We start from the raw sequence: 57,671 nt of genomic DNA on the forward strand, positions 1-57,671 counted from the left end.
CGCCTCGTCGATGAGGGTCTCCACGATCTTCGACTCGGGGACGGTCTTGATGACCTCGCCCTTGACGAAGATCTGGCCCTTGCCGTTGCCGGAGGCGACGCCGAGGTCGGCCTCTCGGGCCTCGCCCGGGCCGTTCACGACGCAGCCCATGACGGCGACGCGGAGCGGGACCTCCATGCCCTCCAGGCCCGCGGTGACCTCTTCGGCGAGCTTGTAGACGTCGACCTGGGCGCGGCCGCAGGACGGGCAGGAGACGATCTCCAGGCGGCGCTGGCGGAGGTTGAGGGATTCGAGGATCTGGATGCCGACCTTGATCTCCTCGGCGGGGGGCGCGGACAGCGACACCCGGATCGTGTCGCCGATGCCCTCCGACAGCAGCGCGCCGAAGGCGACCGCCGACTTGATGGTGCCCTGGAAGGCGGGGCCGGCCTCGGTCACACCGAGGTGGAGGGGGTAGTCGCACTGGGCGGCGAGCTGACGGTAGGCGTTGACCATGACCACCGGGTCGTTGTGCTTGACCGAGATCTTGATGTCGCGGAAGTCGTGCTCCTCGAAGAGGGACGCCTCCCAGAGGGCCGACTCGACGAGGGCCTCGGGGGTCGCCTTGCCGTACTTCTTCAGCAGGCGGGCATCCAGCGAGCCCGCGTTGACGCCGATGCGGATCGGCGTGCCCGCGTCCTTGGCGGCCCGCGCGATCTCCTTGACCTTGTCGTCGAACTGCTTGATGTTGCCCGGGTTGACGCGGACCGCCGCGCAGCCGGCGTCGATCGCCGCGAAGACGTACTTCGGCTGGAAGTGGATGTCGGCGATCACCGGGATCTGCGACTTACGGGCGATCGTGGCGAGCGCGTCCGCGTCGTCCTGCGTGGGGCAGGCGACGCGCACGATCTGGCAGCCGGAGGCCGTCAGCTCGGCGATCTGCTGCAGCGTGGCGCCGATGTCCGAGGTACGCGTCGTCGTCATGGACTGCACCGAGACCGGGGCGTCGCCGCCCACGGCCACCGTGCCGACCTGGATCTTCCGGCTGACCCTTCGGTCGGCGAGCTTGGTCGGAACGGACGGGATTCCGAGCGATACGGCAGTCATCTGGCGAGCATCCCCAAGGGTGTGGATCACAAGGCGTGGATCACAAGGTGTGAGTCCGGGGCCCGGCATCGACGGGCTCCGGGCTTCGAGATTACGGCACCCTCCCGGGCCCGGGCACATCCCGTCCGGAAGTCCACTCAATGGTGGGCGGCCCGACACATTGGGTGCCGGGCCGCCGCAAACTTCTCGTAATCAGTGAATTCGGCAGGAAATTGTCAGGAGATTCTCACGGGGTTCACCACGTCGGCGATGAGGACCAGGATCGTGAAGCAGATGAAGATCCCCGCCACCACGTAGGCGACTGGCATCAGCTTGGCGACGTCGAAGGGGCCCGGGTCGGGGCGGCGCAGGACCTTCGCCGCGTTGCGGCGCAGGGATTCCCACAGGGCGCCCGCGATGTGCCCGCCGTCGAGCGGGAGCAGCGGCAGCATGTTGAACAGGAAGAGCGAGAGGTTGAAGCCCGCGATGAGGAACAGCATCATCGCGATCTGGTTCTCCGGCGGGATGTCCAGGGTGAACACGTCGCCGCCCACCCGGGCCGCGCCGACCACGCCCATCGGGGAGTCCTGCTTGCGCTCGCCGTCGCTGAACGCCGCGTTCCACAGGTCGGGGACCTTGGACGGCAGGGCGATGATCGACTCGACGCCGTTCTCCATCATGTCGCCCATGCGGTCGACGGAGTCGCCGAAGGACTGCTGCACGATGCCGCTGGCGGGGGTGAAGCCGAGGAAGCCCGCGTAGACGTACTTGCCCTCCACGTAGGCACCGTCGCCGTCGGTCTTGGTGACCTGGTTCTTGATCAGGTTCGCGTGCAGGTCGATCCGCTTGCCGTCGCGCTCGACCGTGATGGTGGCCGGGCCGATGGTCTCGCGGATCTTCGACTGGAGCGCGGACCATTCGTCGACGGGCTGGTTCTGGAACGCGACGATCTTGTCGCCCGGCTTCAGTCCCGCCGCCTTCGCGGGCGCTGCCTTGTCGCCCTTCTCGCACTTGGCGCGGTTCTCGCTCTGCTGGATGACGCAGTCGGAGACCTTGCCGACCTGGGTCGTCTGGCTGCTGATGCCGAACGTCATCATCACGCCGAGGAAGATCGCCACGGCGAGGATCAGGTTCATGAACGGCCCGGCGAACATCACGATCACGCGCTTCCAGGGCTTGCGCGTGTAGAAGAGCCGGGTCTCGTCGCCGGGCTTGAGCTCCTCGAAGGCCGCCGAGCGGGCGTCCTCGATCATGCCGCGCCAGGGGGACGTCGACCGTGCCTCTATGCGGCCGTCGGCGCCCGGCGGGAACATGCCGATCATGCGGATGTAGCCGCCGAGGGGGATGGCCTTGATGCCGTACTCGGTGTCGCCCTTCTTGCGCGAGAACAGGGTCGGGCCGAAGCCGACCATGTACTGCGGCACGCGGATGCCGAACATCTTGGCGGTCGACAGGTGCCCCAGCTCGTGCCAGGCGATCGAGAAGAGCAGCCCGATCACGAAGACGACTATCCCGAGGATCATCATCAAGGTCGTCATGCACGAGCCTCCGCGGTCGTCTTTGCTGCCAGTTCGCGTGCCCGAGCACGCGCCCAGGTCTCCGCTTCGAGGACGTCGGAGACGGTGAGGGAGGTTCCCCCCGAGGGCGTGCCGTGTTCGTCCACGACCCTCGTCACGGTCTCCATGATGCCGTTGAAGGGCAGCGCGCCCTTCAGGAACGCGTCCACGCACTCCTCGTTGGCGGCATTGAACACCGCCGGGGCCGTGCCCGCGAGCTCCCCGACGTGCCGGGCGAGGCCGACCGACGGGAAAGCGTCGTCGTCGAGGGGGAAGAACTCCCAGCTCGACGCCTTGGTCCAGTCGAAGGCGGGCGCCGCGTCCGGCACTCGTTCGGGCCAGCCGATGCCGATGGCGATCGGGCCGCGCATGTCGGGCGGGGTGGCCTGGGCGAGGGTCGAACCGTCGGTGAACTCCACCATGGAGTGCACGTACGACTGGGGGTGGACGACGACCTCGATGCGGTCGAAGGGGATGTCGTAGAGGAGGTGCGCCTCGATGACCTCAAGGCCCTTGTTGACCAGCGTCGCGGAGTTGACCGTGATGACCGGGCCCATGGCCCAGGTGGGGTGCGCCAGCGCGTCCTCGGGGGTGACGTGCGCGAGGTCGGCCTTCGTACGTCCCCGGAAGGGGCCTCCGGAGGCGGTGACGACCAGTTTGCGTACGTCCGCGCGCGTGCCCGCGGCCAGCGCCTGGAAGAGGGCCGCGTGCTCGGAGTCGACCGGGATGATCTGGCCGGGCTTGGCGATCGCCTTCACCAGGGGGCCGCCGACGATGAGGGATTCCTTGTTGGCGAGCGCCAGGGTGCGGCCCGCTTCGAGGGCGGCGAGCGTCGGGGCGAGGCCGATGGAGCCGGTGATGCCGTTGAGCACCGTGTGGCAGTCGGAGGCGGCGAGCTGGGTGGCCGCGTCGGGTCCGGCCAGGATCTCGGGGAGCGGCTCCCCCCCTTCGTACTGCCCCCGGAGGGCTTCGCGCAGCGCCGGTACGGCGTCCTCGCGGGCGACCGCGACGGTCCGCACCCGCAGCTGGCGGGCCTGTTCGGCGAGGAGGCCGACACGGCCGCCGGCGGCGGAGAGCGCCGTGACGCGGAAGCGGTCGGGGTTGCGCAGGACGAGGTCGATGGCCTGGGTGCCGATCGAGCCCGTGGAGCCGAGGATCACGATGTCCCGCGGTCCTGCCCCGTCCGCGCTGGAGACGGGGTCGAAGACGAGATGCGGGTCGGCGAGGGGGGATGGGCTGTCGCTCATCCCCCTATTGTGTCCGCAACCCGCTCCCCGACCGACAGGGCGTGCCCGGTTGGCGCGGATGTGGCGCGGCCGGTCGCCGCTCGTCGGGCGCCGACCGGTGCGCGTGCGGGGGCGGGATGTGCGACGGAGAGCACCGCTTTCCGGCCGCCCTCGACGACGCGTACGCCGTACTGGAGTGGGCGGCCGGACACGCGGCGGAACGCGGCGTCGGCCCGGCGCGGATCACGGTCGGCGGGCACAGCGGCGGCGGGAACCTCGCGGCCGCGCTGACGTTGCGGGCCCGCGCCGTGCCGTCACCCCTCCTTGATCACCCTCCGGACGTCCGGCCGGGGGGTGTCCGGCAGCTTGGTGTCCGCGATCCACGGCCCGTCGCCGGACGGGTCGACCACGCCGGATTCCAGCCAGGTGTACGTCCCCGAGAGGACGCCCTTGACCACCTTGCGGTCCACGTCGTCGGTGTTGGTCCACAGCCGGTCGAAGAGTTCGTCGGTCCTGATGCGGGCCTGCCGGCAGAAGACGTCGGCCAGTTGGTACGCCTCGCGGCCGTGCTCCTCGGTGGTGCGCAGGAGCTCGGCGCGCACGCAGGCCGCGCTCATCGCGAAGAGCTCGGCCCCGATGTCGACGACACGCCCGAGGAAGCCCTGCTTGGTCTCCATCTTCCCCTGCCAGCGGGACATGGCGTAGAAGGTGGAGCGGGCCAGCTTGCGGGCGCCGCGCTCGACGTAGCGCAGGTGGCCGGAGAGGTCGGCGTGGCCCGTCGGGTGGAACTCGGCGTACGAGCGCGGGAGCTGACCGGGTCCTGTGACCAGCTTCGGCAGCCAGCGGGCGTAGAAGCCGCCCGCCCGCGCGCCCGCCCTCGCCTTGTCCGACAGGGTCTTGTCGGGGTCGATGAGGTCGCCCGCGACCTTCAGGTGGGCGTCGACGGCCTCGCGGGCGATCAGCAGGTGCATGATCTCGGTGGAGCCCTCGAAGATGCGGTTGATGCGCAGGTCGCGCAGGACCTGCTCGGCCGGGACGGCGCGTTCGCCGCGGGCCGCGAGGGACTCGGCGGTCTCGAAGCCGCGGCCGCCGCGGATCTGGACGAGCTCGTCGGCCATCAGCCAGGCCATCTCGGAGCCGTACAGCTTGGCGAGGGCGGCCTCGATGCGGATGTCGTTGCGGTCCTCGTCGGCCATCTGCGAGGAGAGGTCGAGGACGGCTTCGAGGGCGAAGGTCGTCGCGGCGATGAAGGAGATCTTCGCGCCGACCGCCTCGTGGAACGCCACGGGCTTGCCCCACTGCTCCCGCGCGGCCGACCACTCGCGGGCGATCTTCAGGCACCACTTCCCCGCGCCGACGCACATCGCGGGCAGCGAGAGCCTGCCGGTGTTGAGGGTGGTGAGGGCGATCTTCAGGCCCGCGCCCTCCTGGCCGATGCGGTTGGCGGCCGGGACGCGGACCTGGTGGAAGCGGGTCACGCCGTTCTCCAGGCCGCGCAGGCCCATGAACGCGTTGCGGTTCTCGACGGTGACGCCCTCGGACGCGGCCTCGACGACGAACGCCGTGATGCCGCCCTTGTGGCCCTCCGACTTCGGCACCCGCGCCATGACGACCAGCAGGTCGGCGACGACGCCGTTGGTGGTCCACAGCTTCACGCCGTCGAGGATGTAGTCGTCGCCGTCGGGCACCGCCAGGGTGGCGAGGCGCGCCGGGTCGGAGCCGACGTCCGGCTCGGTGAGCAGGAACGCGGTGATGTCGGTGCGGGCGCACCGCGGCAGGAAGGCGTCCTTCTGCTCCTGCGTGCCGAAGATCTTCAGGGGCTGCGGCACGCCGATCGACTGGTGCGCGGAGAGCAGCGCGCCGATCGCGGGGTTGGCGGAGCCTGCCAGGGCCAGGGCCTTGTTGTAGTAGACCTGCGTGAGGCCGAGCCCGCCGTACTTCGTGTCGATCTTCATGCCGAGCGCGCCGAGCTCCTTGAGGCCGTTGAGCACCTCGTCGGGGATCTTCGCCTCGCGCTCGATGCGGGCCGAGTCGATCTTCGTCTCGCAGAAGTCGCGCAGCTTGGCCAGGAATTCCTCGCCGCGCTGCGCGTCCTCGTCGGGCGGCATCGGATGCGGGTGGATCAGATCGAGCCGGAAGCGGCCGAGGAAGAGTTCCTTGGCGAAACTGGGCTTGCGCCAGTCCTGCTCACGGGCGGCCTCGGCGACCTGCCGGGCCTCGCGTTCACTCACTGACGGTTTGGGGGTTGGTGCGGACATGAGGAGCTCACCTCGCCGCGAAGTGGGGCCGCCGGGCCGCTCGGCCCGACCGTGCCCGGTCGGTTACTGACTGGTGCTACTGGATCGTTGGTACCCGATTCACCCCGACCCCACCAGTCCTCGCGCGTCGTTCGGCGCATACCGTCGCGTACGACGACGGCCGGAGCCCCCGCACAGTGGGCTCCGGCCGTCGTCTTCGCGGGACGTGGTCCTACAGGGCGAGGCCCGTCAGGACCATGACGCGCTCGTACGTGTAGTCGTCCATCGCGAAGCGGACGCCCTCACGGCCCACGCCGGACTGCTTGACGCCGCCGTACGGCATCTGGTCGGCGCGGTAGGACGGGGCGTCGCCGATGACGACGCCGCCGACCTCCAGGGCGCGGTGGGCGCGGAACGCGGTCTGCAGGTCGTGCGTGAAGACGCCCGCCTGGAGGCCGTACTTGGAGTCGTTGACGGCGGCGAACGCCTCCTCCTCGCCGTTCACCTTCCGGAGCGTGAGGACCGGGCCGAAGACCTCCTCGCAGGCGATCGTCACGTCGGCCGGTACGTCGGCGAGCACGGTCGGGGCGTAGGTGGCGCCGTCGCGCTGGCCGCCGGTGAGCACCTTGGCGCCCGCCTTCGCCGCCTCGTCGACCCAGGACTCCACGCGCTTGGCGGCGTCCTCGTTGACCAGCGGGCCGACCTCGGTGGCCGGGTCGGACGGGTCGCCGGTGACCTGGGCCTCGACGGCCTTGAGCACGCGCGGCACCAGACGGTCGTACACGGACGCGTCCGCGATGACCCGCTGCACGGAGATGCAGGACTGGCCGCCCTGGTAGTTGGAGAACGTCGCGATGCGCGAGGCGGCCCAGTCGAGGTCCTCGTCGGAGGAGTAGTCGGCGAGGACGACGGCCGCGCCGTTGCCGCCGAGCTCCAGGGTGCAGTGCTTGCGCGGCACCGAGTCCATGATCGCGTAGCCGACCTTGTCGGAGCCGGTGAAGGAGATCACCGGCATCCGCTCGTCCTGGACGAGGGCGGGCATCTTGTCGTTGGCGACCGGCAGCACGGACCAGGAGCCCGCGGGCAGCTCGGTCTCGGCGAGCAGCTCGCCGAGGATCAGGCCGGAGAGCGGGGTGGCCGGGGCCGGCTTGAGGATGATCGGCGCGCCGACGGCGATGGCCGGGGCGATCTTGTGCGCGCAGAGGTTCAGCGGGAAGTTGAACGGTGCGATGCCGAGGACGACGCCCTTGGGGAAGCGGCGGGTCAGGGCGAGGCGGCCCTGGCCGCCTGCGTCGGTGTCCAGGCGCTGGGCCTCGCCGCCGTTGAAGCGGCGGGCCTCCTCGGCGGCGAACCGGAAGACGGAGACCGCGCGGCCGACCTCGCCGCGGGCCCACTTGATGGGCTTGCCGTTCTCGGCGGAGATCAGCTGGGCGATCTCCTCGGTGCGCTCGACGAGCCGGCGGCTCACGTGGTCGAGGGCGGCGGCGCGGACGTGGGCCGGGGTCGCGGCGAACTCGTCGCGCACGGCGTACGCGGCGGCGACGGCCTCCTCGACCTGGGCGTCGGTCGGGACGGCGGCCTTGCCGACGAGCCGTCCGTCCCAGGGCGAGGTGACGTCGAGGGTGGTCTCGCCGGTGGTCTGGCGACCGGCGAGCCAGAAGGCGTGGATGGAAGTCATGTCGATTCCCGGCCCTTCCGCGGTGGTGTGTCTGGGGGTACGTCCCTCACCGTAGGGGCAGGGGAAGGCGCTGACGTTTGTCCGACGCGGAGTACTGGCCGGGGGGCCCGCACCGGTTTGTACGGGGTGTCGCCTCTCGTCCGCGGGCACATCGTGGCTGGTCGCGCAGTTCCCCGCGCCCCTGGATAGCGTCCCTTGCCCTCGGCGCATCGCCCTGCCACGTGCCCCGCCCGCTGGGAGCGCCGCGTGCGGGTGCGTCGTGGCTGGTCGCGCAGTTCCCCGCGCCCCTGGGGAGCGTCCCTCGCCGTCGACGGATCGTCCTGCCACGTGCCCCGCCCGCTCGCAGCGCCGCGCGCGGGCGCGGCCTGCTCAGTCTGGGGTTATTGAGGTTGCCTTGAGCGACAGCCACAGCTCCATGCGGACGTCCGGGTCGTCCAGGGAGCGGCCGAGGATCTCCTCGACTCTGCGCATGCGGTAGCGCAGGGTGTGGCGGTGGACGCCGAGGTCGGCTGCCGCCGCGTCCCACTGGCCGTGGCGGGAGAGCCACGCCCGGAGGGAGGCGACGAGGTCGCCGCGGCCGGTCGCGTCGTGCTCGTGCAGCGCCCGCAGCAGGCCGTCCGCGAAGGCCCGCACCGCGTCGTCCGCGAGGAGGGGAAGGACTGACCCCGCGGCCAGTTCCTCGTGCTCGACGAGGGTGCGGCCGCGCCGCCGCGCGACGGAGAGCGCCTGCTCGGACTGCTTGTAGGCGGTGGCGGCGGCGATCGGGCCTGCCGGTGCGGAGAGGCCCATCACCAGCTCGGCCTCCTCGCCGGAAGCGCCGGAAGCCGCGGCCTCGCGCCCCGCGGCGCCCCGGCCCGCCTCCAGCGCCGCCGCGTACTCCGCGCAGGCCCGCGCTCCCGCGCCGCCGTCCCGCACGAGCAGCACGAGCCGTTCCCCGTACGGGACGACGAGCAGCGCCTCGCCGGAGCGCGCGGCCGCGGCCTCGACGACGTCGACGAGCCCGGCGAGCTGGTCGCCGCCGCCCGAGGCGTCGGCCACCGCGGCGAGCACGGCGGCGGAGGCGGTGCCAGGGGCGGCGTCCGGGGCGCCGCCGCCCTCGCCGGTGTCCGCGGCGCCCGCCCGCACCCGGGCCGCCGACGCGGACGCCACCTCCGCGACGACGAGGCGGAACGGCGCGTCCAGGAGCCCGCCGTACAGATCGCCCGCGACGGTCCGCGCGTGGTCGGGCTCCCCGGCGAGCAGCATGCGCAGCACGGCCGCACCGATGCGCTGCTCGGCGGCGTGCAGCGACCGGGACCGTTCCGTGGTGAGGGTGAGCAGCGCGATGGCGGAGTGCACCGCGTACCGCTCGGCGGTGCCGAGGGTCGACGCCGTGCCGACGGCGAGCGCGGCGCGCGGCCTGCGTCCCGTGCCGAGCGAGTGGAGCTCGATGCGGTCCTCGGCGCCCGCGACGACGGAGCTGGCGGGCGCCGGGCGCTCCCGCAGGCGTTCGACGTCGGCGGTGAGCCGGGCGGCGCGGCGCGCGGCCCACTCGGGTGCGGCGGCGACGACGGCGCCGGACGCGTCGTACAGCGCGGCCCATCCGTCGACCTGCCCGGCGAGCGAGAGGAGCAGCCCTTCGGGGCCGTCGCTGAGGGCCTGCCTGGTCAGCTCGCGCTGGGCGGCGAAGCCCGCCGTCACGGCCTGGTACTGCTCGGCGGCGATGGCCGCGGAGACGGCCTTGCTGATGGCGAGGAAGGGGGTGCGCCGCGGCACCTCGATGAGCGGGAGCCCCGCGTCGGTCGCGGCGTCGACGAGGGCCTTGGGGATGTCGGGGTAGTGCACGCCGACGGCGAAGCCGAGGCCGACGACGCCCGCGCCGGCGAGCCGCTTCACGTAGCGCCGCATGGCCTCCGGGTCCTCCGCGTCCAGCTTCAGCGCGGTGATCAGGAGGAGTTCGCCGCCCTCCATATAGGGGACCGGGTCGGCGAGTTCGCTGGCGTGCGCCCAGCGGACGGGGGCGTCCAGGCGTTCCTCGCCCGCACGCACGGTCAGCTTGAGCGCGGAGTGGTGGACGAGCGAGGCGAGCGTGGGCGGCATGGGACCTTCAGGTCTGCGGCAGGGATGTGGATCTTTTGGCCGGTCCGTATGAACGACCTGTGTCGATTCTGCCTCACTGTACGGTGCGGTCGAGACCGAACACTTCGTACGCGCAGGTCCGCGGGGGTCGCCGGTGCCGGAGTCCCCGGGTGCCCCGTCCAGGCCCTTTCAGGCCCGCTCCGCACGGGCTCGGGGCACCCTTCCCACCGCCTCAGGACCGCAGGTCCACCAGGAGCGGAGGCGCGTACTCACCGCGTACGTCGGTCAGTGAGAGCACCGCGTGTCCCGCTGGCACCCCGTGTGCCAGCTCGGACGCCGACCAGCGCTCGCGCTCGACCTGACGGACGGTGACGGCGTCCCTCGTCACCGCCTTGCCGGTCACCAGTTTGCGCAGGGCGTGCAGCGCGCGGGTCATCGGCTGGTCCGCGAAGACCGCGTGCTCGGCGACCTCGCGCGTCTCGACCCACTGCTTGCCCCAGGCCTCCGCAAAGCGTCTACCGTCCCAGGTCGAGACGCCCGAGAACGCCATACGGCAACCGACGGTCGCGTACAGCGGCCCCTGCAGCGCCTCCGGTACGTCACTCACGGTGCGCAGTGCGAGGACCACTCCCGCGTTCGCCGACCGCAGGCGCTGGATGCCGCGGATCGTCTCGTTGGTCACGGTGCGGGTGGCGTCGTCGAGGACGAGGCAGATGAAGTGCGCGCGGTCGTCGCGGGTGTGCGCCACGGCGTTGAACTGGGCGAGGAGGAGGCGGGCGATCAGCCGGGACGCCTCCGCGTGGCCCCGCTCGGGCAGGTCGACGCGGACCCGCATGGGGTGGTGCACGACGGCGCGCAGCGAGAAGGGGCTTTCGGTGCCCGCGCCGAAGAACCCGGCGAACGCGGGCCGGTCCAGGAGGGCGAGCCGGTCGGCGAGGGCCGGGCCCGGGTCGGCGGGGCTGCCCTGCTGGCGGACGCGCGCGTCGAGTTCGCGCCGCATCACGGCGTGGTCGTCGGCGGCGAGGGCGGTGCGCAGCTCCGACACCGCCGAGGGCACGCCTTCGAGCAGCTCGCGCAGCACGGACACGGAGGGGAAGCGGCCGTACGCGGTCCAGTAGGGGCCGAGCACCTGGGCCAGCGTCGTGGCAGCCCGTCGGCTGTCCACCGTTCCGAGGTCGCCGACGAGTCCTTCGGCCAGGAAGGACGCGGCCTCGTCGGGGTCCGTGGCGCCGGCGTAGAGGTCGAGGTCGTGCGTCGATGAGGGGTCGCCGAGCTTGACGACGACGTCGTACCCGTCGTCGGCGCCGAGCGGCGCGCCCGCGGGGCCGGCCACGACGACCGCGCAGCGGCCGGTGAGTGCCTGCAGGGCCAGGGACTCGACCACGGGCCTGACGAGGCGTTCGGTCTTGCCCGCCCCGGACGGGCCGACCGCCAGGAGCGAGGTGCCGAGCACCGCCGTCTCCAGGGCGATGCCCGCGCCGCGGCTCGCCCACGGGTTGCGGTCCTCGGGCACGCACCGGCCGATGCGCACCTGCCCGACGAGCAGGTCGTGGGGCGCGGTGCGCGACGGGAGGTCCCGGGCCCCGGAAGGGTGCGTCCAGGCGGCCGCGCCCTTCCGCAGCACGGTTTCGGTGAAGGAGGTGAGCAGCGCGGGGTTCCGCTGCGCGTCGCGCCAGGCGCGGCGCACCCGGACGCAGTCGACGTCGTTCATCCGGCCGGCGAGGACCTCGGCGGAGAGCACGTCGGCCGCCCGGTCCTGTCCGGCCCCGCGCAGCTCCGGCCACTGGGAGCGGGGCGCCACCGGGGCGGGCCCCGCCGGGCGGGGCGGCAGCTGCGGGTTCCGCTTCGGCCGGGCCGACCAGTCGCGCACGACGCCCCACCAGTCCCCGAGCCGAGCGAAGGGCCAGAGGACCGCCGCGGTGATCACCGCGTACAGCCCGTAGGTGACGCTCTCGGCCTCGAAGACCTCGTAGCCGCCGGTGCAGAGCGCGGTCAGGGACATCACGGGGGTGGCGATGGGCAGCGCGTCCCAGGAGACGCCGGGAAAGGCGTCGGGCCAGACGAACATCAGCACGATCAGGGCGCCGAGCGCCGAGCGGATCAGCCGGACGGGCTGTTCCCTGCGGGCGATGACGTGCTTGAACGCCTCGCTCCAGTTGCCGAGCCGGCCGATGCCGTAGACCACGAGGCCGAAGAAGACCCCGTCGACGACCGTCAGGTATTCGTCGCCCTGCCAGTGCTGTTCCTTCGGGTGGAGGGTCCCCGCGTAGAACCACTCGTCCGGGATGAACAGCTTGATGAGCGTCGCCTGGTACGGGAGGGCCCCGCGCCGCCACACGGACCAGACGAACAGGCCGAGGAGCAGCGAGATCAGCAGACCGGCCACCAGGGCCCGGTCCATGCGCCGGCCGTCCTGTCCTTCCGGGGGCGGCGGGACGTGCCGGAACCGCCAGATGCCGAGGGCGGCCTTCGGGCGCGGCGCGCTCAGCCAGTCGGCGATGTCCGAGAGGTGCGAGGGCGGCCGGCGCGGCACCGGCGGCTGGACCGGGGCCGGTGGCTGGGCCGGGGCCGGTGGCTGGCCGGGTGCCGGCGCCTGGACCGGGGCCGGTGGCAGTGTCGGCGGCTCGGCCGGTGGGCCCACGGGCAGGCGCGGCGGGCTCTCCGCCGGGCGCGGCACGGGAGTGGCATGCGTGCCCCGCGCGTCCTGCGTGCCGTCGGAATCCATGATTCTTGCCCCCTGGCCTGCCGCTCTCCTGGTTCGCGGGCCAATCTAGTGCCCGTACAAGGGGAGTTCATCGGATACGCGCCCGGGATCGCGGGGAACGCGGCAGCTCACGGCGGGCCATGGGCGGCGCGGGACGGAACCGCCGCTATGTCCCCCACGGGCGACCGCCTATGTCCACCGCGGACAACCGCCGCGCCGAACGACTCCCGTGTGGAGCATGCCCGCCCCCTGGCGCCGCCCCTAACCTGCGAAGAAAGCAGTAGAGCGTCCGTAACGTCGCCCCACCCCCGTCAGCAACAGGAGCCCCTCATGACTGCCCTTCCGCAGGAGCGCCGCGTCGTCACCGCCATTCCCGGCCCGAAGTCGCAGGAGCTGCAGGCCCGCCGTACCGCCGTGGTCGCCGGTGGCGTGGGCTCCGTACTGCCCGTCTTCGCCGCGCGCGCGGGCGGCGGCATCATCGAGGACGTCGACGGCAACCGTCTGATCGACTTCGGCTCCGGCATCGCCGTGACGTCCGTGGGCGCCTCCGCCGAGGCCGTCGTGCGCCGGGCCTCCGCGCAGCTGGCGGACTTCACCCACACCTGTTTCATGGTCACGCCGTACGAGGGCTACGTCGCCGTCGCCGAGGCGCTCGCGGAGCTCACGCCGGGTGACCACGAGAAGAAGTCGGCACTGTTCAACTCCGGCGCCGAGGCCGTCGAGAACGCCGTCAAGATCGCCCGTGCGCACACCAAGCGCCAGGCCGTCGTCGTCTTCGACCACGGCTACCACGGCCGCACCAACCTCACGATGGCGCTGACCGCCAAGAACATGCCGTACAAGCACGGCTTCGGCCCGTTCGCCCCCGAGGTCTACCGCGTCCCGGTCGCCTACGGCTACCGCTGGCCGACCGGTGCCGAGAACGCAGGACCCGAGGCCGCCAAGCAGGCCATCGACATGATCAACAAGCAGGTCGGCGCCGACAACGTCGCCGCGATCATCATCGAGCCGGTGCTCGGCGAGGGCGGCTTCATCGAGCCCGCGAAGGGCTTCCTGCCCGAGATCGTGAAGTTCGCCAACGACAACGGCATCGTCTTCGTGGCCGACGAGATCCAGTCCGGCTTCTGCCGCACCGGCCAGTGGTTCGCCTGCGAGGACGAGGGCATCGTCCCCGACCTGATCACCACCGCCAAGGGCATCGCGGGCGGTCTGCCGCTCGCCGCCGTCACGGGCCGCGCCGAGATCATGGACGCCCCGCACGCGGGCGGCCTCGGCGGCACCTACGGCGGTAACCCGGTGGCCTGCGCCGGTGCGCTCGGCGCCATCGAGACGATGAAGGAGCTCGACCTCAACGCCAAGGCGAAGAACATCGAGTCGGTCATGAAGGCCCGGCTGTCCGCCATGGCCGAGAAGTTCGACATCATCGGCGACATCCGCGGCCGCGGCGCGATGATCGCCATCGAGCTCGTCAAGGACCGTACGACCAAGGAGCCGAACCCCGAGGCGACCGCCGCCCTGGCCAAGGCCTGTCACGCCGAGGGCCTGCTCGTCCTCACCTGCGGCACGTACGGCAACGTCCTGCGCTTCCTGCCGCCGCTGGTCATCGGCGACGACCTGCTGAACGAGGGCCTGGACATCATCGAGGGCGCGTTCGCCCGCGTCTGAGCGTCCCGGTACGCGGCGTCACCTTCGGGCCCCGACCGTCGGGGCGTGTGAAGAAGGTGTGCGGGCCCCATGACGGGTTGCCGAACCGTCTGTCGGCCCGCAATCGCCTGCCGTACGGTTTCTGCAGTTGAGAGAGACACCCGCCCACAGGGGACTGTGGGCGGCACCACGGTGGAGCCTCCCCAGCCCCGCCCTGGTCGTGCCCAGCGCACACTGCCGGAGCCTCTGGCTCCGGAACTCCTCACCGATCGGACGGCCGCTCGCCCCAAACCCCCCGGGGCGCGCGGTCCACCGATCCGGTGGGCCGCCCCGGAGACTCCCCCCGACGGGCCCGCGCGAGCAGGCCCCCTCGGACCTTCCGGCCCGGCCGACCGACCGAAGGGCCGGCGCGCTCCCCCCCTGCGCCGGCCCTTCGGCATGTCTCCTGCGAGGCTGTGCTCCATGCACGCACCATCCGTCCCGCGGCGGACGGCCCTCTCGCTCTCCCTGTGCGCTCTGCTCTTCGCGCTCCTCACCTGGCCGGTGGCCGTCGGCGGGCCGGTGCGCCGCGCCGACGAGCGGGCCGCACGTGCCCTCGCCGACAGTCACTTCCCCGGCCGCGCGGCGGAGTTCCTCGCCGACCTCGGCAACGTCACGGTCGCCGTGCCGGTCCTCGCCGCCGTCCTCGCGTACACCGCCTGGCGCGGCCACCGTGCCGGTACGTTCCGCTGGTGGCTGCCCGCCGTGGCCGCCGCCGTCGCCATGGCCGCGGTCCCCGCGCTCGTCGCCCCGCTCAAGGCGGTGATCGACCGCCCGGGACCGCCCGGCACGGACGGCCACGGCGGCTACTTCCCCTCGGGCCACACGGCGACGGCCGCGGTCGCCTACGGGGCGGCGGCGCTGCTTCTGCTGCCGCTCCTGCGTGGCGCGTACGGCCGTCGCGAACTGGTCATCGGGTGCGTGCTGCTGAACGTCGGGGTCGGGTTCGGCCTGGTGCGGCGGGGTTACCACTGGCCGCTGGACGTGGTGGCGAGCTGGTGCCTGTCCGCGCTGCTGCTGCAGGCGATGGCGCTGGTGATCAGCCGAAGTACGCGTCGAAGTTCTTCGAGAACTCCCAGTTGCCGAAGCGGTCCCAATTGATGGACCACGTCATCAGGCCGCGCAGCTCCGGCCAGGTGCCGTGGGGCCTGTACGAGCCGCAGTCGCTGCCCTTGGTCAGGCAGTTCAGGGCCTTGTCGACCTCGCCGGTGGACACGTGGCCGTTGCCCGCGTGGACGGAGGCGGGCATGCCGATGGCGACCTTCCCGGGCGGCAGGGGCGGGAAGACGTTGTTCTTGTCGCCTGCCACGGGGAAGCCGGTGAGCAGCATGTCGGTCATGGCGACGTGGAAGTCCGCGCCGCCCATGAAGTGGTACTGGTTGTCCAGGCCCATGATCGGCCCGGAGTTGTAGTCCTGGACGTGCAGCAGCGTGAGGTCGTCGCGCAGGGCGTGGATGACCGGGAGATAGGCGCCCGCGCGCGGGTCCTGGCCGCCCCACTTGCCGGTGCCGTAGAACTGGTACCCGAGCTGCACGAAGAAGGTCTCGGGCGCCATGGTGAGCGTGAAGCCGCTGCCGTACTTCGCCTTGAGGGTCTTCACCGCCGAGATCAGATGGACGATCGCGGGGGTCTTCGGGTTCTTGAAGTCCGTGTCGGCGGCGTCGAGGGAGAGCGAGTGGCCCTCGAAGTCGATGTCCAGGCCGTCGAGTCCGTACTCGTCGATGATCGCTGAGACGGAGGAGACGAAGGCGGAGCGGGCCTGCGCGGTCTTGAGCTGCACCTGGCCGTTCTGGCCGCCGATGGAGATCAGGACCTTCTTGCCCGCGGCCTGCTTCGCCCTGATCGCGGCCTTGAACTCCTCCTTGGTCTCGACGTTCGGGCACTCGGCCTTGGGGCAGAGGCTGAAGCGGATGTCGCCCGAGGTCGCCGAGGTGGGTTCGCCGAAGGCGAGGTCGATGATGTCCCAGCTGTCGGGGGTGTCCGCGAGCCGGGTGTAGCCGGAGCCGTTGGCGAAGCTGGTGTGCAGGTAGCCGACGAGGGTGTGGTCGGCGGCGGCCCGGTGTTCGGGGGACGCGGTCGCGTGGGTGGCGAGCGGGCCGGACGCGGCGAGCGCGCAGGCCGCGACGGCCGCCGCGGCGAGGCGTCTCATGCGGCTTGTCCGGCCGGTCCGGGGCAGCGGAGAGCGATCCACAACTTCCTCCAGGGATGGGGGGATTGGAGGGCGGGTCGCGGACAACTTGGTCCAGACCAATTGAGTTGTCAAGGGTTCCGGCAGCTCACTCCCCCTGCCGCTCGTCCCGCGCCAGGCCCGCGGCCGCCTCGTGCATCGCCAGTTCGAGCACCGCCGGGTCCGTCAGCGTGCCGGAGCCGTCCGGCGCGACCAGCCAGCGGACGCCGCCCGCGGCCCGGCCCGGGTAGGGCACGACGATCCAGGTGCCGCGGCCCGCGCCGCGCACCCCCGTGCCGAGCCAGCGCGAGACCGTGCCCGCCGGCACGAAGAACCCCATGCGTTCGTCGCCGAAGTCGGCGAGCACGGGGCCGGGACGGTCGACGCAGCGGGTCAGCACGTCGAGTGTGGGATAGCCGAGGCCGCCGGGGAGGATCAGCACGTCCCAGCGCCGCCCGGCGGGCAGGAGCGCGACCCCGAGCGGATTGCGCTCCCAGTCCCAGCGGCAGGCCTCCGGATTCGGTGCCACCGACACCAGCCACTCGACCGCCGACTTCGCTCCCGAACCACCCGAGCCAGTCATACCGGACCTTCCTTTCCTGTGCGACAACGGTGCGCGTCACAGGTGAGAGGGGTCCGGACGCCGGGCATTACGCGGGTTCCCGCCACCGCTCGGTGGTGAAGGGGGCAAAGGTGGTGAAGGGGGCAGAGAGGCACGGCGGGGCGTGCGCCGGTTGATCACGCCCCGCTCAGCCACGGATCGGCGGCGGGGCTCAGCCGTCGAAGCCCAGCCTCAGCCGTCGAAGCCCAGCCTCAGCTGTCGAAGCCCAGGCCCAGCCGGTCCATCGTCTTGAGCCAGAGGTTCCGCTTGCCGCCGTTGGCGTCCGACCTGGCGAGCGACCACTTGGTCAGCGCGACCCCGGTCCACGCGAACGGCTCCGGCGGGAACGGCAGCGGCTTCGTGCGGACCATCTCCAGGCCCGTACGCTCCGTCCGCTCGCCGGAGAGCAGGTCCAGCATGACGTCGGCGCCGAACCGGGTGGCCCCGACACCGAGGCCCGTGTAGCCCGCCGCGTACGCGACGCGGCCCTTGTGGGCCGTGCCGAAGAACGCGGAGAAGCGCGAGCACGTGTCGATGGCGCCGCCCCACGCGTGCGTGAAACGCACCCCCTCCAGCTGCGGGAAGCAGGTGAAGAAGTGCCCGGCGAGCTTCGCGTACGTCTCGGGGCGGTCGTCGTACTCGGCCCGCACCTTCCCGCCGAACGGGTAGATCGCGTCGTAGCCGCCCCACAGGACGCGGTTGTCGGCGGAGAGCCGGAAGTAGTGGAACTGGTTGGCGCTGTCACCGAGGCCCTGCCGGTTCTGCCAGCCGATCGACGCCAGCTGGTCGTCGGTCAGCGGCTCGGTCATCAGCGCGTAGTCGTAGACCGGGACGGTGTACGGGCGCAGGCGCTTGACCAGTGAGGGGAAGATGTTCGTGGCGAGCGCGACCTGGCGGGCGAAGACCCTGCCGTACGGCGTGCGGATCGCCATTCCCCCGCCCGCGGAGGCCAGTTCGAGGGCCGGGGTGTGCTCGTAGAACCGGACGCCCTTCTCCAGGCAGACCCGCTTCAGGCCCCACGCCAGCTTCGCCGGGTGCAGCATGGCGACTCCGTCGCGGTCCCAGAGGCCGCCGAGGAACGTGGGCGAGTCGACCTGTTCGCGCAGCGCGTCCGCGTCGAGGAGTTCGGCGCCGCCGGCCAGGCCGTGCTCGGCCATCTCCTCGTACATCTCGCGGAGTTCGGTCAGCTGGTGCGGCTCGGTGGCGACGTCGATCTCGCCGGTGCGCTCGAAGTCGCAGTCGATGGAGTAGCGCTTGACGGCCGCCTCGATCTCGTCGAGGTTGCGGGCGCCGAGCTCCTCCAGCTTCGCGATCTCGCCCGGCCAGCGGGACAGGCCGTTGCCGATGCCGTGCGTGAGGGAGGCGGCGCAGAAGCCGCCGTTGCGGCCGGAGGCGGCCCAGCCCGCCTCGCGGCCCTCGACGAGGACGACGTCGCGGCGCGGGTCGCGCTCCTTGGCGATGAGCGCGGTCCACAGGCCGCTGTAGCCGCCGCCGACGACGAGGAGGTCGCAGCGGTCGTCGCCGGTGAGGGCGGGCTCGGGGGCGGGCCTGCCGGGGTCGTCCAGCCAGAAGGACACCGGCCGGGCGTCGGAGAGGGACTTGGTGAAACGGGTCATGGCGCTAGGGGCCATGATTTCCACTCCTTCAGAAATGGCGGGGATCACTCAGAAATTGCGGGGATTACCGGGACTGCTTGTTGCGGCGCCTGCCGACCAGCATTCCGGCGAGCACGAGGAGCACGGCGACGAGGAACATCGCCGTACCGATCACATTGATCTGAACGGGCGTGCCGCGCTGCGCGGATCCCCAGACGAACATGGGGAACGTCACAGTCGAGCCCGCGTTGAAATTCGTGATGATGAAGTCGTCGAAGGAGAGCGCGAAGGCGAGCAGCGCGCCCGCCGCGATGCCCGGTGCCGCGATGGGCAGCGTGACTCTCAGGAACGTCTGCACGGGACCGGCGTAAAGGTCCTGCGCGGCCTGTTCCAGGCGTGGGTCCATCGACATGACGCGCGCCTTGACGGCGGTCACCACGAAGCTGAGGCAGAACATGATGTGGGCGATGAGGACGGTCCAGAAGCCGAGCTGCGCGCCCATGTTGAGGAAGAGCGTGAGCAGCGAGGCGGCCATGACGACCTCGGGCATCGCCATCGGCAGGAAGATCAGCGAGTTGATGGCGCCGCGCGCGCGGAACCGGTAGCGCACCAGCGCGAAGGCGATCATCGTGCCGAGCACGGTCGCGCCGATCGTCGCCCAGGTGGCGATCTGCAGGCTCAGCGAGAGCGACCCGCACATGTCGGCGACACCGCACGGGTCCTTCCACGCGTCGAGCGAGAATTCCTGCCAGGAGTAATTGAAGCGCCCCTTCGGCTTGTTGAAGGAGAACACCGTCACGACGACGTTCGGAAGGAGCAGGTAAGCGAGCGTCAGCAGGCCCGCGATGACCACGACATTGCGCCGGAGCCAGCGGAAGAAGGCGGCCATCAGACGAGATCCTCCGTCCCCGACTTGCGGATGTAGAAGGTCACCATGAACAGGATGGCGGCCATGAGAATGAAGGAGAGCGCCGCGGCCGTCGGATAGTCCAGAATGCGCAGGAACTGCGTCTGGATGACGTTTCCGACCATGCGGGTGTCGGTCGACCCGAGGAGATCCGCGTTCACGTAGTCGCCCGCCGCCGGGATGAAGGTGAGCAGCGTCCCGGAGACGACGCCCGGCATGGAGAGCGGGAACGTCACCTTGCGGAAGGTGGTGGACGGCTTGGCGTAGAGGTCGCCCGCAGCCTCGTGCAGCCGGCCGTCGATGCGCTCCAGCGAGGTGTAGAGCGGCAGGATCATGAACGGCAGGAAGTTGTAGGTGAGTCCGCAGATCACGGCGAGCGGCGTGGCGAGGACCCGGTCGCCGTCCGTGACGCCGAGCCAGCTGGTGACGTCGAGGACGTGCAGGGAGTTGAGGGCGCCCACGACGGGGCCGCCGTCCGCGAGGATCGTCTTCCACGCCAGCGTGCGGATGAGGAAGCTGGTGAAGAACGGCGCGATGACCAGGACGAGGATGATGTTGCGCCAGCGGCCCGCGCGGAACGCGATGAGGTAGGCGAGCGGGTAGCCGAGCAGCAGGCACAGGACCGTGGCGGCGCCCGCGTAGAGCACCGAGCGCAGGAAGTGCGGCCAGTAGTCGGCAGCTGCGTCCCAGTAGGTGGCGAAGTGCCAGGTGACCTTGAAGCCCTCTTCGAGCGACCCGGTCTGCACGGAGGTCGACGCCTGGTAGACGAGCGGCAGCGCGAAGAAGACGACGAGCCAGAGGATGCCGGGGAGCAACAGCCAGTAGGGGACGAGGCGTCCGCGCTTGCGTGGCGTGCGCGCGGGTGGCTCCTGCGGAGCGGGCGCCTTCGGCGGCGGTGCGTCGGTCACGGTCGTCATGCGGAGGTGTCCTCCTCGACCTTCTCGACGCCCGCCTCGACATCCTGGGCGGCGTCCAGGCCGAAGGTGTGCGCGGGGTTCCAGTGCAGGACGACCTCGGCGCCCGGGGCGAGGCGGCTGTCGCGCTCGATGTTCTGCGCGTACACCTCGAAGGACGGGCAGACCGGGCTCTGGACGACATACTGCGTCGATACGCCGATGAAGCTGCTGTCGGCGATGCGTCCGGTGATGCGGTTGCGGCCCTCGGGGATCAGCCCCGCGTCGTCGGCGTGCGTGAGGGAGATCTTCTCGGGCCGTACGCCGACCAGGATCTTGCCGCCGGTGGCGGTGGGGCCGGTACATCGGGCGGCGGGCAGCGCCAGCTTGCAGTCGCCCGCCTTGACGACCAGGTCGTCGCCGCTCCCGGCGGCGCCCGCCTGGATATCCGCCTCGATGAAGTTCGAGGTGCCGAGGAAGTTGGCGACGAACGTGGTCCGCGGGTTCTCGTAGAGGTCGGCGGGGGCGCCGAGCTGTTCGACGCGGCCGCCGTTCATCACGGCCACGGTGTCGGCCATGGTCATGGCCTCCTCCTGGTCGTGGGTGACGTGCACGAAGGTGATGCCGACCTCGGTCTGGATGCGCTTGAGCTCCAGCTGCATCTGCCGGCGCAGCTTGAGGTCGAGGGCGCCGAGGGGCTCGTCGAGGAGGAGCACCTTGGGGTGGTTGATCAGTGCGCGGGCGACGGCGACGCGCTGCTGCTGGCCGCCGGAGAGCTGGTGCGGCTTCTTGCGGGCCTGCTCGCCGAGCTGCACCAGGTCGAGCATCTCGCCGACCTGCTTCTTCACCGACTTGATGCCGCGTCGGCGCAGTCCGAAGGCGACGTTCTCGAAGATGTCGAGGTGCGGGAAGAGGGCGTACGACTGGAAGACGGTGTTCACGGGCCGCTTGTACGGCGGCAGGGCCGTGACGTCCTGGTCGCCGAGGCGGACCGTGCCGGAGCTCGGCTCCTCCAGGCCCGCGATCATGCGGAGCGTGGTGGTCTTGCCGCAGCCGGACGCGCCGAGCAGCGCGAAGAAGGAGCCCTGCGGCACGGTGAGGTCGAGCGGGTGCACGGCGGTGAACGAGCCGTACGTCTTGCTGATCCCGGTGAGACGGACGTCGCCGCCGGTTTCTTGAGCAGAGGTCATGGTGGGGTCCAGATGAAGTCGAGGGGGAACAAAGGCGCCCCGTCAGGGGCGCGGGGAACTGCGCGACCAGCCACAGACGGCCCGCAGACGTGATCCGGTCCGGCCCAGTGCTACGTACCCGTGAGGCGCGCGAACTTCTGTTCGTACGCGGTCTCTTCCTTCGGCGTCAGCGACCGGAACGCCCGGGACTTCTCCTTCATCTCCCGGTCGGGAATGATCAGCGGATTCGACGCGGCGTCCGCGTCGATCTTCGCGAGAGCGTCGCGCACGCCGTCCACCGGGCACACGTAGTTGATGTACGCCGCGAGGCGGGCCGCGGGCTCGGGCTCGTAGTAGTAGTCGATGAGCCGCTCGGCGTTCTTCTTGTGCCGTGCCTTGTTCGGGACAAGGAGGTTGTCCGTGGACGTGATGTAGCCCTGGTCCGGGATGTGGAAGTCGATGTCCGGGTTGTCGGCCTGGAGCTGCACGATGTCGCCGGCCCAGCCGAGGCAGGCGGCCATGTCGCCCTTGGCGAGGTCCGAGGTGTAGTCGTTGCCGGTGAAGCGGCGGATCTGCTTCTTGTCGACGGCCTTCTGGAGGCGGGCGATGGCCGCGTCGAAGTCGTCGTCGGTGAAGTCCCCGGGGTCCTTGTCAAGGTCGAGGAGTGTCATGCCGACGGTGTCGCGCATCTCGGAGAGGAACCCGACGCGCCCCCTGAGCTTGGGGTCGTCGAGCAGCTGCGCCACCGAGGTGATCTTCTTCCCGCCGGTCGCCTTCTTGTTGTACGCGATGACCGTGGAGATGCCGGTCCAGGGATACGAGTAGGCGCGTCCGGGGTCCCAGTCGGGGTTGCGGAACTGGGCGGACAGGTTGGCGTACGCGTGGGGCAGGTTGGCCGGGTCCAGTTTCTGGACCCACCCGAAGCGGATGAGCCTGGCCGCCAGCCAGTCCGTGACGCAGATGAGGTCGCGCCCGGTCTCCTGGCCCGCCGCGAGCTGGGGTTTGAGCTTCCCGAAGAACTCGACGTTGTCGTTGATGTCCTCGGTGTACTTGACCTCGATCCCGGTGCGTTTCGTGAACGCCGCGAGGGTGGGCCGGCGGTTCTTGTCCTTCTCGTCGACGTCCATGTACTCGGTCCAGTTGGAGAAGGCGATCCGCTTCTCCTGCGCCGAGTGGTCGTCGGACGAGACATCGCCCTGGCCCTTGCCCGCCGCGGGGATCCCGCAGGCGCTCAGCGCCCCGAGCCCGCCGACGGCGAGCGCGCCGCCCGTGGCGGCGCGCAGCACGCCACGGCGGGTCAGGGAGGCCCTGCCGTTCCTGAGGCTGCGCTGCATGGCGGCCGGTTGGGCCGGAGTGAAGGGGTCGGGCTCGTACTGCTCCATGCGCGTGGTTGCCCTTTCGGGAGGAAGGCGGCCGCCGGTCGTGCGGCCTGTGACGACGTGGCTACGTGACTACCGGTCCCCGAAGATCGTGCGGTGCCAGTCCTTGCGGACCACCGCCGTGTTGTCGAACATGACGTGCTTGATTTGCGTGTACTCCTCGAACGAGTACGCGGACATGTCCTTTCCGTAGCCGGATGCCTTGTATCCGCCGTGCGGCATCTCGCTGAGGATCGGAATGTGGTCGTTGACCCATACGCAGCCGGTCTTGATCTCGCGGGTCGCGCGGCCCGCGCGGTACACGTCGCGGCTCCAGGCGGAGGCGGCTAGGCCGTACGGGGTGTCGTTGGCGAGCCGGATGCCCTCGTCGTCGCTGTCGAAGGGGAGCACGACGAGCACGGGCCCGAAGATCTCCGACTGCACGATCTCGCTGTCCTGCGCGGCGTCGGCGATGAGCGTGGGCTTGTAGAACGCGCCGGGGTGCGGGAGCGCCTCGCCGCCGGTGACCACGCGCGCGTAGGACCGGGCCCGGTCGACGAAGCCGGCGACGCGGTCGCGGTGCACGTGCGAGATGAGCGGCCCCATGTCGGTGCTCGGGTCGAACGGATCGCCGAGCCGCACGCTCGCCATGAGGTCGGCGACGCCCTGGACGAAGGCTTCGTAGAGGGGCCGTTGCACGTACGCGCGCGTGGCGGCCGTGCAGTCCTGCCCGGAGTTGATGAGCGCGCCGGCGACCGCGCCGTGCACGGCGGCGTCGAGATCGGCGTCGTCGAACACGACGAAGGGGGCCTTTCCGCCGAGCTCCAGGTGCAGCCGTTTGACGGTGGCGGTGGCGATCTCGGCGACGCGCTTGCCGACGCCGGTGGACCCGGTGAAGGAGGTCATGGCGACGGCGGGGTGCCCGACGAGGTGCTCACCGGCGTCCTTTCCCGCACCCGTGACGATGTTGACGACACCGTCGGGGATGCCGGCGTCGGTGGCGGCCTGCGCGAAGAGGAGCGAGGTGAAGGGGGTGAGCTCGGCGGGCTTGAGGACGATGGTGTTGCCCGCCGCGATCGCCGGAAGCACCTTCCAGGCGGCCATCTGGAGCGGGTAGTTCCAGGGCGCGATGGACCCGACGACACCGATCGGCTCCCGGCGTACGTACGAGGTGTGGTCCCCGGTGTACTCGCCGGCCGACTGGCCCTGGAGGTGCCGGGCCGCGCCCGCGAAGAAGGCGGTGTTGTCGACGGTCCCGGGGACGTCGAACTCCCGGCTCAGCTTGATCGGCTTGCCGCACTGCAACGACTCGGCCTGCGCGAATTCCTCGGCGCGGTCGGCCAGTACGCCCGCGAAGCGGTGCAGGGCGTCCGAGCGCTCGCCCGGGGTGGCACCCGCCCAGCCGGGGAACGCCTCGGCGGCCGCGGCGACGGCGGCGTCCACGTCGTCACTTCCGGCGAGCTCGTATGTGTAGACCTCATCGGCGGTGGCGGGGTCCACGACCGCGTGGGTCCGGCCCGACGTGCCCTTGGTCAGCCGCCCGGCGATGTACTGCGCACCGTCCGCGAAGTGGTCCCGCGCCTGGAAGTTGTGCATGACGCTCTCCTCCGCCGCCCTCCCCGTCCCGCGGGGGTCGGCGTAGCTCCAGATCGATTTGAGTGCCGATCCTGACAGAGCAGTGATAGTCCAACAAGTGATTCCGTTGTTGCCTTTTGGTTACGCGACGGAATCTGTCGACCAGGTGTCGAGTCGGTCCGGAAAACCAGGGACGGAGTGTCAGTGGTGCGTGCCAGACTCGCGTGCATGACGAAGATCGACTCGGTCCGCACGGTGGAAGCGCTGGTCGGCGCGGTGCGCGCGGGCGAGAAGGTGGAGTACCTGCACTTCTGGGGCCACACCCCGCGCCGGGACGGCTCGCTGGGCCCGAGCTGCCTCAGCCAGTGGTGGCCCTCGCCCTTCACCGTGGACGGCGTGGAGTACGCGACGGCGGAGCACTGGATGATGGCGGCCAAGGCCCGCCTCTTCGACGACGCGGACGCGGAGCGGGCGGCCCTCGCGGCCCGGACACCCGCCGAGGCGAAGAGCGCGGGGCGGCTGGTGCGGGGCTTCGACGAGGCGATATGGGCGCGCGAGCGGTTCGACGTCGTGGTCGCGGGCAGCACGCACAAGTTCGCCTCCGACCCCGCGCTCCGCGAGTTCCTCGCCGGGACGGGGCAGCGTGTGCTGGTCGAGGCGAGCCCCCTGGACCGCGTCTGGGGCATTGGCCTGGCGGCCGACGACCCGCGAGCGGAGGACCCCATGAAGTGGCGGGGACCGAACCTCCTGGGCTTCGCGCTGATGGAGGCGCGGTCCCGCCTCTGACTCCTCAGGTGGCCCGGGGTGCCACGGCACGGTCGGTCGCGGGGCTCCGGCGGATCAGCCGCTTCCGTACGAGACGGCTCTGCGCCGCCACCGTCACGATCACGCCCGCGCCGAGGACCGGCCAGGCGAGTGGGCCCGCCGCGATCACGGCGGTGACCAGGAGCGGTCCGCCGCTGCGCTGGGCCGACGAGGAGAGGCCGTGCACCCCGAGGTAGGCGCCCTGGGCGTCGTCGGGGGCGAGCGCGATCGAGAGCTCCCAGGAGGCGATGGCGTGCAGTATCTCCGCGAAGGTGAGGGCGACGGCCGCGAGGGTGAGGGCGGCGACGGCGAGCCCCGTGCCGCCGAGCGTCGAGGCGGTCAGGGCGGCACACCCGACGACGAAGCAGGCGGCCAGGGGCACGAGGAGCGCGCGGGCCCGCTCCGGGGTGCTGCCGAACCGGGACAGCGGCACCTGACAGCAGACGACCAGCACGCAGTTGAGCACCATGAGGAGTGGCGCGAGACCGTGCGGGGCGTCGGTGGCGTGGACGATCCACAGAGGGATGCCGACCTGCAGCACCGCGTCGTCGAGGAAGAGGGCCGCCTCGGTCATCGTGAAGAGCAGATAGGAGCGGTCGCGCCAGGGGTTGGACGGTGGGGCGACCGGCGCGGCCGCCGTGGAGTCGGTGACCAGGCGGGACGGCGAGGGCGGCTCGGCGCAGCGCAGGGTGAGGGCGGCGGCGACGAGGAAGCTGACCACGTTGCCGATGAGCAGCGCCTGGTAGGCGTGGGTGGTGCCGACGGCCAGGGCGAGCGCTCCGGCGAGGCCGCCGATGGCCCAGCCCGCGTTGGAGACGGTGCGCTGCACGGCTTGGTACGTGGTGCGCTCCGGGCCCGCGATCCGGGCGGCGTACAGCTTGGTGAGCACGTTGGCCCCGCGGTCGGCGAGGCTGTTGACGGCCGAGTACAGCAGGAGCAGCGCGAAGTTGTCTGTCGTGAGCAGCGCCAACAGCGCCATGGCTTGCTGGAGTTGGGCGCCGATGATGATGCGGGTCACCGGGAAGCGGTCGGCGAGGTGGCCCGCGAGCGGGGCACCCGCGATGCCGACGGCGCCCGAGACGCCTAAGAGCAGGCCGACCTCGGCGACGGAGAGACCGGTGACCAGAGTGAAGTAGAGAGCGGCCGCCCCCATCCAGAGGCCGGTGCCCGCCTTGTTGATCAGGGCGATCCAGAGCATGCGACGGCCGTCGGCACCCCCCGGTATGCGTGCGTACAGCGCGGACCGTCGACGGCTGAGGCTCACCCATCCCCCTAGGCTTGACCAGTATTTTGTACCGGTACATAATCCTCTATGTGGCAGCACAATATGCGATCAGCGGCTCGACCGCCAAGGGCATCACCGCGTCGGTCGAACAGGCCGTGGCCGACGGGGGGTTGGCGCCGGGCGCCGCGCTGCCCCCGGTGCGGAGGCTCGCCGACGAGCTGGGCGTCAGCGCGGGCACGGTGGCGACGGCCTACAAGGAACTGCGGCAGCGCGGCATCGTGGTGACACGCGGCCGGGGCGGCACGGTCGTGGCGCAGGCCCCGGCCGTCGGGTCCCGCAGGCCGCCCAGAGCACCGCGAGGGGTGCGCGACCTGGCGGGCGGACATCCGGATTCCGCCCTGCTGCCGGTGCTGAGGCCCCCTGCCCGGGTGGAGCCGGTCAGCGGTTCGCACCGCGCGGCGCCGCGCCTCGCGGGGCTGGAGGAGGTGGCCCGGGAGTGGTTCGCGCGGGACGGGGTGCCCGACGGCCGGGTGACCTTCGCGCACGGGGCGCTGGACTGCATGGCCCGGCTCCTCTCGGTGGAGCTGAAGCCGGGCGACACCGTGGCCGTGGAGGATCCCGGCTTCCACCATCTCCTCGACCTCGTACCGGCGTTGGGGCTCCGCATGGCGCCGGTGGCCGTGGACGACGAGGGCATCAGACCGGAGGCGCTGCGCGGAGCACTGCGGGCGGGCGCCAGGGCCCTGGTGTGCAGCCCGCGGGGGCAGAACCCGATGGGCGGCCGCTTCACGGCGGCGCGGCGTGAGGCCCTGCTCGCCGTTCTCACCGACTACCCGGACGTGCTCGTCGTCGAGGACGACCACAACGCCGAGGTGGCGGGGGCGGCACCGCACTCACTGGCGACCGGCGGACTCGCACGCTGGGCGCAGGTGCGCACCGTCTCCAAGCATCTGAGCGTCGACCTGCGGTGGGCGGCCCTCGCGTGCGACGCCACCACGCTGGCCAGGCACGAGGGGCGGATGCTGCTCACCTCGGGGTGGGTCAGTCACGTACTGCAGGAGACGGTCGAGCGGACGATGACCGATCCCGCGACGCGCGAGGTGGTGGACCGGGCCGGGCGCGCCTACACGGAGCGGCGCGAAACCCTCGTCCGTGAGCTCGCGGGGCACTGCATCTCGGCCCGGGGGGCGAGCGGGCTGAACGTATGGGTGCCCGTGCGGGACGAGTCCGCAGTCGTCAACGGGCTGCGCTCGCGGGGGTGGTGGGTGGCCGCGGGGGCACGCTTCCGCATCGCCGCGCCCACCGCCGTGCGCATCACCACGTCCGCGCTGGAGCCGGCGGACGCGGTCCGGCTCGCCGCGGACTTCTCCGCCGTGCTCGACGAGTCCGAGGCCACGTACGGGGGGTGAGCGCGGAGTTGGGCGGGGCCTACACCAAGAGCAGGACCACCAGCAGCGTCACGCCCAGGACGATGCCCACCGCCCCGCAGATGATCCCGGCGAGGGCCTGGCCCCCGTTCGTCGCCTCGCCGCGCCGCGCCTTCCCGCGCCCCACCGCGCCGAAGATCACCGCGAGGATGCCGAGGACGATCGCCAGCGGCCACAGGCAGAAGCCGGCGGCCGCGATGATCCCGAGGACGAGCCCCGCCACGCCCATGCCGTTCGCGGGCGCCATCGGCATGGCGGGCCAGCCGTATCCGGGCCCGCCCTGACCGCCGGGATAGCCCGAGTACCCCGGATAACCCGGGTAGCCGGGGTGCCCCGGATAACCGGGATGGCCCGGGTAACCCCCGTACCCCGGGTAGGCCTGCTGTCGGCCAGGGCCGTCCGGTGAGATCGGCGGCGGCGGCACGGGCTCTCCCGGCGCCGCGAAGGGTCCGACGCCTGCCGCCTGCGGGGGCGGCGGCGGGACCGCTCCCGGCATCGGGGCGACCGTCCACCGACCGCGGTCCGGCGGCGGTACCGCGTCCTCCGGCGGCGGCGCCCACGGATCGCGCTCCCCCTGCGCCCCCGCGCCGGGCACGGCGTCGTCCTCGGACTTCGCGGACATGACGGGTCACCTCTTTCGTACGTTCCGTCATGCTACGGCCCTCGCTTTGCCCGGGCCGACCGCCGCCTACGATGAGCCCCGACCCATCGATCAGCCGATCAAACCCGTTCCTGGGGAGGAAACCGTGACCGAGCAGCAGACCGCAGCCTCGACAGCCGGCGACCCGCAGGCGTTCCCGCACGCCTTCATCGCGGGACTGCCCAAGGCGGAGCTGCACGTGCACCACGTCGGCTCGGCCTCCCCCCGCATCGTCTCCGAGCTGGCCGCCCGGCACCCCGACTCCGCGGTGCCGACCGACCCCGAGGCGCTCGCCGACTACTTCACGTTCACCGACTTCGCGCACTTCATCCAGGTCTATCTGTCCGTCGTGGACCTGATCCGCACCGCGGACGACGTACGCCTCCTCACCTACGAGGTGGCCCGCGACATGGCGCGGCAGAACGTGCGGTACGCCGAGCTGACCATCACCCCGTACTCCTCCGTCCGCCGCGGCATCGACGACCGCGCCTTCATGGACGCCATCGAGGACGCCCGCAAGGCCGCCGAGAGCGAGTTCGGCACCGTACTGCGCTGGTGCTTCGACATTCCCGGCGAGGCCGGGCTCGTGTCCGCCGAGGAGACGCTCAGGCTGGCCGTCACCGACACGCTGCGCCCCGAGGGCCTGGTCTCCTTCGGGCTCGGCGGGCCCGAGATCGGGGTGCCGCGCCCGCAGTTCAAGCCGTACTTCGACCGGGCGATCGAGGCGGGCCTGCACTCGGTGCCGCACGCCGGGGAGACCACGGGGCCCGAGACCGTCTGGGACGCCCTCACCCATCTGCGGGCCGAGCGCATCGGGCACGGCACCACCGCCGCGCAGGACCCGAAGCTGCTCGCCCACCTCGCCGAGCACCGCATCCCGCTGGAGGTCTGCCCGACCTCGAACATCGCGACCCGCGCGGTCCGCACCCTCGACGAGCACCCGATCAAGCAGTTCGTGGAGGCCGGGGTGATCGTCACGGTCAACTCCGACGACCCGCCCATGTTCGGCACCGACCTGAACTCCGAGTACGCCGTCGCCGCGCGCCTCCTCGACCTCGACGAGCGCGGCATCGCGGCCCTCGCGAAGAACGCCGTCGAGGCGTCCTTCCTGGACCCGGCGGGCAAGGCGAGGATCGCCGCCGAGATCGACACGTACACGGAGACGTGGCTCGCACCCTGATCCCGTGACCACAATGGGCCCATGCGCACCGTGACTGCAGTGGCCCACCGAGGCGATCCCTACCGCGTCCGCGAGAACACCGTCCCGTCCCTGCGCTCCGCGATCGAACGGGGCGCGGACGCGGTGGAGATCGACGTCCGTGTGAGCGGCGACGGCGTACCCGTCCTGCTGCACGACGCGACGCTCCAGCGCCTGTGGGGGTACGAACGTCCGCTCGCCGCCCTGTCGTCGGCCGAGGTCACCGGACTCACCGAGGGCGGCGTTCCCACGCTCGAAGCGGCCATCGCCGCCACCGAGGGGAACCGGCTCATGATCGACCTGCCGGGCGCGACGTACGACGCCGTGCGCACGGTCGTCGGGGTCGTCGCGGAGTGCGGCGCGTCGGACCGCGTGTACTACTGCGCGGGCGGACAGACGATGCTCGCCGTGCGCGAGGCCGCTCCGGGCGCGGAGATCGCCCTGACCTGGACGACCCTGGCGCCGCCCCGCCCCGTCCTCCTGGAAGCGGTGAAGCCGCGCTGGCTCAACTACCGCTTTCCGCTGGTCGACCGCGACCTGGTACTCCAGGTGCACCGCCAGGGCCTGCTCGTCTCGGCCTGGACGCCGGACACGCGCCGCTCGATGCGCCGCCTGCTCGACGCGGGCGTCGACTCGATCACCACGAACCGCATCGACGTCCTGCACTCCCTGCGCGGCCCGGCCTGAGCCACACCGCCAGGACCGGCTCCGGCTCTCGCTCTCGCCCTCGCTCAGACGGACGGGAGGGGCGGCAGCATCGCCTGCGCGTCCGCCCCCTCCCCCACCCAGAGACCGATCACCAGCGCCGCCGTCGCCTCCAGGAGCCCCGCCCGCTCCAGGCCGCCGGCGGCGAGCGGTCGGCAGCCCAGATCGCTCACCAACGCGCGTACGACAGCCAGCGCGCCCGGGTCGTCCCCGCAGACCGGAACCGCCAGCGGGCGCCCGTCGAACACGGGCGGGTCCAGCCGCCACACGTCCACGTGGCAGAGGTTGAACGCCTTCACGACGTGCGCGCCCGGCGCCGCGTCGGCGAGGCGGCGGGCCGCCGAGGGACCGCCGTCCGCCTCCGTGAGATGGACGAAGCCGGGGCCCACCGGGTTGGAACAGTCGATCAGCACCCGCCCCCGCAACGCGGCTGCCAGCCCGGCCGCCACCGGGGCGCCGGCCGCGTACGGCAGCGCGAGCAGCACCGCCTCGCCGAACTCCGCCGCCGCCCGGGGCGCGCCGTGCCGCGCGGCACCGATCCGCGCGGCGAGCGCCGCCGCCGCGCCCTCGTCGCGCCCGCCCACCATGACCTCGTGACCTGCCCGAACCCACCGCGTGCCGAGCGCGTCCGCCATGCCACCCGTGCCGATGATGCCGATCCGCATACCGCTTCCCCTCGCCGTCCGGCCCGGTCGCCGGAATCAAGGACGACAGTAGGAAGCCGCTCGGGCACCATTCGGTAAGTGACCACCGACCACGACCTCCTCGCCGACTGCCGCGCCCGCCTCGCGTTCGACCTGCTCGCCAACACCTGGAACGCCGTGGTGCTGTGGGCCCTGCGCCACGGCCCGCGCCGCCCGCGCGAACTGCGCGAGCGCATCGGCGGCATCAGCCCCAAAATCCTCACGGAGACGCTGCGCCGCCTTGAGTACAACGGCCTGGTGACGCGAGAGCCGTACGCCGAGTCACCACCCCGCGTCGAGTACGAACTGACCGCTCTGGGCCGGACATTGCTCGTCCCTATCGAGGGCTTCGGGGCGTGGGCGTACGAGTACGGGGACGCGGTCATGACAGCCCAGGAGCACGCAGACGGCGACCACGAGCGCTCCCCCTAGGGGACAGGGGCGGAAGGTCGCGTCGGGAGTGGCGGACAAGCTGGAGGTCTGGTGGCTGAACGTCACGTACGCGGCCGAGGACGTCCGCGAGGTACTGCGTCGAAGCGGTGCTGGTTGAAGGAGAGCATCTGGAGGAGGCGGTCGGCGGCGCCTTCCGGTTCGTGCAGGGGTGGCGTGCCGGGGAGAGGCATGTTGCCCTTGGACGCCCACCGGAGGGTGCCGTCGCTGTCGAGCGAGGTCCGGGTCCGGTTCCTGTTGTCCTGGTGGAGGCAGTAGGGGACGTCGAGGAGTCCGAGGCGGAAGGCCTCGTGGAGGGAGTCGCCCACCGAATCCCTGAGGGAGAGCGTGGCGTTGATGAGGGCCGAGGCCTCGTCGAGGACTTCGCTCCCGGGGAGGCGCGCGGAGCGGGGCACGCCGTGGGCGGCGTCCGCGGCGATGCGGAGGGCGGCGACGTTCTCCGCGATGGTGGGGATCCGCTGGGATTCGACCGTCGTCTTGACGATGAGGCGTTCGCAACCGGAGGCCGCGGCGAGTTCGGCGCTCTCCCGCAGCAGCGCGGTGGCGCCGCCCGTGGTCTTCGGGTAGACGCCCATGAAGGTGTAGAGGACCACGTGCCAGTCCACGCCGACGAGGTGTTCCTCCGCGAGAGCGCGCAGGGCCAGGATCGCGTCGAGGTCCTGTCGCGGATTCGTCTGCTGGGCGTAGCTGAGGGAGACGCTGCGGATGCCGTTCTCGGCGAAGAAGAGGCATTCGAGGACGCTGAGGGCGACCAGCAGGCCGGGTGGGCACAGCTGCCCCAGCATACAGCCGCCGAAGGTCTCAAGGTGTGCGCCCCGGCCGCCGTCCGCGAGGATCCGGCAGCCCTCCGCCCACGCGTCGATGGACTCCCGCAGGGGCACCCTGCTGTAGGGCAGACAGTACGAGACCGGACCTCCCTCGGAGACGGTGAGGCCGAGCCTGCCCATGGTGCGGAAGATCTCCTGCGGCCTGGGCGAGCCGTGCCTGACCTGCACGGGGAAGGCGGCCAGGTCCACGCCGCCCAGCAGCTGGGCGTTGTCCGCGTCGCTGTGCGACACGAGCGGGTAGCCGTTCAGGGCTTCGCCTGCCGCGATGGCCCGGCCGGCCCGCAGGAACTGCCCCGTGCGCGTGAAGCTGTCCAGGGTGATGGTCCCGACCACGCGGGGTCCCGCGTCCCGTACGGCATCGAGACCGGCCCGCATGAGTTCGGGGCTCGTGAAGCCCATGCGGGACTGGACGATCAACTCGTTCCGGTTCTTCGCCTCTGCGACGTAGGCGGCGAAGCCGGATGTCCGGGTCGTGGTCATGGCGACGTCCTGTCCTAGGCCGCGGTCGCCGTCGACGTCGACGTCACGGCGAAGCCGGACAGGTAGGAGCGGAACGCGTCGACGGCCGTCTCTCCGCGGAACACCTCGGCGAAGCCCCTCTCGCGCAGCCGCCGCACCTCGCCGTCGCCGATCTCCCCGTGGGTCGTGAGCTTGCCGCCGAGCACGACGGGCGGACGGAGCCGCTCCGGCACGCGGAGGACGGCGTCGAGCAGGGAGGGGACCTCCAGGAGGCCGTGGCCGTTGACGGTGCTGACCACGAGGAGGTCCGCGTCCGCCTCCGTGAGGGACCTGACCACGAGGTCGACGGGTGTGCAGGAGCCGAGATTGATCACCTGCCACCCGCGCTCCTCCAGAACGAGTTGCAGATGGACGAGGTTCCAGGTGTGGGCGTCGGAGCTGATGGTGGTGACGACCGCCACCGGGGGCCGGGAACTCACGAGCGGGCCACCTCCTTTTCGTGGGCGGGGGCCGACGGTGCTCCGTCGGCCATGCGGAGCACCGGCGTCATCGCGATCCCGGCGAGTGCGAAGACCGCGCCGAGACAGATCCAGCCGATCGTTCCGTTCTCGATGACCAGGGTCGAGATGACGAACGGGGCGACCATCTGGGAGAACGCGAATCCTGTGGTGAAGAGCCCCTGGTACTGACCGTTCCGGTCGGGGGGCGCGAGGTCGAAGCTGATCACCCAGCCGGCCGCCGACTGGATGATCTCTCCGTAGAGGTGGAGGCCCGCCGCGACGAGCAGGAGGACGCAGGCGCCGAGCGCGGAGGTGCCGTCCGTCAGACCGGTGAGTACGCAGGTCGCGAGGAACAGGAAGCCGGCCAGCCGCCACGACCGCCGCGCCGAGTCGAGCGTGCCGATCCTGCGGGACGCGGAGACCTGGAACAGGACACAGCCCACGGTGTTGAAGAGGATGAGCACCGCGGCCATCCAGTGCGGTGCGCTGGTGTGCTGCATGATCCACAGGGGGAAGCCGATGTCCAGCATGGCGAAGTGGATCACCATGATCATGTTCACCATGGTGGCGGCCGCGTAGCGGCGGTCCCGCAGGACCGGCAGCGCGGAGGTGCCGGGCTTCACCGGCACGGCCGCGATCCGGGGAAGCGCGAAGAGGGTGAGCCCGCAGATGAGATACGACGCCGCGTTGAAGCCGATCACACCCATGTAAGCCGCTTCGGAGCCCGCCCAGATAGCAAGCCCCGCGATACCGCTGCCGAGTGCGACGCCCATGTTGCCGACGGTGCGGATCTGGGCCCTCGCCAGGGTCGCGTCCTCACCGGCGGTCAGCGTCGCGAGCACTGCCTGCCGTGCCGCGTACGCGCCCCTCTCGATGAACGTGAACACGACGGCGACCGCGGTGAACTGGACGAACCCGTCGACCACCAGGAAGAACACCGCGGCCAGCGCGCTGAGGATCAGGAGGACGGCGGCCACGTCACGCTGGCCCCGCCGGTCGGCGAGGTGCCCGAACGGCACACCGGAGACGAGGCCGGTGGCGCCGGCGATCGCGAGTCCCAGACCGAGCTGGCCGGGCGTCACCCCCGCGAACTTGGTGAAGTACAGCGCCGAGGAGGCCATGAAGGCGCCCCGGCCCAGCAGGTTGAAGAAGACGGCTGTGCCCAGGACACGGACGGGCGCCGACATGGATCGCAGCATCACGGCCGGCACCCCGGGTCGTCGTCGAGGTCGAAGGTGAGCGAGTCCGCCGCCGCCCGGGCGCGCTCGGCGGCCTCCTCCGGTGTCGCGCCGAGCGCCCAGGCGAACGCGAGCCGCGCGAGCGAACCGGTGAGATCGCCGATCAGGTCACCGACACCGGCGACCGTGGCGACCTCCGCCACACCGGGCATCCGCCGGGCGTCCTCGATGCCGTGGACCGCGGTGAGCACGCCCCGGCGGTCGGCGCACCGGTAGCGGATCGCCGCGAAGTCCGCGCGTTCGCCGCTCCGGTGCCGCGCCATCGCCTCCTCGACCTCCGCGGTGATCGAGTGGCCGACTGCTTGACGTGCCCAGGCCTGCTGGACGTCGATCCCTGTCGCGGCCGCGAGCATGTTGGGGATGCGGTCGCCGCCGTAGCGCAGATGCGTCTCGATGATCCGGACACCGTTCCCGGTGAGGATCACCTCGGTGTGGGTCGCGCCGTCCCGCACGTCGAGCGCGTCCAGCATCCGGCGGACGGTGCCGGCGATGGCCGTGGCCTCCGCTGCGGGGAGCGGGGCCGGGACCAGGTGGCCGACTTCGACGAAGCTGTCCCGGTCGACGGACTTCTGGGTGATGCCCGCCACGAAGTGCCGGCCCGCCTCGCTGACGCACTCGACGCTGAACTCGCGGCCCTGGTGGAAGGGTTCGACGACGAGTTCTGCCGTGTCCAGGCCGGAGGTCCCGTCCATGCTCCACGCGAAGGCCCGCGGGACGTCCGCGGGAGACTCCAGTTTGCTGATGCCCCGGCTTCCGATGCCTCCCGCGGGCTTGCACATGACGGGGTACCCGAGGTCCCCGGCGGCCTTGGCGAGCTCGTCGGCGCCGCGGACCCTCTGGGCGGGAGTGTCATCGACCCCCGTCTCGCCGAGGCGGGCACGCATGAGGTACTTGTCGGCGATCCACCGGGCGGTCCGCTCGGAGTAGCAGCTCAGCCCCAGCTGTTCCGCGATGTATGCGGTCTTGTCCGCGTCGGACTCGGTGAAGTCGACGATCGCGTCGACGCGGTCGTGCTCATGGATGGCCCGGGCGATGGCCAGCCACTCCTCCCGGCTCGTCCCGCGGTCGAGGATCAGCAGCCGGTGCAGGTCCTTCCTGTCCCAGACCTTGGCCTCGGCCTCCCGCCGGCAGAGCACGCTGATACGGAGTCCGGGAGCGGCCCGGAAGCAGTTCCTCGGGACCTCGCGGGCTCCACCGATCATGAGCAGGTGTGCTGCGACCGCCGCTGTCTCCTCAGGCATCGGACCACTCCGCGTTCGCGTAGAACCAGTCGACGCACGTACGAAGACGCTCTTCGACCTCGTCACTGGTGGCGCCGGTGACGAGGAAGGTCGCGATCTCGCCGTTGGTGTGCCGCATGGCCCCGTAACGGCGTCCGGTGGGGGCGCAGGTGTAGTCGATGACCCAGTCGAACGGGGCCGACTCGGGGGCCTTGGTCAGGACGCCGGGCCGGGGGGAGATCGTCGTCTGCCCCGAGATCCGCTGTTGGAGGGCTTCCGTGCGCGGCCAGTCGGGGGGTTCGAACCCGCAGAACGCATGGACCGCGGCCATCTTGAAATCGACTCCGAAGCCGGCCCTGTTCTCCTCGAATATCGAGCCGCCGCCGAGCCGCTGTGCGGCCTCGCCGAGGACGAGCTCGCCGTCCGGTCGCTGCCAGAGCTCCACGTGGAAGAGCCCGTCGGGGCCGAAGGGAAGCACGTTCTCCAGGAGGTTCCTGGTGAACGCGACGGCTTTCCGGGCCAGGTCGCCGCGGGCGTCGAGCATCGTGCTGCCCATGAAGCCGCCGTGCAGGAAATCGATGTGGCTGCCGATGTACCGTGCCGCGCTCATGAAGCGGCAGACGCCCTGGGAGTAGTAGCCGTCGACGCGCAGCTGCGTTCCGTGGACGAAGGCCTCGGCGAGCATGTCCGGCTCGCGTTCGATGCCGGCGAAGATTCCCTCGCTCAGCAGCGCGTCCAGCTCTGCCTCCGACTCCAGGATGTAGGTGTCGGCCGACCCTTTGCCCGCGATCGGCTTCAGCACCAGCGGGAAGCCGGCGGCGTCGGCGAAGTCGAGCAGCTCGAAGGCGTTGCGGACCTTCCTGAACTCGGCCACCGGCACGCCCGCCGCGGCCGCGCACCGCTTCATGAGGAACTTGTCGCGCATGTGGGCCGCGTCCTCGGGACGGATGCCCGCGAGACCGTGCCGTTCCCGCAGCCATGCCGCTCGCAGGACGTCGGCCTCCGCCATGGGGATGACCCGCTTGAACCCGCCGTTCGCGAGCAGTTGGTCCGCCCGCTTGCCGACCAAATCGTTCATCGCGTAATTCGGGAAGCACTCAATTCTGGGGAAGGCGTCGCCATAGTGTGCCTCGATCCATTCCGGTGGATGGTCGCGGTCGGTGCCCGTGAGCAGATGGGCGGTGTTCCGGGTGGCGTCGGCCCATTCCTGAGGTGTATTGCGGAGCAACACCTTGAGCGGCGACATGATGATGTTTTCCACGATGCCTCATCCTGCTCTGCTGAGTATGTGTCCGGCTATGGCGTCCGCGTCGTCGAAGAACTCGCTCCAGGGCCCCGGCCTGCCGCTTCCGACGAAGGTGAACCAGCGGGTGTTCTCGGTCGGAATGCCGATCACGTGCAAGGCGTCGGAGGGCGAGCCGTCGCGCGCCACCGGATGGAAAGGGGAGCCTGTCGTGGCGATACCGCCGGTTCTGAAAACGCCCTCTCCGCCGTGCACTTCGCCGTCGGTGTTGGCGTTGACGTATTCCGTCAGCACTCCCCGGTCGCGGAGGTTGACCATGAGGGGAGAGGCGTCCAGGGACAGCTCCGTACCGGGAACCCTGGCATCGATGAGGGCGTCGAGTTCTGTGTCGGATCCGGTGACCGCCGGGGATCCGACGGTGAACCGGCCGCTGGACTCACAGACTCCGAAACGGGTGGCCGGTCCTGCGATGCGGACGATTCCGGCTTCGAGGAGCGCGAGCAGTTGATGGACGCGTTTTCTCGGCGGCCCCGAGGACAGCAGGGAGCTTCGCGGGCTGAACCAGCCGAGGAAATCGTCGGCGTGCGAGCGCGCGGTGAGTCCGGAGAAGTCCACCAGTCTGCGTATTTCGCTGCGCGTATCTCTCAGGACGTCCAGCGCGGCTTTGAGCGGATCGAGCCGGTTCCCGGCTTCGGCGTGCCGCAGGTCCCCGCGCATGAACGCCATCACGTCGTGCGTGAAGTCCTCCGGCGACGCATAGGAAAGCCCGTCGAACGGACGGGCCAGGGCGAAGAAGTCGACGGGTTCGGCGTGGACCCCGAAGGTCTCGGCGATGTCCCTGATCGCCAGGGCGTCGCCGGCGCCTCGCGCCCTGACCTCCTCGACGAAGGCGGACTCCGCGACCGGTCCGGCCAGAGCGCGCACCAGCGTCGCGAAATACACCAGATGCATCTCGGCCAGGACGGACGGAACGACATCCGAACGGAAGTCCAGGGGACGGCCGGCGGACCTCCGCAGGATCTCGTCGGCCTTGAAGAGAACGGGCCGGTAGGAATGGTCGGGCGCCTTCTGGTTACGCCCCCGGGCGGGCAGCGGCAGCCCGCTGCGGGAGCCCGCGACGATCAGCGGCTCGTGACCGCTCGGCTGATAGCTGTACTCATTCTCCGCGACCTCCAGGAACTTTCCCTGACGCCCCTCGGTCAGGGAGAAGATCACGTCGTAGGCCGAGAGACCGAGCCCGATGACCCCGGTCGGCGCACCGGCGGGAATCCCGTCGAGGTCCATCTCCGCGGGAGAGTCACTCCGGACGTACTGGATTCCGGGATTGCGGCCGGCGAACTCCGCGAGGGCGAGCGCCGCCCCCGCGAGGCGGGGACGTCCGTGCCCGGTCGCCAGGACGACACTGTCGGCCACGACCACTCGCCCGCTTTCGAGGCGTAAGCGAAAGGACCCGCTTTCCCGGCACAAGTCGATGACGCGGTCGTGAATCCCTTCGAAGGAGACCCCCGGCGGCAAGGCCTTCTCCGTCGCGTCCAGGACAAACCGCAGATACCGTCCGTAGACCTTTCTGGGCGCGTATTCATTGCGCCCCACCCGTGGATCGTGGGACCGCCACCATTCGGCGAGCGACGGGCCCGCGCCCGGCCGGGCCGGCCCATTGTCCGCGGGCCCTGAGAACATGGTCACCTCATCGGCGACCGTGTTCATCCGGTAGATCTCGTCCTGGCCGGTTCGCCAGATACGACCGCATCCGAGTTCGTCCGCGTCGATCAGATGGATATCGATCCCGGCAGGGTGCGCGGAATTCTGGAGTCGCGCCGCGACGCGCTCAAGGACCGCGAGTCCCCTCGGCCCTGATCCGACGACGGCGATCCGGTACGGGTGTCGGGAGCCGTTGACGTCGCTCACAGGGTCCCTCGCTGGGGGTTAGGGAGGTGGGGAACGTCAGGCGTTCCTTCCGAGCCGTACCGGACCATATGCGCGAGAGATCATCCGGGTAAATGGATTAACGACAGGGCTCCAGCGGGGCTTGAGTTCCGTAACGGCCGACGCACCGGCCCCGCCACCGCTGCGCTCCCCCTGCGGCCCCACCGTAACCGCGATCGACGACCGGCCCCGGAGTGCCGGGTTCTCGCAGTTCAGCGCGGTTATTCAACAAACTCCCAAGAGATCTACACGGCCCCTCGGCGAAGGTACGAACGACCGGAAACAACGAAGAAGAGGGGAATTGCCGTGAAGCGCAAGTTCACATGGAAAGCAGCGTCGGCCGTGGCCGGCCTGTCCCTGGTCGGGACCCTGGTGGGGGCCGGCGGCGCGGTGGCCGCGTCGAACGGCGGCGACGGGGCGCAGGCGTCCTGCGTGACCAGCACCCGCAACTGGGGCGGCAACATCCAGGGCCAGTACGGCTGCACGGAGTACGACCTGCCCAACGGGGAGCAGCAGGTCTTCGGCATCGGCACGGACGGGGCGATCTGGACGCGTTGGTCCCGGACCAACGGCACGCTCAGCTCCTGGTCGTCGATGGGCGGTCAGGGCCGCAGCACGGTCTACGCCTCGGGGTACGGCTGGGCCATCACGCTCAAGGTGCGCGGCACCGACGGCGCCTGGTGGTACAACAACCGCGGCGGAACGTCGAGCGGCGGCTGGAGCGGCTGGCACCGCTGATCCCGGCTCATTGAGCGGGAGCGGGAGCGGGGCCGGGGCCGGGGGGGACCGGGGGGGCATCCCCGTCTGCGGGGGCCGGTCCCGGCACTCACAACCCCGCCAGCGCGTTCCACCGCTTCGCGAACTCGGTGCGCTCCTTCGACGTGATGTCGCGCGCGATCACGAGCCGCTCGCGCATCGCGTCGTCGGGGAAGATCAGCGGGTCCTCGGCGAGGGCGGCGAGTTCCTTGTCCTTGGCGGAGGCGAGGACGTCGCGGGCGGCCGGGACGGGGCAGACGTAGTTGACCCAGGCGGCCAGCTCCGCGGCGACCTCGGGTTGGTAGTAGTGGTCGATGAGCCGTTCGGCGTTCCGCTTGTGGCGGGCCAGGTTGGGGATCATCAGGGACTCGGCCCACAGCTCCGCGCCCTCCTCGGGGACGACGAACTCGATGTCCGGGTCGTCCGCCTGGAGCTGGATGACATCGCCGCTGTAGGCCTGGCAGGCCAGGACGTCGCCGCTGGAGAGGTCCTTGATGTAGTCGTTGCCGGTGAAGCGGCGGATGTGGTGGCTGTCCACCATCTTCTCGACCTTGTCGCACATCCGGTGGAAGTCGTCGGCCTTCCACTTCCTGATGTCGACACCGTCGCCCTGGAGCAGCAGCGCGAACGCCTCGTCGAGACCGGAGAGGAGGGTGACCCGGCCCTTGAGGTCGTCCGCCCACAGGTCGGAGACCTGCTTGATCTCCCGGCCGACCTTCCGCTTGTTGTACGCGATGCCCGTGATGCCCGACTGCCAGGGCACGGTGAACTTCCGCCCGGGGTCGAAGTGCGGCGAACGCAGCAGCGGGTCGAGGTACTTGGTGACGTTGGGCTGTGCGGCGCGGTCCATCTCCTGCACCCAGCCGAGCCGTACGAAGCGTGCGCACATCCAGTCGCTGATGACGATGAGGTCGCGGCCGGTCTCCTGGTGGTTCATCAGGGACGGGCTGATCTTGCCGAAGAACTCGTCGTTGTCGTTGATCTCCTCCGTGTAGCGGACGTCTATCCCGGTCCGCTTCTCGAAGGCGTCCAGCGAGGGGCGCTTCGTCTTGTCCTCGTCATCGGTGTCTATGTAGAGCGGCCAGTTGGCGAAGGCCAGCTTCTTGTCCTGCCGGGAGCGGTCGCCCGCGGCCCGCTCCCCCGGCTCGATGTACGCGGCGGGCACCCCGCAGCCCGCGAGCGTACTGACGGCCGCACCGCCGCCCAGGGCGCGCAGCAGGGAACGGCGGGACACGGGGGAGGCTACGGGGTTCGCTCGCACCCCGGCAGCATGCGCCTTCGCGCGCGGGCGCGGCAATGGACGCAGCGTCGAGCCCCGCCGCGTGGAGCCGACACCTTGTCGATCAGCGGGTCCGACACCGGGCGTACGTCAGGCGGGGTCCAGCCACCCCGCCAGGTCGCCCGCGGTGACCCGCTCCAGGGGCGCGGCGTCGACCGGCCCGGGGTACAGGCGGTACGCCGTGCCGGAGGCGGCGCCCTCCGCGCCGGGCAGGTCGCCGTGCAGCAGCGCGAGCAGGGCGGCGCGGTCCGTCAACTCCGGCTCCGCGCACAGGGAGTCCGGCTCCCAGCCGTCCCGGATGCGCAGCGCGAAGTCGGCGCGCGGCTCGTCCCCGGCGCGGCGGTAGCCCCACAGGACGTGGCCGCGGCCGCGCACGTACACGTCGCCGTCGGTGCGGGCCGCCGCCGTCCAGCAGGCGAGGTCCCACAGGGTGGCCCGGCCGCACGGCCGGAAGGTGTCGAGCAGGTCGTTGCCCATGCGGCCGAGCTGCTTGCGGTAGCGCCACACGGCGTGGCCGGTGCCCGTGGTGGCGAGGGTGACGTCCGCCCACCAGGCACGCCGCTCCCGGAGGTCGACGATCATCGGCACGCGCAGCTTCGCGTCACCCCCGAGGTCGAAGCGCTGCCGCACGGTCCGCGGATCGTAGACGGCCCGCTCCTTGCCCTCGACCGCCATGAAACCGGCGAAGGCGTCGGGCAGTTCGTCGAAGGGCACGTCGTTGTACGAGATGACCGCGGGCACGACGAACCGCACCCCGGTGCTCGCGAGGCGCGGCAGGTCGAGGTCCAGGTACTCGGTGGCGCCGTGCGGCGCCGGCGCGGAGGTCAGGTCGCCGGAGTGCCGGGCGGCGCCGCCCGCGTGCTCCAGGTGCGTGTAGTCGCAGAGGCCGACGAAGCGCCACAGGTCGTCGTAGAGCGCGACGGACAGGTCGAGGTCGACGCGCGTGCCCTTGGGCTGCGTCCAGTGCAGGAAGAGCCGCACGGTGTCGCTGTCCGCGGGCATGGGCAGGGAGCTGCCGCGCGGCACGGCGACGAGCGAGGCGGCGGAGGCGCGCTCGGCGAACGGCACGGGCAGGTCGGCGAGCGTGGCGTCCAGGACGGCCACGTCGTACCGCTCGCCCTCGCGCGCGGCGAGGCGCCGGACGGCCTCCGCCCCGATGAGCTCGCCGGCGCGGCCCGCGACGCGGGAGGGCAGCGGCGGCCTGTGGTCCTCGGCCGCGTACGCCTTGGTGACGCGCCCGCGCGGGAAGAAGACGCGGCGGTGCCCCGGTACGGCGCGGATCTTCATGCGGCCGTACGCGCCGAGCAGCGGCCCGGGGCCGGAGCGCGGCAGGGCGTCGGCGAGCGCGTCGGCCACCGTGTCGGGCAGTGTCGTGGAGCCCGAGCGGGCGAGCAGCAGGTCGAGGCGGCGCAGGAGTTCGCCGGGGCGCTCGCGCAGGAGTCGTACCGCCGCTTCGACGTCCCAGTGTGCGAGGGCCTCTTCGACGCGCCCCTGCCAGGTGACGACGCGCAGCCGGTCGCCGGTGAGGCGCACGGCGTCGTGCCGGGCGGCCTCGGCGAGCAGCACCTCGCCGAGTGCGCCGTCGCGCACGCGTGTCCCGCGCAGGGCGGCGAAGGCGAGCGCCACGCGCGCGTGGCGGTGGGCCTGCTCGAAGGGGTGCAGGATTTCACCGACGCGCTGCCACGCGCGCGGGTGGCGTGCCATGTCCTCGGCGAGGCGCCGGAGGTCGAACCCGTCGAGGAGGGCGAGAAGTTCGCGGCGCACAGGGCGCGGGAGGCCGCGCAGGCGCGGGAGTTCGAGCAGGTCGGGGTCGCCCCCGGAACGTACGACGAGCAGACGCAGCACGTCGGTGGCCGTGTCGGCGTACCGCGCGACGAGTGGACGCGCGCCGGGGATGTCGAGCAGCGGCGCGAGGGCGAGGGCCTTGCTCTCGCGCAGCGGGACGGCGGCCGGGAGCCAGTCCGCCGCGGCGGCCGGGTCCAGGTGGCCGAGGAGCAGGACGAGGTCGTCGTGGTCCTGCGGGTTCAGGGGCGTGCGGCGGGCGAGGAGCGCGGTGAGCTCGGCGGCGGCGTCGCCGGGGGCGCCGAGGCGCAGGGCGCGCAGGACGGGGCCGCCGTCACCGCCGAGGCCGGCGCCGGTGTCGAGCCAGGGGTCGGTGGGGCCGTCGGTCTCGTAGCGCTGCTCGCAGATCGGGCAGCCGTACCACTCGCAGCACTCGTCGCAGCAGCCCCAGTCCACCCTTTTCTTGGGGTGGCAGTCGTCGCAGAGCAGGTGCGCGCAGGGCGCGAGCGCGCGCACGCGTGCCTTGATGCCTCCGCAGTCCATGCAGGGCTGGTGGGGCTGGGCGGCGAGGTGGTCGGCGACGGTCGCCCTGAAGCGGTCGTACGCGTGCCGGTAGGGAACCTCGTCGGGGAAGCGATGGAACAGCGGGGCGTGACGCCGGTCGGAGCCCATCAGCGCGTCGACGTCGGCGAGCAGCTCGCGCCCGGTCGCGGCGAGGTCGGCTACGGAGAGCGTGGTCAGGGCGCGGCGCAGCGGGGCGGTCAGCAGGTGCCCGCGGTCGGCGAGTTCGGCTTCGAGGACGACGACACCGGCATCGGTCACGGCGGACCGTCCGCCGCCTTCGGGGACGTACACGCTCTGCCGGCGGCGCAGCAGCAGCCCCGCGAGGTCGTCGGCCGTCGTCGTCGTCATCAGGTCCCACCCCCGTGGTGCAGAAAAAGGGCGGGGGCGGGGAGTGGGCGCGCTACGGGTTCTTTTGCAGAGAAGAGAAAGAAGGAAGCACACCACGGAGCCGCCCCCGCGCACACAACGGTACGCGGGGGCGGCGGGGCCCGGCATCTCAATTAGCCCAGGCCAAGGGGGTACTAACCCTCGATGGACGTCATCACGTGCTTGATGCGCGTGTAGTCGTCGAAGCCGTACGCCGACAGGTCCTTGCCGTAGCCGGACTTCTTGAAGCCGCCGTGCGGCATCTCCGCGACCAGCGGGATGTGCGTGTTGATCCAGACGCAGCCGAAGTCGAGGACCTTGGACATGCGCATCGCACGCGCGTGGTCCTTGGTCCACACCGAGGACGCGAGGGCGTACTCGACGCCGTTCGCGTACTCGACGGCCTGCGCCTCGTCCGTGAAGGACTGGACGGTGATGACCGGGCCGAAGACCTCGTTCTGGATGATCTCGTCGTCCTGCTTGAGGCCGGAGACGACGGTCGGCGCGAAGAAGTAGCCCTTCTCGCCGACCCGCTGGCCACCGGCCTCCACGCGCGCGTGGGCGGGCAGCCGCTCGATGAAGCCGGAGACCTGCTTCAGCTGGTTGGCGTTGTTGAGCGGGCCGTAGAGCACGTCCTCGTCGTCCGGCTGGCCGGTCTTCGTGTCGGCGGCGGCCTTGGCGAGCGCCGTCACGAACTCGTCGTGGATGGACTCGTGGACGAGCACGCGCGTGGCGGCCGTACAGTCCTGGCCCGCGTTGAAGAAGCCCGCCATCGAGATGTCCTCGACGGCCTTGGCGAGGTCGGTGTCCTCGAAGACCACGACGGGGGCCTTGCCGCCGAGCTCCAGGTGGACGCGCTTGAGGTCCTTGGACGCGGACTCGGCGACCTGCATGCCGGCGCGCACGGAGCCGGTGATGGAGGCCATCGCCGGGGTCTTGTGCTCGACCATCAGGCGGCCGGTGTCGCGGTCGCCCGTCACGACGTTGAAGACGCCGGGCGGCACGATGGAGCCGATGATCTCGGCCATCAGGACGGTCGACGCGGGGGTGGTGTCGGACGGCTTCAGCACGACCGTGTTACCGGCCGCGAGGGCCGGGGCGAACTTCCACACGCCCATCATCATGGGGTAGTTCCACGGGGCGACCTGCGCGCAGACACCGATCGGCTCGCGGCGGATGATGGAGGTCAGACCCTCCATGTACTCGCCGGCGGCGCGCCCCTCCAGCATCCGGGCCGCGCCCGCGAAGAAGCGGATCTGGTCGACCATGGGCGGGATCTCCTCGGACCGGGTGAGTCCGATCGGCTTGCCCGTGTTCTCGACCTCGGCGGCGATGAGTTCCTCGGCCCGCTCCTCGAACGCGTCGGCGATCTTGAGCAGGGCCTTCTGGCGCTCGGCGGGCGTCAGGTCCCGCCAGGCGGGGAACGCGTCGGCGGCGGCCTTCATGGCGGCGTCCACGTCGGCCTGGCCCGACAGGGGCGCGGTCGCGTACGCCTCGCCGGTCGCCGGATTGATGACCTCGGTGGTCCGTCCGTCGGCCGCGTCCCGGAATTCTCCGTTGATGTAGTTGCGCAGACGGCGCAGCTCGGTGGTCACTTCCGCGGCCCTCCAAGTCAGATGTCCAGTGGATGAGACACCCACCCTAGTCGCTGTACCGACGCTTTCAACATACCCAGCGGCCCAGAACTGCGGAATCCGTGAGGATCGGAGTCGCAGACAACGAATTTCATCGATCTGGCCTTGCGGAAGTGACGAGACGTCGTGCACAGTGAGGTCGTGGCAAGTCGCAGCGCAGACCCCAGCAGCCCTCGCGGCTCACGCACCGGGAATCCGGGCGGGAGCGGCAGTGGGAACGGCTCCCCTCCCGTGGACGCCGTCTCTCTGGCGATCATCGAACAGCTCCAGGAGGACGGACGCCGTCCGTACGCCGCCATCGGCAAGGCCGTGGGCCTCTCCGAGGCGGCCGTGCGCCAGCGCGTCCAGAAGCTGCTCGACCAGGGCGTGATGCAGATCGTCGCCGTCACGGACCCCCTCACCGTGGGGTTCCGCAGGCAGGCGATGGTCGGCATCGATGTCGAGGGCGATGTGGACCCGGTCGCGGACGCAGTGGCCGCCATGCCGGAGGCGGAGTACGTGGTGATGACCGCGGGCTCGCACGACCTCCTCGTGGAGATCGTCTGCGAAGACGACGACCACCTGCTCGAAGTCATCAACAAGCGCATCCGCGCCCTCCCCGGCGTGCGCTCCACCGAGAGCTTCGTCTACCTCAAGCTCAAGAAGCAGACCTATATGTGGGGAACCCGATAGCCGTGAGCAAGGACCTCAGCCAGACCGCCTACGACCACCTGTGGATGCACTTCACCCGCATGTCGTCGTACGAGAACGCGCCCGTTCCCACCATCGTGCGTGGCGAGGGAACCTACATCTACGACGACAAGGGCAAGAAGTACCTGGACGGCCTCTCCGGCCTCTTCGTCGTCAACGCGGGCCACGGCCGTCACGAGCTCGCCGAGACCGCCTACAAGCAGGCCCAGGAGCTGGCCTTCTTCCCGGTGTGGAGCTACGCCCACCCGAAGGCCGTCGAGCTCGCCGAGCGCCTCGCGAACTACGCGCCGGGCGACCTCAACAAGGTCTTCTTCACCACCGGTGGCGGCGAGGCCGTCGAGACCGCGTGGAAGCTGGCGAAGCAGTACCACAAGCTCACCGGCAACCACACGAAGTACAAGGTCATCTCCCGCGCGGTCGCCTACCACGGCACCCCGCAGGGCGCCCTGTCCATCACCGGCCTGCCGGCCCTCAAGGCCCCCTTCGAGCCGCTGGTCCCCGGCGCGCACAAGGTGCCGAACACGAACATCTACCGCGCCCCGATCCACGGCGACGATCCCGAGGCCTTCGGCCGCTGGGCCGCCGACCAGATCGAGCAGGAGATCCTCTTCGAGGGCCCGGAGACGGTCGCCGCCGTCTTCCTGGAGCCGGTGCAGAACGCGGGCGGCTGCTTCCCGCCCCCGCCCGGCTACTTCCAGCGCGTGCGCGAGATCTGCGACAAGTACGACGTGCTGCTCGTCTCCGACGAGGTCATCTGCGCCTTCGGCCGCCTCGGCACGATGTTCGCCTGCGACAAGTTCGGCTACGTACCGGACATGATTACCTGCGCCAAGGGCATGACCTCGGGCTACTCCCCGATCGGCGCGTGCATCATCTCGGACAAGCTCGCCGAGCCGTTCTACAAGGGCGACAACACCTTCCTGCACGGCTACACCTTCGGCGGCCACCCCGTGTCCGCCGCGGTCGGCATCGCCAACCTCGACATCTTCGAGAAGGAGGGTCTCAACCAGCACGTCCTCGACAACGAGGACGCGTTCTACCAGACCCTCCGCAAGCTCCTCGACCTGCCGATCGTCGGCGACGTCCGCGGCAACGGCTTCTTCTACGGCATCGAGCTGGTGAAGGACAAGGACACCAAGGAGTCGTTCAACGACGAGGAGACCGAGCGCGTCCTGTACGGCTTCCTCTCCAAGGCGCTCTACGACAACGGCCTGTACTGCCGTGCCGACGACCGCGGCGACCCGGTCGTCCAGCTCGCCCCGCCGCTGATCTCCACGCAGGACACCTTCGACGAGATCGAGGGCATCCTGCGGCAGGTCCTCACGGAGGCGTGGACGAAGCTCTGACCGTCCGTTCGACCCGTCGTATGATCGAGTGATCAACAGCGGCCCCGGGGGCGCCCGTTCGAGTGAGAACGGGCGCCCCCGGGCCGCGTCCTTTCCGGGCAAGTCCACCGGAATCCCTAGCGTGCCCAGTGACCGATCGGCCCCGCCTTCGTTCCCCCGTACGGGGGAGGCAAACTGATCTGAACCGAGGTGTACGCCATGGTGGCCCCGCCGGACAACGACGTGCTGTGGGCACGCGCACTGCACGTCACACACAACGGCTCCCCCGCCCTCACCGGCGTCTCGCTCGGTGTCCGCGAGGGCGAGATCCTCGCTGTCAACGGCCCGCGCGGCTGCGGCAAAACGACACTTCTGCAGTGTCTGTCCGGGCAGCTGCTCCCGCAGCGGGGTGAAGTGTGGTTCAACAGCACCCCCGTCCACACGATGCGCCCGCTCGTCCGTGAACGGCTGCGCCGCGACCGCTTCGGCTGGATCGACCCCGCGCCGCGCCTCGTCCCCGAACTCACGGCCTGGGAGAACGTCGCCCTGCCGCTGATGCTGCGCGGCACCTCCCGCCGGGCCGCCAAGTCCACCGCCCACGAGTGGCTCGACCGTCTCGACATCGGCGCGTGCGCCCGCAAGCGCCCGCACGCCCTCCTCCAGGCCGAACGCCAGCGCGTCGCCATCGCCCGTGCCCTGGTCACCACGCCGTCCGTCCTCTTCGCCGACGAGCCGACCGCTCCCCTGCACCGCGCCGACCGCGCGCACGCGCTGCGCACCCTGACGACGGCGGCCCGCTCGCACGGCATCACCGTCGTCCTCGCCACGCACGACGCGGAGGTCGCGGCCCTCGCCGACCGGACGGTCGCGCTGCTCGACGGCCGGCGTGTGCACACGCTCCATCTGCCCGCCACGGACGGGGTGGCCGAGGGCGGGGGCCAGGCAACACCCCAGGTCGAGGTCGAGGCTGAGGCCGAGGCTCCGGTCGCCTCCTCCCGTACCGTCGACTCCTCCCGTACCGTCGGCGCCGCGAGTACCTCAAGCACCGCAAGTGCTGCAAGTGCTGCAAGTGCTGCAAGTACCGCGAGCACCCCAAGCACCTCCAGCACCTCCAGCACCGACAACACCACGAGCGCCCTCGGGGCCACGGGCACGGTCAGTGCCACCGGCGCGGTCAGCGCCTCCTCCGTCGTCAACGCGGAAGGCCGGGCCGCGTGCTCGCTCTCCGTCTAGCCCGCGGCGCCCACCCGCTCGTCCAGCTGCGGCGCCTCCTCGTCGCCGCCGCGTCCGCAGGCACCGGCTTCCTGCTGCTGTGCACGCTGGCGTACGCGCTGGAGCACCCCGGCGCCGGAGCCGTGCTGCGCCTCGCGTGGTGCCTCGCCCCGATCACCGCCACCGTGTACTTCGCCGTCGCTGTAGCCCGTACCGACCCCGGCACCCGGCCGCGCAGCGGACTCTCCGCGGTGGGCCTCGGCCCCACCCGTCTGATGGTGCTCGCCACGGTCTCCACGGCCGTGGCCTGCGTGCTCGGCTCCATGGTGGCGCTGCTCTTCTTCCTGCACCTGCGCGGCGACGTCTCGGGGCTGCCCTTCGACGGGGCCGCCGCCGAACTGCTCGCCGCCGAACGGCCCCTGCCGCTCGCCGGGGCGCTCACCCTGCTCGCCGTGGTCCCGATCACCGCGTCGGCCGCGAGCGCCCTCGCGCTGCGGCCGCGTCCCGTGCGGGCCACCGGGAAGGAGCCCGGCTCCGAGCCGACGGGAGACACGGACCCGGACGCCCCGGCCCCGCCGCCGAGCGGCCTCCCCTGGGGTGTCGCGCTCCTCGCGGCGGGCCTCGCCGTGGAGACGTACGCGAGCGGCTCCGGCGGCGGTCCTGGCTCCGGCGTCCCCATGCCGGGCGTCGGCGCCGACGGCAGCCCGGTGGGCGTCCTCGCGGGCTGGGCGCTGACCGCGCTCGGCCTCATGCTCGCAGGACCGGGCCTCACCCACCTCTGCGGGCGGCTCCTGCAGTCGGTGCGGCCCGGCGCGATGCGGCTGCTCGCCGGGCGCGTCCTCCAGGAGGAGGCGCGCCGCGTCGGGCGGCCGCTCGGTGTGCTGTGCGCGGTGGCCTCGGCGGCGTACGCCTCGATCGTGCTGTACGCGGGGCCGCGCCCCGAGGTCGGCCCGCTCACCGCGCTCGGCGGGCTGCTCGTCGCGGGGTGCGCCGTGCTGACGCTGGCCACGGCCGCCGTCGAGGCCAGGCAGGCCCGTTCGGAGACGACGGCCGCGCTGCTGCGGCTCGGTGCCCCCGCGACGGTGCTGCGCGGTTCGGCGGCGCTCCGCGCGGGCGCGCTGTTCGCGGTTTTCGCCCCGCTGACCTGGATCGTCGCGGAGTTGGCGGCGCTGCCGCTGGCGCGCTGACGGCCCCTTCGCGGGCGCTCGAAAGTTCGTGGGAAAAAAGTTCGCGGCTGCCGATGAGTTCTGTGTCGAACGGATGTCTAACCCTCCGTAAGGCACACGCACTCACTGGGAGAGACACTCATGTACCAGCAGATGATCTTCGTGAACCTGGCCGTGTCCGACGTCGCCGCGTCGAAGAAGTTCTTCACGGAGCTCGGCTACACCATCAACCCGCAGTTCTCCAGCGACGACTGCGCGTCGGTCGTCATCAGCGACACCATCGTGGCGATGATGCTGAGCAAGGAGCACTACGCGAAGTTCACGCAGAAGGAGATCGCGGACGCCACGAAGACCAGCGAGGCGCTGATCTGTCTGAGCGCCGAGAGCCGCGAGAAGGTCGACGAGCTCGTCGACAAGGCGGTCGCCGCGGGCGGCACGGCCGGTAAGACCCAGGACTACGGCACGATGTACGGCCGCGCCTTCGACGACTTGGACGGCCACAGCTGGGAGATCATGTGGATGGACCCCTCGGAGGTCCAGGGCTGAGCGAGCCCCCGGTGGGTGCCCTGCTTAGCATGGGCGGATGCAGCCGACTCCCGCACGCGCATCCGCCCCGCAACTCCCCGGCGAGGGGCGTGAGATCGACCGTGAGATCGAGACCCTCGCGGAGTTCGACGAGGCCCTCGGCCGCGGGACCCTCGCGGGCCGCCGCGTCCAGGCCATAGACCTGACGGAGCGCACCGCCGCGCTCCTCGCGGCCGATGTGGCGGGCGCCGTCTTCCTCGGCTGCCCGATGCGGGAGGACGCGGCGGCGAAGGTGCGGGCCGGTGGCGCGCTGGTCTTCCCGCCGGTCCCCGGCCTGCCGTTCAATCCGTACCGCGGGCTGCTGTACTCCCCCGAGGACCTGTTCAGAGGCCTCGCCGACGGGGGGTACGAGGCGACACCGGACGCCCACGCGTACGCCTGGTTCCAGGAGACCAAGGCCGACGGCGACGTCTTCTCGTCGATGCTGCGCGCCATCCACGACGACTCGATCTCCGACGCCCTCGACGAAGTCCTCGCCGGTTCCCGCGTGGTGGGCGTCATGGGCGGTCACGCGATGGCCCGCGGCACGGAGTCGTACGCGGGCGCGGCACGGCTCGGGCGCGCGCTGGCCCGCGCGGGCTTCACGGTCGCGACGGGCGGCGGCCCGGGCGCGATGGAGGCGGCGAACCTCGGCGCGTACGCCGCCCCCTACGACGACGACATGCTCGACGAATCCCTCGAACTCCTCGCCAAGGCCCCCTCCTTCGCGCCGTCGGTCACCGAGTGGGCGCGGGCAGCCTTCGCGGTCCGGGAGCGCTGGCCGGACGGCGGTGCCTCGGTGGGCATCCCGACCTGGTTCTACGGCCACGAGCCGCCGAACGCGTTCGCCTCCCACCTGGCCAAGTACTTCGCCAACGCCACCCGCGAGGACGGCCTGCTCGCCCGCTCGAACGCGGGCGTCGTCTTCCTCCCGGGCGCCGCGGGCACGGTCCAGGAGGTCTTCGACAACGCCACCCCCAACTACTACGAGTCGCGCGGCGAACCCACCCCCATGGTCCTCGTCGACCACGCCCACTGGACCGAACACCTCCCGGTATGGCCCCTGCTCCAGTCGCTGGCGCACGGCAGGCCGATGGAGTCGCGGATCGCCCTGGTGGACCGGGTGGACGAGGCCCCGGCCGCACTGCGGAGCCTGGGGGCGGCGATCACGCCGGCCGCACGGCCATGACCGCCGCCACATGACCGCCGTCAGACGAACGACGCCCGCTCCAGCCAGAAGTCGAGCAGTTCGCGCTCGCCCAGGACCTCCACGCGTCCGCCGCCCAGGGACCGTCGGCGGTAGAAGGCGAGCAGCACCTCCGTGAGCGGGCCGCGCAGCGCGACCGTCGCCTTCGCGTGGCCGCGCCGCCAGGTGAAGCCCTCGTCGCCGAACTCGATGAGCCACTCGGCGTCGAGGTCGTCCAGGGCGTCGGTCGCGTGCAGGTGGATGCTGCGTCCCGCGCCCTTGAGCTCCGACGCGCTGTCCTCCGGATCGGTGCGCTGCGCGAGCGCGACGAGGTCAAGCCATTCGTCGATCGCGTCGACGGCGACGTCCGGCTCGACCTCGTACGCGACACCGGCGGCGATGGCCGCGTCCGCGCGGTGGATCACCAGCTCGTGCGTCATGCGCCGGGCCCAGAACCCGGCGCGGTGGTCGCCGGACCACGACCACACGGGGGCGTCGGCGCCGGCGACGCGGAAGGTGTGCGCGCCGAGCTCGGCGGTACGGGCCAGCCAGGCGTCGAGGGCGGCCGGATCGTCGCCCTCGGGGCCTTCGAGTTCCGGGATGTCCTCCTCCGGGATGTCCTTCTCGGCCCGTGTCGCGACCAGGCGCTCGCTCCAGCGCACCGCGCCGCCCGTGTGCCGCACGAGCTCGGCCAGTGTCCAGTCGGGGCAGGTCGGCACGGTCACCGACAGGTCGGCGCCGGTCAGCGTGGTTCTCAAGAGGCCGATCTGCCGGGCGACTTCGTCGCAGTACCGCTCGTGGCTGAGTGTCGTCATGGCCGAACGGTAGATCGACTTCCCGGGAACGGCACCCGTGTTTCCGTCGGCGCCCTCAGCCGAGCACCACCACGTCCTCCGCGTCGAACGCCACGCCCACGGCCTCCCCCACCTCCGGCGCCCGGCGCAGCGCGCACGCCGCCTCCAGGCGCGGCCCCTCCTTCGGCTGCAGATGCACGGCGACGTGGGTGCCGCGGAAGGTGCGCGCCGTCACCGCGCAGGGCAACCCTTCGGCGGCGGGGACGAGCCGCACTCCGGCGGGCCGCACCAGGACCTTCCGCTGTCCGGCCGGGGCGCCCCCGGGGACGGGGATCTTGCCCCACACCGTGTCGGCCGCCCCGCCCGCCACCGTCCCCCGGACGATGTTGTCGAAGCCGAGGAAGCGCGCCACGAACTCGTCCGCCGGGTGCCGCCACACCTCAAGGGGCGTGCCGGACTGGGCGATCCGGCCGTCCCGCATGACGACGACGCGGTCGGCGAGCGCGAAGGCCTCACCCTGGTCGTGCGTGACGGCGAGCACGGTCGTGCCCAACTCGTCGAAGAGTTCCCGCAGTTCGACGACGAGGCGCTCCCGCAGTGAGCGGTCGAGCTGCCCGAGCGGCTCGTCCAGCATGAGCAGGCTCGGGCGGGGCGCGAGCGCACGCGCCAGCGCGACCCGCTGCTGCTCACCGCCGGAGAGCGAGGCCACCGCGCGCTGCTGCGCCTTCGGCAGGCCGACGAGCTCCAGCAACTCGGCGACGCGGTCGGCCTGTTCACCGCGCGAGGCGCCGTGCATACGGAGGCCGAAGGCCACGTTGCCCGCCACGTCGCGCTGCGGGAAGAGCTGGTGGTCCTGGAACATCAGGCCGACGCCCCGCTTGTGCGCGGGCACCCCGCGCTGGTCGCGGCCGCCCAGCAGCACCTGCCCCGCGTCGAGCCCTTGGAGCCCGGCCACCGCCCGCAGCAGCGTCGACTTGCCGCTGCCGCTCGGCCCGAGCACGCAGACGATCTCGTGCTCGCCGACGTCGAGGTCGACGGCGTCGAGCACCGCCCGCGCCCCGAAGCGGACCGTCGCGCCCCGCAGCCTCAGCAAGGGGTTCGCCATCAGAAGTCCCCCGTGGTCCGCTCGGTCCGGACGCGTTCCAGGAGCAGCAGAGACACCGCGCACACCACCATGAGGATCGTCGAGAGGGCCATCGCCTGCCCGTAGTTGAGGTCACCGGCCCGGCCGAGCAGCCGCGCCACGGCGACCGGCAGCGTCGGGTTGTCGGGCCGCGCGATGAAGACGGTCGCCCCGAACTCGCCGAGCGACACGGCGAAGGCGAACCCCGCGGCGATCAGCAGCGCCCGCCGCACCATCGGCAGGTCCACCTCCCGCCAGGCCCGCAGCGGCGACGCCCCGAGCACGGCCGCCGCCTCGCGGAGCCGTCCGTCCACCGCCCGCAGGACGGGCAGCATGGTGCGTACGACGAAGGGCACGCCGACCAGCGCCTGGGCGAGCGGCACCAGGATCCAGGACGACCGCAGGTCGAGCGGCGGCTCGTCGAGGGTGATCAGGAAGCCGAAGCCGACGGTCACCGCCGACACCCCGAGCGGCAGCATGAGCAGTGCGTCGAAACCGCGGACGAGGCGACCCGCACGGCGGGTGAGCGCGGCGGCGGCGAGCCCGCCGATGACGACGGCGATGGCCGTGGCCACGACCGCGTACCGCAGCGAGTTCCAGACCGCCTCGATCGGCGGCACGAGGAAGGCGCCGCCGTCCGCCGAGGTCAGCTCCTTGTAGTAGGTGATCCCGAAGCCGTCGGGGCCGTCGAACGAGCGCTGGATCAGGACCGCCAGCGGCAGCAGTATCAGCAGGGCGACCGTCGCCAGGACGAGGCCGAGCAGCGTCCACTGCCCGGCGCCGTGCGGTCTGCGCGCCACCGCCGAGGCGTCGACGAGCCGCAGCGCGCTCTCGCGGCGCCGCACCGTCCACGCGTGGACGGCGAGGATGAGCCCGACCGCGGCGAACTGCACGAGGGTGAGGACCGCGGCCGTCGGCAGGTCGAGCAGTTGTGCGGTCTGCCGGTAGATCTCCACTTCGAGCGTGGAGTACGCGGGTCCGCCGAGGATCTGCACGACGCCGAAGGAGGTGAAGGTGAAGAGGAAGACCATGAGCGCGGCGGCGGCCACCGCCGGGCCGAGCGCCGGCAGCGTCACGGTCCGCCAGGCCGTCCAGCGCGAGGCACCGAGCATCCGCGCGGCCTCCTCCTGCCGCGGGTCGAGCTGCGACCAGAGCCCGCCGACGGTCCGCACGACGACCGCGTAGTTGAAGAAGACGTGCGCGAGCAGGATCGCCCACACGGTGGTGTCGAGGCGTACTCCCCACAGCTCGTCGAAGAGCCCGCCCCGCCCGATCAGCGCGAGGAAGGCCGTCCCGACGACGACGGTCGGCAGCACGAACGGCACGGTGACGACGGCCCGCAGCAGCCCCTTGCCGGGGAACTCGAAGCGCGCGAAGACGTACGCGCCGGGGAGCGCGATCAGCAGCGTGAGCGCGGTCGACGCGAGCGCCTGCCAGGTGGTGAACCACAGCACGTGCCGGATGTCGGACTGCCCGAGCACGTCCGTGATCCGTCCGAACTGCCAGGCGCCGTCGACATGCAGTCCGCGCGCGACGATCGCCGAGACCGGGTAGGCGAAGAAGAGCGCGAAGAACGCGACGGGCAGGGCCATCAGGCCGAGCCGCGCCGCGCTCCCGCGACCGGCCCCCGCGCGGGAGCGTGCCTTGGTCCCGTCGGCTGCTTCGGTTACTTCAGTACGAGCGAGGTCCACGACTTGATCCACGGCTCGCGGTTGTCGGCGATCTTCTTCGGGTCCATGGTCTGCGGCGCGTCGACCGTCACGCCGTGCTCGGTGAACAGCTTCGGCAGCTTGGTGCCCTCGCGCACCGGGTTCACGAACATCTTCAGCGGCATGTCCTCCTGGAACTCCTTGCCCGCGAGGAAGTCGAGGAGCGCCTTGCCGCCCTTCTCGTTCCTCGCGCCGCTCAGCAGGCCCGCGTACTCGACCTGGCGGAAGCAGGTGCCGGTCGCGACGCCGGTCGGCGCCTGCTTCGGCTGCGGCTCTCCGTAGAGGACCTCTACGGGCGGCGAGGAGGCGTAGGAGACGACGAGCGGCCGGTCGCCCTTGGCCTTCTTGCCGCCGGCGGACCCGGAGAACTCCTCGTTGTAGGCCTGCTCCCAGCCGTCGACGACCTTCACGCCGTTGGCCTTGAGCTTCTTCCAGTAGCTCTCCCAGCCCTTGTCGCCGTACTTCGCGGCGGTGCCGAGCAGGAAGCCGAGCCCGGGCGAGGAGGTCGACGCGTTCTCGGTGACGAGCAGGTTCTTGTACGCGGGCTTGGCCAGGTCCTCGAAGGACTTCGGCGGCGCCAGCTTCTTGTCGGCGAAGTACTTCTTGTCGTAGTTCACGCAGATGTCGCCGCTGTCGACGGGCGTCACCCGGTGCTTGTCCTGGTCGACGCGGAACTCCGGCTTGATCTTCTCCGCGCCCTTGGCCTCGTACGACTGGAAGAGTCCGTTGTCGAGCGCCCGCGACAGAAGCGTGTTGTCGACGCCGAAGAAGACATCGCCCTGCGGGTTGTCCTTGGAGAGGATCGCCTTGTTCACGGCGGCGCCCGCGTCACCGTCCTTCAGGACCTTGACCTGGTACCCGGACCGCTTCTCGAAGTCCTTCAGCACGTCCTTGGAGACGTTGAAGGAGTCGTGGCTGACGAGCGTCACGCTCTTGGAGTCGGACCCTCCGGAACCGCTGTCGGAGCTGCCGCACGCGGAGACCGCGACGAGCCCGACGCCCACCGCCACGGCGGTGAACGAAACCTTCTTGGTGGTGCCCCTGGTGCTCACTGGTTTTCCTCCTGGGTGACCAGGAAGAGACGCGGCCCCGCCCGCGGGCCCGTGGCACGCGGGCAGGGCGCTACAGCTTGAGTGATGCCCGAACTTCCTACCCAGAATGACCTGGGCGAGGTTCAGAGGGTCTGCGGCCCACCTGTCCGAGGTGCCGCACTCTCAGCGCTGTGGCGCTCCCCTGTCGGAATATGCAGATGTGTGCACGCCCTCCCACGAGGGAGTACGCCCGTCAGACTACCTCTCGGCCGCGGCGAGCTGGCCGCACGCTCCGTCGATCTCCTGACCCCGGGTGTCCCGAATCGTGACCGGCACACCATGGGCGGCGATGGCCTCCACGAACGCCTTCTCGTCCTCGGGCCGCGAGGCCGTCCACTTGGAGCCCGGCGTCGGGTTCAGCGGAATCAGGTTCACGTGGACCGGCTTGCCCTTGAGCAGCCGGCCGAGCCGGTCACCGCGCCATGCCTGGTCGTTGATGTCCCGGATCAGCGCGTACTCGATGGAGAGGCGACGGCCCGACTTCGCGGCGTACTCCCAGCCGGCGTCGAGGACCTCCCGCACCTTCCACCGCGTGTTGACGGGCACGAGCGTGTCGCGCAGCTCGTCGTCCGGCGCGTGCAGGGAGATCGCGAGGCGGCACTTGAAGCCCTCGTCCGAGAACCGGTGGATGGCGGGCACGAGCCCCACCGTCGACACCGTGATGCCGCGCTGCGAGAGCCCGAGGCCGTCGGGCTCCGGGTCGGTGAGGCGCCGGATGGCACCGGTCACGCGGTTGTAGTTGGCGAGCGGCTCCCCCATCCCCATGAAGACGATGTTGGAGAGCCGGGCGGGCCCACCCGGAATCTCCCCGTCCCGCAGCGCGCGCATGCCGTCCACGATCTGGTGCACGATCTCACCGGTCGACAGGTTCCGGTCGAGGCCGGCCTGTCCGGTGGCGCAGAACGGGCAGTTCATGCCGCACCCGGCCTGCGAGCTGATGCACATGGTGACCCGGTCCGGGTACCGCATCAGGACCGACTCGACGAGGGTCCCGTCGAAGAGCCGCCACAGCGTCTTGCGGGTCGTGTCGTCGTCACAGCTGATGTGCCGCACCACGGACATCAGGTCGGGCAGCAGCGCCTCGCGGAGCTTGTCGCGCGCACCGGCGGGGATGTCGGTCCACTCGGCCGGGTCGTGCGCGTACCGCGCGAAGTAGTGCTGGGACAGCTGCTTGGCACGGAACGGCTTCTCGCCGATGGCGGCGACGGCTTCCTTGCGCTCGGCGGGCGTGAGGTCGGCGAGATGCCGCGGGGGCTTCTTGGCACCGCGGGGCGCGACAAAGGTGAGTTCTCCGGGTACAGGCATGGTCCTTCCAGTGTCGCAGACATACGACAAGGGGCTCGCCGCCCTGTGGACAACGAACCCCTCACGCACATCTACGCAGGTCAGCCCTGGTGTCACCCGGAGCCGACA

Annotated in this window: 46 protein-coding genes, 2 pseudogenes and 1 riboswitch (2 of these 49 cut by a window edge); of the genes and pseudogenes, 15 read left to right on the forward strand and 33 right to left on the reverse strand. The window is 71.2% G+C overall.

Translation table 11 applies throughout. The features are described 5' to 3' along the window. The 3 genes from ispG to dxr all read right to left on the reverse strand — a co-directional run. Positions 1-1,086 carry the 5' portion of a flavodoxin-dependent (E)-4-hydroxy-3-methylbut-2-enyl-diphosphate synthase gene (gene ispG, locus AB0H82_RS18975; RefSeq protein WP_362994111.1) on the reverse strand. Its footprint begins 72 nt before the window's first position, so only the first 1,086 of its 1,158 coding nucleotides appear in the window; its start codon is at positions 1,084-1,086; its stop codon lies off the left edge, out of view. 215 nt (positions 1,087-1,301) lie between these two features. Then, a complete protein-coding gene (locus AB0H82_RS18980; RefSeq protein ID WP_362994113.1) occupies positions 1,302-2,603 on the reverse strand; it encodes a site-2 protease family protein in 1,302 nt (433 codons plus the stop codon). After that, complete coding sequence (dxr, locus tag AB0H82_RS18985; protein ID WP_362994115.1) at positions 2,600-3,868, reverse strand: 1-deoxy-D-xylulose-5-phosphate reductoisomerase; 1,269 nt, start codon at positions 3,866-3,868, stop codon at positions 2,600-2,602. The genes AB0H82_RS18980 and dxr overlap by 4 nt, the downstream gene beginning before the upstream one ends. A gap of 128 nt (positions 3,869-3,996) precedes the next feature. Here dxr and AB0H82_RS18990 point away from each other — a divergent pair. Next, positions 3,997-4,152, forward strand: a pseudogene (locus AB0H82_RS18990) (alpha/beta hydrolase fold domain-containing protein); the annotation flags it as partial. Positions 4,153-4,161: 9 nt separating this feature from the next. Here AB0H82_RS18990 and AB0H82_RS18995 read toward each other — a convergent pair. From AB0H82_RS18995 to AB0H82_RS19010, 4 genes are all read right to left on the reverse strand, one after another. Beyond that, the gene (locus AB0H82_RS18995) at positions 4,162-6,105 is read right to left on the reverse strand and encodes an acyl-CoA dehydrogenase family protein (RefSeq protein WP_362994117.1); all 1,944 of its coding nucleotides are present in this window, start codon (positions 6,103-6,105) and stop codon (positions 4,162-4,164) included. A gap of 211 nt (positions 6,106-6,316) precedes the next feature. Further along, positions 6,317-7,762 (reverse strand): aldehyde dehydrogenase family protein, encoded by a 1,446-nt coding sequence (locus AB0H82_RS19000; protein WP_362994119.1) that lies wholly within the window; start codon positions 7,760-7,762, stop codon positions 6,317-6,319. A gap of 369 nt (positions 7,763-8,131) precedes the next feature. Continuing rightward, positions 8,132-9,841 (reverse strand): PucR family transcriptional regulator, encoded by a 1,710-nt coding sequence (locus AB0H82_RS19005; protein WP_362994121.1) that lies wholly within the window; start codon positions 9,839-9,841, stop codon positions 8,132-8,134. A 211-nt stretch (positions 9,842-10,052) separates the two neighbouring features. Next, positions 10,053-12,545 (reverse strand): ATP/GTP-binding protein, encoded by a 2,493-nt coding sequence (locus AB0H82_RS19010; protein ID WP_362994123.1) that lies wholly within the window; start codon positions 12,543-12,545, stop codon positions 10,053-10,055. Between the two features lie 309 nt (positions 12,546-12,854). On the opposite strand from AB0H82_RS19010, the gene gabT reads away from it, so the two are divergent. Both gabT and AB0H82_RS19020 read left to right on the forward strand, forming a co-directional pair. Beyond that, on the forward strand, positions 12,855-14,189 hold the full coding sequence (gene gabT, locus AB0H82_RS19015) for a 4-aminobutyrate--2-oxoglutarate transaminase (protein WP_362994125.1): 1,335 nt from the start codon (positions 12,855-12,857) through the stop codon (positions 14,187-14,189). 441 nt (positions 14,190-14,630) lie between these two features. Further along, positions 14,631-15,308, forward strand: coding sequence for a phosphatase PAP2 family protein (locus AB0H82_RS19020; RefSeq protein ID WP_362994127.1), 678 nt, complete (start codon positions 14,631-14,633; stop codon positions 15,306-15,308). Here AB0H82_RS19020 and AB0H82_RS19025 read toward each other — a convergent pair. From AB0H82_RS19025 to AB0H82_RS19060, 8 genes are all read right to left on the reverse strand, one after another. After that, positions 15,247-16,356, reverse strand: coding sequence for a chitinase (locus AB0H82_RS19025; RefSeq protein WP_362994129.1), 1,110 nt, complete (start codon positions 16,354-16,356; stop codon positions 15,247-15,249). The genes AB0H82_RS19020 and AB0H82_RS19025 overlap by 62 nt on opposite strands. 127 nt (positions 16,357-16,483) lie before the next feature. Continuing rightward, a complete protein-coding gene (locus tag AB0H82_RS19030; protein ID WP_362994131.1) occupies positions 16,484-16,957 on the reverse strand; it encodes a hypothetical protein in 474 nt (157 codons plus the stop codon). A gap of 230 nt (positions 16,958-17,187) precedes the next feature. Then, positions 17,188-18,606 carry an FAD-dependent oxidoreductase gene (locus tag AB0H82_RS19035; RefSeq protein WP_362994133.1) on the reverse strand — a complete coding sequence of 473 codons (1,419 nt, stop codon included), beginning with the start codon at positions 18,604-18,606 and terminating at the stop codon, positions 17,188-17,190. A 49-nt stretch (positions 18,607-18,655) separates the two neighbouring features. Next, positions 18,656-19,459 carry an ABC transporter permease gene (locus tag AB0H82_RS19040; protein WP_362994135.1) on the reverse strand — a complete coding sequence of 268 codons (804 nt, stop codon included), beginning with the start codon at positions 19,457-19,459 and terminating at the stop codon, positions 18,656-18,658. After that, complete coding sequence (locus tag AB0H82_RS19045) at positions 19,459-20,394, reverse strand: ABC transporter permease (protein WP_362994137.1); 936 nt, start codon at positions 20,392-20,394, stop codon at positions 19,459-19,461. The genes AB0H82_RS19040 and AB0H82_RS19045 overlap by 1 nt, the downstream gene beginning before the upstream one ends. Then, positions 20,391-21,560, reverse strand: a complete 1,170-nt coding sequence (locus AB0H82_RS19050; RefSeq protein WP_362994139.1) for an ABC transporter ATP-binding protein — start codon at positions 21,558-21,560, stop codon at positions 20,391-20,393. Before AB0H82_RS19050 ends, AB0H82_RS19045 begins: the two co-directional genes overlap by 4 nt. Before the next feature lie 110 nt (positions 21,561-21,670). Continuing rightward, complete coding sequence (locus AB0H82_RS19055) at positions 21,671-22,921, reverse strand: spermidine/putrescine ABC transporter substrate-binding protein (RefSeq protein ID WP_362994141.1); 1,251 nt, start codon at positions 22,919-22,921, stop codon at positions 21,671-21,673. A 69-nt stretch (positions 22,922-22,990) separates the two neighbouring features. Next, positions 22,991-24,493 (reverse strand): gamma-aminobutyraldehyde dehydrogenase, encoded by a 1,503-nt coding sequence (locus AB0H82_RS19060; RefSeq protein ID WP_362994143.1) that lies wholly within the window; start codon positions 24,491-24,493, stop codon positions 22,991-22,993. Positions 24,494-24,700: 207 nt separating this feature from the next. Between AB0H82_RS19060 and AB0H82_RS19065 the strand changes: the two genes are divergently transcribed. Then, on the forward strand, positions 24,701-25,258 hold the full coding sequence (locus AB0H82_RS19065; protein WP_362994145.1) for an NADAR family protein: 558 nt from the start codon (positions 24,701-24,703) through the stop codon (positions 25,256-25,258). Between the two features lie 4 nt (positions 25,259-25,262). Here AB0H82_RS19065 and AB0H82_RS19070 read toward each other — a convergent pair whose 3' ends face one another. Further along, positions 25,263-26,540, reverse strand: a complete 1,278-nt coding sequence (locus AB0H82_RS19070) for an MFS transporter (protein ID WP_362994147.1) — start codon at positions 26,538-26,540, stop codon at positions 25,263-25,265. 50 nt (positions 26,541-26,590) lie between these two features. Here AB0H82_RS19070 and AB0H82_RS19075 point away from each other — a divergent pair, with 50 nt between their 5' ends. Next, positions 26,591-27,910: an aminotransferase class I/II-fold pyridoxal phosphate-dependent enzyme gene (locus AB0H82_RS19075; protein ID WP_362994149.1), complete on the forward strand. Its 1,320-nt coding sequence runs from the start codon at positions 26,591-26,593 to the stop codon at positions 27,908-27,910. Between the two features lie 19 nt (positions 27,911-27,929). On the opposite strand, the gene AB0H82_RS19080 is transcribed toward AB0H82_RS19075, so the two are convergent. Beyond that, positions 27,930-28,550 carry a DUF4190 domain-containing protein gene (locus AB0H82_RS19080; RefSeq protein ID WP_362994151.1) on the reverse strand — a complete coding sequence of 207 codons (621 nt, stop codon included), beginning with the start codon at positions 28,548-28,550 and terminating at the stop codon, positions 27,930-27,932. Positions 28,551-28,674: 124 nt separating this feature from the next. Here AB0H82_RS19080 and AB0H82_RS19085 point away from each other — a divergent pair, with 124 nt between their 5' ends. Both AB0H82_RS19085 and AB0H82_RS19090 read left to right on the forward strand, forming a co-directional pair. Next, positions 28,675-29,748: an adenosine deaminase gene (locus AB0H82_RS19085; RefSeq protein ID WP_362994153.1), complete on the forward strand. Its 1,074-nt coding sequence runs from the start codon at positions 28,675-28,677 to the stop codon at positions 29,746-29,748. Positions 29,749-29,769: 21 nt separating this feature from the next. Beyond that, complete coding sequence (locus AB0H82_RS19090; RefSeq protein ID WP_362994155.1) at positions 29,770-30,453, forward strand: glycerophosphodiester phosphodiesterase; 684 nt, start codon at positions 29,770-29,772, stop codon at positions 30,451-30,453. Between the two features lie 44 nt (positions 30,454-30,497). On the opposite strand, the gene AB0H82_RS19095 is transcribed toward AB0H82_RS19090, so the two are convergent. Then, positions 30,498-31,136 carry an NAD(P)-binding domain-containing protein gene (locus AB0H82_RS19095; RefSeq protein ID WP_362994157.1) on the reverse strand — a complete coding sequence of 213 codons (639 nt, stop codon included), beginning with the start codon at positions 31,134-31,136 and terminating at the stop codon, positions 30,498-30,500. Between the two features lie 78 nt (positions 31,137-31,214). Between AB0H82_RS19095 and AB0H82_RS19100 the strand changes: the two genes are divergently transcribed. Beyond that, positions 31,215-31,586, forward strand: a complete 372-nt coding sequence (locus AB0H82_RS19100) for a helix-turn-helix domain-containing protein (RefSeq protein WP_362994159.1) — start codon at positions 31,215-31,217, stop codon at positions 31,584-31,586. 62 nt (positions 31,587-31,648) lie between these two features. Here AB0H82_RS19100 and AB0H82_RS19105 read toward each other — a convergent pair whose 3' ends face one another. Genes AB0H82_RS19105 through AB0H82_RS19130 form a run of 6 tightly spaced genes read right to left on the reverse strand, consistent with a single transcriptional unit; the run spans position 31,649 to position 38,999 of the window. Beyond that, positions 31,649-32,911: a methylaspartate mutase gene (locus AB0H82_RS19105; RefSeq protein ID WP_362994161.1), complete on the reverse strand. Its 1,263-nt coding sequence runs from the start codon at positions 32,909-32,911 to the stop codon at positions 31,649-31,651. A gap of 14 nt (positions 32,912-32,925) precedes the next feature. Further along, on the reverse strand, positions 32,926-33,369 hold the full coding sequence (locus tag AB0H82_RS19110; protein ID WP_362994163.1) for a cobalamin-dependent protein: 444 nt from the start codon (positions 33,367-33,369) through the stop codon (positions 32,926-32,928). Next, positions 33,366-34,577, reverse strand: coding sequence for an MFS transporter (locus AB0H82_RS19115; RefSeq protein ID WP_362994165.1), 1,212 nt, complete (start codon positions 34,575-34,577; stop codon positions 33,366-33,368). Before AB0H82_RS19115 ends, AB0H82_RS19110 begins: the two co-directional genes overlap by 4 nt. Positions 34,578-34,588: 11 nt before the next feature. Next, positions 34,589-35,869, reverse strand: a complete 1,281-nt coding sequence (locus AB0H82_RS19120; RefSeq protein WP_362994167.1) for an ATP-grasp domain-containing protein — start codon at positions 35,867-35,869, stop codon at positions 34,589-34,591. Further along, positions 35,862-37,109: a hypothetical protein gene (locus tag AB0H82_RS19125; protein WP_362994169.1), complete on the reverse strand. Its 1,248-nt coding sequence runs from the start codon at positions 37,107-37,109 to the stop codon at positions 35,862-35,864. Before AB0H82_RS19125 ends, AB0H82_RS19120 begins: the two co-directional genes overlap by 8 nt. 6 nt (positions 37,110-37,115) lie before the next feature. Next, on the reverse strand, positions 37,116-38,999 hold the full coding sequence (locus tag AB0H82_RS19130) for an FAD/NAD(P)-binding protein (RefSeq protein WP_362994171.1): 1,884 nt from the start codon (positions 38,997-38,999) through the stop codon (positions 37,116-37,118). A gap of 324 nt (positions 39,000-39,323) precedes the next feature. On the opposite strand from AB0H82_RS19130, the gene AB0H82_RS19135 reads away from it, so the two are divergent. After that, the gene (locus AB0H82_RS19135) at positions 39,324-39,755 is read left to right on the forward strand and encodes a hypothetical protein (RefSeq protein WP_362994173.1); all 432 of its coding nucleotides are present in this window, start codon (positions 39,324-39,326) and stop codon (positions 39,753-39,755) included. 88 nt (positions 39,756-39,843) lie between these two features. Here the strand turns inward: AB0H82_RS19135 and AB0H82_RS19140 are convergent, their stop codons facing one another. The 3 genes from AB0H82_RS19140 to AB0H82_RS19150 form a co-directional block, all read right to left on the reverse strand. After that, positions 39,844-41,007 (reverse strand): extracellular solute-binding protein, encoded by a 1,164-nt coding sequence (locus tag AB0H82_RS19140; protein ID WP_362994175.1) that lies wholly within the window; start codon positions 41,005-41,007, stop codon positions 39,844-39,846. Between the two features lie 135 nt (positions 41,008-41,142). Beyond that, positions 41,143-43,746 carry an MXAN_6230/SCO0854 family RING domain-containing protein gene (locus AB0H82_RS19145; protein ID WP_362994177.1) on the reverse strand — a complete coding sequence of 868 codons (2,604 nt, stop codon included), beginning with the start codon at positions 43,744-43,746 and terminating at the stop codon, positions 41,143-41,145. 173 nt (positions 43,747-43,919) lie between these two features. Next, positions 43,920-45,359: a gamma-aminobutyraldehyde dehydrogenase gene (locus AB0H82_RS19150; protein ID WP_362994178.1), complete on the reverse strand. Its 1,440-nt coding sequence runs from the start codon at positions 45,357-45,359 to the stop codon at positions 43,920-43,922. Between the two features lie 165 nt (positions 45,360-45,524). Between AB0H82_RS19150 and AB0H82_RS19155 the strand changes: the two genes are divergently transcribed. The 6 genes and pseudogenes from AB0H82_RS19155 to AB0H82_RS19180 all read left to right on the forward strand — a co-directional run bounded on the left by AB0H82_RS19155 (position 45,525) and on the right by AB0H82_RS19180 (position 51,544). After that, the gene (locus AB0H82_RS19155; protein ID WP_362994180.1) at positions 45,525-46,070 is read left to right on the forward strand and encodes an Lrp/AsnC family transcriptional regulator; all 546 of its coding nucleotides are present in this window, start codon (positions 45,525-45,527) and stop codon (positions 46,068-46,070) included. Next, a complete protein-coding gene (locus AB0H82_RS19160) occupies positions 46,055-47,434 on the forward strand; it encodes an aspartate aminotransferase family protein (RefSeq protein ID WP_362994182.1) in 1,380 nt (459 codons plus the stop codon). Before AB0H82_RS19155 ends, AB0H82_RS19160 begins: the two co-directional genes overlap by 16 nt. A 198-nt stretch (positions 47,435-47,632) precedes the next feature. After that, positions 47,633-48,322 (forward strand): annotated as a pseudogene (locus AB0H82_RS19165) (ATP-binding cassette domain-containing protein); the annotation flags it as partial. Between the two features lie 305 nt (positions 48,323-48,627). Beyond that, positions 48,628-49,812: a hypothetical protein gene (locus AB0H82_RS19170; RefSeq protein ID WP_362994184.1), complete on the forward strand. Its 1,185-nt coding sequence runs from the start codon at positions 48,628-48,630 to the stop codon at positions 49,810-49,812. A 120-nt stretch (positions 49,813-49,932) separates the two neighbouring features. Then, the gene (locus AB0H82_RS19175; protein WP_362994186.1) at positions 49,933-50,337 is read left to right on the forward strand and encodes a VOC family protein; all 405 of its coding nucleotides are present in this window, start codon (positions 49,933-49,935) and stop codon (positions 50,335-50,337) included. A gap of 37 nt (positions 50,338-50,374) precedes the next feature. Continuing rightward, a complete protein-coding gene (locus tag AB0H82_RS19180) occupies positions 50,375-51,544 on the forward strand; it encodes a Rossmann fold nucleotide-binding protein (RefSeq protein ID WP_362994188.1) in 1,170 nt (389 codons plus the stop codon). Between the two features lie 20 nt (positions 51,545-51,564). Here AB0H82_RS19180 and AB0H82_RS19185 read toward each other — a convergent pair whose 3' ends face one another. The 6 genes from AB0H82_RS19185 to AB0H82_RS19210 form a co-directional block, all read right to left on the reverse strand. Beyond that, positions 51,565-52,356 (reverse strand): maleylpyruvate isomerase family mycothiol-dependent enzyme, encoded by a 792-nt coding sequence (locus tag AB0H82_RS19185; RefSeq protein WP_362994190.1) that lies wholly within the window; start codon positions 52,354-52,356, stop codon positions 51,565-51,567. Between the two features lie 55 nt (positions 52,357-52,411). Beyond that, the gene (locus tag AB0H82_RS19190) at positions 52,412-53,440 is read right to left on the reverse strand and encodes an ABC transporter ATP-binding protein (RefSeq protein ID WP_362994192.1); all 1,029 of its coding nucleotides are present in this window, start codon (positions 53,438-53,440) and stop codon (positions 52,412-52,414) included. Next, complete coding sequence (locus AB0H82_RS19195) at positions 53,440-55,050, reverse strand: iron ABC transporter permease (RefSeq protein WP_362994265.1); 1,611 nt, start codon at positions 55,048-55,050, stop codon at positions 53,440-53,442. Before AB0H82_RS19195 ends, AB0H82_RS19190 begins: the two co-directional genes overlap by 1 nt. A 74-nt stretch (positions 55,051-55,124) precedes the next feature. Further along, entirely contained in the window at positions 55,125-56,219 is a 1,095-nt protein-coding gene (locus AB0H82_RS19200; RefSeq protein ID WP_362994194.1) for a thiamine ABC transporter substrate-binding protein, read from the reverse strand. A gap of 76 nt (positions 56,220-56,295) precedes the next feature. Then, positions 56,296-56,412: riboswitch (TPP riboswitch) on the reverse strand. A gap of 44 nt (positions 56,413-56,456) precedes the next feature. After that, complete coding sequence (gene rlmN, locus AB0H82_RS19205) at positions 56,457-57,563, reverse strand: 23S rRNA (adenine(2503)-C(2))-methyltransferase RlmN (RefSeq protein ID WP_362994196.1); 1,107 nt, start codon at positions 57,561-57,563, stop codon at positions 56,457-56,459. 92 nt (positions 57,564-57,655) lie between these two features. Beyond that, positions 57,656-57,671 carry the final stretch of a phosphatidate cytidylyltransferase gene (locus AB0H82_RS19210; RefSeq protein WP_362994198.1) on the reverse strand. 1,094 nt of this gene lie beyond the right edge of the window, so 16 of the gene's 1,110 nt are visible here — the last part of the coding sequence; its start codon lies beyond the right edge, outside the window; the stop codon is at positions 57,656-57,658.

Source organism: Streptomyces sp. NPDC050732, from assembly GCF_040654255.1.
Lineage (GTDB): Bacteria > Actinomycetota > Actinomycetes > Streptomycetales > Streptomycetaceae > Streptomyces.

Coding starts and splice junctions, on each gene's coding strand:
- AB0H82_RS19060 (WP_362994143.1), bottom strand. CDS start 24,493: ATGCACAACTTCCAGGCGCGGGACCACTTCGCGGACGGTGCGCAGTAC.
- AB0H82_RS19145 (WP_362994177.1), bottom strand. CDS start 43,746: ATGACGACGACGACGGCCGACGACCTCGCGGGGCTGCTGCTGCGCCGC.
- AB0H82_RS19175 (WP_362994186.1), top strand. CDS start 49,933: ATGTACCAGCAGATGATCTTCGTGAACCTGGCCGTGTCCGACGTCGCC.
- AB0H82_RS19195 (WP_362994265.1), bottom strand. CDS start 55,050: ATGGCCCTGCCCGTCGCGTTCTTCGCGCTCTTCTTCGCCTACCCGGTC.
- dxr (WP_362994115.1), bottom strand. CDS start 3,868: ATGAGCGACAGCCCATCCCCCCTCGCCGACCCGCATCTCGTCTTCGAC.
- AB0H82_RS19090 (WP_362994155.1), top strand. CDS start 29,770: ATGCGCACCGTGACTGCAGTGGCCCACCGAGGCGATCCCTACCGCGTC.
- rlmN (WP_362994196.1), bottom strand. CDS start 57,563: ATGCCTGTACCCGGAGAACTCACCTTTGTCGCGCCCCGCGGTGCCAAG.
- AB0H82_RS19180 (WP_362994188.1), top strand. CDS start 50,375: ATGCAGCCGACTCCCGCACGCGCATCCGCCCCGCAACTCCCCGGCGAG.
- gabT (WP_362994125.1), top strand. CDS start 12,855: ATGACTGCCCTTCCGCAGGAGCGCCGCGTCGTCACCGCCATTCCCGGC.
- AB0H82_RS19030 (WP_362994131.1), bottom strand. CDS start 16,957: ATGACTGGCTCGGGTGGTTCGGGAGCGAAGTCGGCGGTCGAGTGGCTG.
- AB0H82_RS19050 (WP_362994139.1), bottom strand. CDS start 21,560: ATGACCTCTGCTCAAGAAACCGGCGGCGACGTCCGTCTCACCGGGATC.
- AB0H82_RS19020 (WP_362994127.1), top strand. CDS start 14,631: ATGCACGCACCATCCGTCCCGCGGCGGACGGCCCTCTCGCTCTCCCTG.
- AB0H82_RS18980 (WP_362994113.1), bottom strand. CDS start 2,603: ATGACGACCTTGATGATGATCCTCGGGATAGTCGTCTTCGTGATCGGG.
- AB0H82_RS19095 (WP_362994157.1), bottom strand. CDS start 31,136: ATGCGGATCGGCATCATCGGCACGGGTGGCATGGCGGACGCGCTCGGC.
- AB0H82_RS19035 (WP_362994133.1), bottom strand. CDS start 18,606: ATGGCCCCTAGCGCCATGACCCGTTTCACCAAGTCCCTCTCCGACGCC.
- AB0H82_RS19025 (WP_362994129.1), bottom strand. CDS start 16,356: ATGAGACGCCTCGCCGCGGCGGCCGTCGCGGCCTGCGCGCTCGCCGCG.
- AB0H82_RS19045 (WP_362994137.1), bottom strand. CDS start 20,394: ATGACGACCGTGACCGACGCACCGCCGCCGAAGGCGCCCGCTCCGCAG.
- AB0H82_RS19065 (WP_362994145.1), top strand. CDS start 24,701: ATGACGAAGATCGACTCGGTCCGCACGGTGGAAGCGCTGGTCGGCGCG.
- AB0H82_RS18995 (WP_362994117.1), bottom strand. CDS start 6,105: ATGTCCGCACCAACCCCCAAACCGTCAGTGAGTGAACGCGAGGCCCGG.
- AB0H82_RS19105 (WP_362994161.1), bottom strand. CDS start 32,911: ATGACCACGACCCGGACATCCGGCTTCGCCGCCTACGTCGCAGAGGCG.
- AB0H82_RS19040 (WP_362994135.1), bottom strand. CDS start 19,459: ATGGCCGCCTTCTTCCGCTGGCTCCGGCGCAATGTCGTGGTCATCGCG.
- AB0H82_RS19190 (WP_362994192.1), bottom strand. CDS start 53,440: ATGGCGAACCCCTTGCTGAGGCTGCGGGGCGCGACGGTCCGCTTCGGG.
- AB0H82_RS19080 (WP_362994151.1), bottom strand. CDS start 28,550: ATGTCCGCGAAGTCCGAGGACGACGCCGTGCCCGGCGCGGGGGCGCAG.
- AB0H82_RS19000 (WP_362994119.1), bottom strand. CDS start 7,762: ATGACTTCCATCCACGCCTTCTGGCTCGCCGGTCGCCAGACCACCGGC.
- AB0H82_RS19055 (WP_362994141.1), bottom strand. CDS start 22,921: ATGGAGCAGTACGAGCCCGACCCCTTCACTCCGGCCCAACCGGCCGCC.
- AB0H82_RS19010 (WP_362994123.1), bottom strand. CDS start 12,545: ATGGATTCCGACGGCACGCAGGACGCGCGGGGCACGCATGCCACTCCC.
- AB0H82_RS19005 (WP_362994121.1), bottom strand. CDS start 9,841: ATGCCGCCCACGCTCGCCTCGCTCGTCCACCACTCCGCGCTCAAGCTG.
- AB0H82_RS19120 (WP_362994167.1), bottom strand. CDS start 35,869: ATGCCTGAGGAGACAGCGGCGGTCGCAGCACACCTGCTCATGATCGGT.
- AB0H82_RS19115 (WP_362994165.1), bottom strand. CDS start 34,577: ATGTCGGCGCCCGTCCGTGTCCTGGGCACAGCCGTCTTCTTCAACCTG.
- AB0H82_RS19185 (WP_362994190.1), bottom strand. CDS start 52,356: ATGACGACACTCAGCCACGAGCGGTACTGCGACGAAGTCGCCCGGCAG.